At 67.0% G+C, this 57,671-nt stretch carries 48 protein-coding genes and 6 pseudogenes (1 of these 54 cut by a window edge); 29 read left to right on the forward strand and 25 right to left on the reverse strand.

What is annotated here, in order from left to right:
- Positions 1-41 precede the first annotated feature (41 nt).
- The gene (locus BJY14_RS38685; RefSeq protein ID WP_179848130.1) at positions 42-395 is read right to left on the reverse strand and encodes a hypothetical protein; all 354 of its coding nucleotides are present in this window, start codon (positions 393-395) and stop codon (positions 42-44) included.
- Between the two features lie 41 nt (positions 396-436).
- On the opposite strand from BJY14_RS38685, the gene BJY14_RS38690 reads away from it, so the two are divergent.
- The 4 genes from BJY14_RS38690 to BJY14_RS38705 all read left to right on the forward strand — a co-directional run bounded on the left by BJY14_RS38690 (position 437) and on the right by BJY14_RS38705 (position 8,067).
- Positions 437-1,000: a hypothetical protein gene (locus tag BJY14_RS38690; RefSeq protein WP_179848131.1), complete on the forward strand. Its 564-nt coding sequence runs from the start codon at positions 437-439 to the stop codon at positions 998-1,000.
- A 1,406-nt stretch (positions 1,001-2,406) separates the two neighbouring features.
- A complete protein-coding gene (locus BJY14_RS38695) occupies positions 2,407-4,815 on the forward strand; it encodes an ATP-binding protein (protein WP_179848132.1) in 2,409 nt (802 codons plus the stop codon).
- A complete protein-coding gene (locus BJY14_RS38700) occupies positions 4,812-7,235 on the forward strand; it encodes a WD40 repeat domain-containing protein (protein WP_179848133.1) in 2,424 nt (807 codons plus the stop codon). Before BJY14_RS38695 ends, BJY14_RS38700 begins: the two co-directional genes overlap by 4 nt.
- Positions 7,225-8,067: a serine peptidase gene (locus BJY14_RS38705; RefSeq protein WP_179848134.1), complete on the forward strand. Its 843-nt coding sequence runs from the start codon at positions 7,225-7,227 to the stop codon at positions 8,065-8,067. Before BJY14_RS38700 ends, BJY14_RS38705 begins: the two co-directional genes overlap by 11 nt.
- Here the strand turns inward: BJY14_RS38705 and BJY14_RS47880 are convergent.
- Positions 8,064-8,363: a WD40 repeat domain-containing protein gene (locus BJY14_RS47880; protein WP_376770028.1), complete on the reverse strand. Its 300-nt coding sequence runs from the start codon at positions 8,361-8,363 to the stop codon at positions 8,064-8,066. The two genes, BJY14_RS38705 and BJY14_RS47880, sit on opposite strands and share 4 nt — an antisense overlap.
- Positions 8,364-8,366: 3 nt before the next feature.
- Positions 8,367-8,858, reverse strand: a complete 492-nt coding sequence (locus tag BJY14_RS38710) for a WD40 repeat domain-containing protein (protein WP_179848135.1) — start codon at positions 8,856-8,858, stop codon at positions 8,367-8,369.
- A 1,365-nt stretch (positions 8,859-10,223) separates the two neighbouring features.
- Between BJY14_RS38710 and BJY14_RS46945 the strand changes: the two genes are divergently transcribed.
- Positions 10,224-11,447, forward strand: coding sequence for a CHAP domain-containing protein (locus BJY14_RS46945; RefSeq protein ID WP_179848136.1), 1,224 nt, complete (start codon positions 10,224-10,226; stop codon positions 11,445-11,447).
- 82 nt (positions 11,448-11,529) lie between these two features.
- Here BJY14_RS46945 and BJY14_RS38720 read toward each other — a convergent pair whose 3' ends face one another.
- The 4 genes and pseudogenes from BJY14_RS38720 to BJY14_RS38730 all read right to left on the reverse strand — a co-directional run bounded on the left by BJY14_RS38720 (position 11,530) and on the right by BJY14_RS38730 (position 14,840).
- A complete protein-coding gene (locus BJY14_RS38720; RefSeq protein WP_179848137.1) occupies positions 11,530-11,700 on the reverse strand; it encodes a hypothetical protein in 171 nt (56 codons plus the stop codon).
- A gap of 70 nt (positions 11,701-11,770) precedes the next feature.
- A pseudogene (locus BJY14_RS47885) lies at positions 11,771-11,935 on the reverse strand (DUF6283 family protein); the annotation flags it as partial.
- A gap of 20 nt (positions 11,936-11,955) precedes the next feature.
- Positions 11,956-12,249 carry a hypothetical protein gene (locus BJY14_RS38725; RefSeq protein ID WP_179848138.1) on the reverse strand — a complete coding sequence of 98 codons (294 nt, stop codon included), beginning with the start codon at positions 12,247-12,249 and terminating at the stop codon, positions 11,956-11,958.
- A 413-nt stretch (positions 12,250-12,662) separates the two neighbouring features.
- The gene (locus BJY14_RS38730; protein WP_179848139.1) at positions 12,663-14,840 is read right to left on the reverse strand and encodes a WD40 repeat domain-containing protein; all 2,178 of its coding nucleotides are present in this window, start codon (positions 14,838-14,840) and stop codon (positions 12,663-12,665) included.
- A 6-nt stretch (positions 14,841-14,846) separates the two neighbouring features.
- Between BJY14_RS38730 and BJY14_RS46950 the strand changes: the two genes are divergently transcribed.
- The 6 genes from BJY14_RS46950 (at position 14,847) to BJY14_RS46050 (ending at position 17,728) form a co-directional block, all read left to right on the forward strand.
- Positions 14,847-14,972 carry a hypothetical protein gene (locus tag BJY14_RS46950; protein WP_281382170.1) on the forward strand — a complete coding sequence of 42 codons (126 nt, stop codon included), beginning with the start codon at positions 14,847-14,849 and terminating at the stop codon, positions 14,970-14,972.
- Between the two features lie 326 nt (positions 14,973-15,298).
- Entirely contained in the window at positions 15,299-15,451 is a 153-nt protein-coding gene (locus BJY14_RS38735; protein ID WP_179848140.1) for a hypothetical protein, read from the forward strand.
- Positions 15,452-15,614: 163 nt separating this feature from the next.
- Complete coding sequence (locus tag BJY14_RS38740) at positions 15,615-16,211, forward strand: hypothetical protein (protein ID WP_179848141.1); 597 nt, start codon at positions 15,615-15,617, stop codon at positions 16,209-16,211.
- A gap of 411 nt (positions 16,212-16,622) precedes the next feature.
- Positions 16,623-16,820: a hypothetical protein gene (locus BJY14_RS46040; protein ID WP_179848142.1), complete on the forward strand. Its 198-nt coding sequence runs from the start codon at positions 16,623-16,625 to the stop codon at positions 16,818-16,820.
- A gap of 165 nt (positions 16,821-16,985) precedes the next feature.
- A complete protein-coding gene (locus BJY14_RS46045) occupies positions 16,986-17,243 on the forward strand; it encodes a hypothetical protein (RefSeq protein ID WP_179848143.1) in 258 nt (85 codons plus the stop codon).
- Positions 17,213-17,728, forward strand: coding sequence for an HAD domain-containing protein (locus BJY14_RS46050; RefSeq protein ID WP_179848144.1), 516 nt, complete (start codon positions 17,213-17,215; stop codon positions 17,726-17,728). Before BJY14_RS46045 ends, BJY14_RS46050 begins: the two co-directional genes overlap by 31 nt.
- Before the next feature lie 712 nt (positions 17,729-18,440).
- Here the strand turns inward: BJY14_RS46050 and BJY14_RS38760 are convergent.
- Entirely contained in the window at positions 18,441-18,584 is a 144-nt protein-coding gene (locus BJY14_RS38760; protein ID WP_179848145.1) for a hypothetical protein, read from the reverse strand.
- Between the two features lie 322 nt (positions 18,585-18,906).
- Entirely contained in the window at positions 18,907-21,981 is a 3,075-nt protein-coding gene (locus tag BJY14_RS38765; RefSeq protein WP_179848146.1) for a hypothetical protein, read from the reverse strand.
- A gap of 229 nt (positions 21,982-22,210) precedes the next feature.
- On the opposite strand from BJY14_RS38765, the gene BJY14_RS46955 reads away from it, so the two are divergent.
- Complete coding sequence (locus BJY14_RS46955) at positions 22,211-22,342, forward strand: hypothetical protein (protein WP_281382171.1); 132 nt, start codon at positions 22,211-22,213, stop codon at positions 22,340-22,342.
- Between the two features lie 746 nt (positions 22,343-23,088).
- Here the strand turns inward: BJY14_RS46955 and BJY14_RS38770 are convergent.
- On the reverse strand, positions 23,089-23,235 hold the full coding sequence (locus BJY14_RS38770; RefSeq protein WP_179848147.1) for a hypothetical protein: 147 nt from the start codon (positions 23,233-23,235) through the stop codon (positions 23,089-23,091).
- 206 nt (positions 23,236-23,441) lie between these two features.
- Here BJY14_RS38770 and BJY14_RS38775 point away from each other — a divergent pair, with 206 nt between their 5' ends.
- Positions 23,442-25,973: a tetratricopeptide repeat protein gene (locus tag BJY14_RS38775; RefSeq protein ID WP_179848148.1), complete on the forward strand. Its 2,532-nt coding sequence runs from the start codon at positions 23,442-23,444 to the stop codon at positions 25,971-25,973.
- Positions 25,974-26,040: 67 nt separating this feature from the next.
- Here BJY14_RS38775 and BJY14_RS38780 read toward each other — a convergent pair.
- Positions 26,041-26,910: pseudogene (locus tag BJY14_RS38780) on the reverse strand (IS5 family transposase).
- A gap of 437 nt (positions 26,911-27,347) precedes the next feature.
- Positions 27,348-27,740, reverse strand: coding sequence for a 6-pyruvoyl trahydropterin synthase family protein (locus tag BJY14_RS44665; protein WP_312879641.1), 393 nt, complete (start codon positions 27,738-27,740; stop codon positions 27,348-27,350).
- A 132-nt stretch (positions 27,741-27,872) separates the two neighbouring features.
- Between BJY14_RS44665 and BJY14_RS38790 the strand changes: the two genes are divergently transcribed.
- The 7 genes and pseudogenes from BJY14_RS38790 to BJY14_RS38815 all read left to right on the forward strand — a co-directional run bounded on the left by BJY14_RS38790 (position 27,873) and on the right by BJY14_RS38815 (position 35,199).
- Complete coding sequence (locus BJY14_RS38790; RefSeq protein WP_179848149.1) at positions 27,873-28,166, forward strand: NsdA family TPR-like regulatory protein; 294 nt, start codon at positions 27,873-27,875, stop codon at positions 28,164-28,166.
- Positions 28,163-29,251 (forward strand): NsdA family TPR-like regulatory protein, encoded by a 1,089-nt coding sequence (locus BJY14_RS38795; RefSeq protein ID WP_218905778.1) that lies wholly within the window; start codon positions 28,163-28,165, stop codon positions 29,249-29,251. The genes BJY14_RS38790 and BJY14_RS38795 overlap by 4 nt, the downstream gene beginning before the upstream one ends.
- 309 nt (positions 29,252-29,560) lie before the next feature.
- Positions 29,561-29,752 (forward strand): annotated as a pseudogene (locus BJY14_RS47890) (anthranilate phosphoribosyltransferase); the annotation flags it as partial.
- A gap of 94 nt (positions 29,753-29,846) precedes the next feature.
- Complete coding sequence (trpD, locus tag BJY14_RS44675) at positions 29,847-30,440, forward strand: anthranilate phosphoribosyltransferase (protein WP_218905779.1); 594 nt, start codon at positions 29,847-29,849, stop codon at positions 30,438-30,440.
- Positions 30,441-31,133: 693 nt separating this feature from the next.
- Positions 31,134-31,655, forward strand: coding sequence for an AMP-binding protein (locus BJY14_RS46960; protein ID WP_179848150.1), 522 nt, complete (start codon positions 31,134-31,136; stop codon positions 31,653-31,655).
- 40 nt (positions 31,656-31,695) lie between these two features.
- Positions 31,696-34,143 (forward strand): citrate/2-methylcitrate synthase, encoded by a 2,448-nt coding sequence (locus tag BJY14_RS47530; RefSeq protein WP_376770030.1) that lies wholly within the window; start codon positions 31,696-31,698, stop codon positions 34,141-34,143.
- A gap of 213 nt (positions 34,144-34,356) precedes the next feature.
- A complete protein-coding gene (locus BJY14_RS38815; RefSeq protein WP_218905780.1) occupies positions 34,357-35,199 on the forward strand; it encodes a hypothetical protein in 843 nt (280 codons plus the stop codon).
- 125 nt (positions 35,200-35,324) lie between these two features.
- On the opposite strand, the pseudogene BJY14_RS38820 reads toward BJY14_RS38815, so the two are convergent.
- Positions 35,325-35,512 (reverse strand): annotated as a pseudogene (locus BJY14_RS38820) (IS5/IS1182 family transposase); the annotation flags it as partial.
- A gap of 54 nt (positions 35,513-35,566) precedes the next feature.
- Here BJY14_RS38820 and BJY14_RS38825 point away from each other — a divergent pair.
- Both BJY14_RS38825 and BJY14_RS38830 read left to right on the forward strand, forming a co-directional pair.
- On the forward strand, positions 35,567-35,899 hold the full coding sequence (locus tag BJY14_RS38825) for a hypothetical protein (protein WP_179848153.1): 333 nt from the start codon (positions 35,567-35,569) through the stop codon (positions 35,897-35,899).
- Positions 35,900-36,174: 275 nt separating this feature from the next.
- The gene (locus BJY14_RS38830) at positions 36,175-37,344 is read left to right on the forward strand and encodes an IS110 family RNA-guided transposase (protein ID WP_179845203.1); all 1,170 of its coding nucleotides are present in this window, start codon (positions 36,175-36,177) and stop codon (positions 37,342-37,344) included.
- A gap of 5 nt (positions 37,345-37,349) precedes the next feature.
- Here BJY14_RS38830 and BJY14_RS38835 read toward each other — a convergent pair whose 3' ends face one another.
- The 5 genes and pseudogenes from BJY14_RS38835 to BJY14_RS38855 all read right to left on the reverse strand — a co-directional run bounded on the left by BJY14_RS38835 (position 37,350) and on the right by BJY14_RS38855 (position 43,262).
- Positions 37,350-38,249, reverse strand: a complete 900-nt coding sequence (locus BJY14_RS38835) for a hypothetical protein (RefSeq protein ID WP_179848154.1) — start codon at positions 38,247-38,249, stop codon at positions 37,350-37,352.
- A 220-nt stretch (positions 38,250-38,469) separates the two neighbouring features.
- A complete protein-coding gene (locus BJY14_RS38840) occupies positions 38,470-39,546 on the reverse strand; it encodes an IS110 family RNA-guided transposase (RefSeq protein ID WP_179849899.1) in 1,077 nt (358 codons plus the stop codon).
- Between the two features lie 253 nt (positions 39,547-39,799).
- A complete protein-coding gene (locus tag BJY14_RS38845; RefSeq protein ID WP_179849910.1) occupies positions 39,800-40,630 on the reverse strand; it encodes a DDE-type integrase/transposase/recombinase in 831 nt (276 codons plus the stop codon).
- 1,018 nt (positions 40,631-41,648) lie between these two features.
- Entirely contained in the window at positions 41,649-42,050 is a 402-nt protein-coding gene (locus BJY14_RS38850) for an integrase core domain-containing protein (protein ID WP_179848155.1), read from the reverse strand.
- A gap of 49 nt (positions 42,051-42,099) precedes the next feature.
- Positions 42,100-43,262: pseudogene (locus tag BJY14_RS38855) on the reverse strand (IS3 family transposase).
- A gap of 985 nt (positions 43,263-44,247) precedes the next feature.
- On the opposite strand from BJY14_RS38855, the gene BJY14_RS38860 reads away from it, so the two are divergent.
- From BJY14_RS38860 to BJY14_RS38885, 6 genes and pseudogenes are all read left to right on the forward strand, one after another.
- On the forward strand, positions 44,248-44,901 hold the full coding sequence (locus BJY14_RS38860; RefSeq protein ID WP_179848156.1) for a hypothetical protein: 654 nt from the start codon (positions 44,248-44,250) through the stop codon (positions 44,899-44,901).
- 193 nt (positions 44,902-45,094) lie between these two features.
- Positions 45,095-46,093, forward strand: coding sequence for a CBASS oligonucleotide cyclase (locus tag BJY14_RS38865; RefSeq protein ID WP_179848157.1), 999 nt, complete (start codon positions 45,095-45,097; stop codon positions 46,091-46,093).
- 2 nt (positions 46,094-46,095) lie between these two features.
- A complete protein-coding gene (locus BJY14_RS38870; protein ID WP_179848158.1) occupies positions 46,096-46,611 on the forward strand; it encodes an HORMA-1 domain-containing protein in 516 nt (171 codons plus the stop codon).
- A 30-nt stretch (positions 46,612-46,641) separates the two neighbouring features.
- Positions 46,642-47,562 (forward strand): AAA family ATPase, encoded by a 921-nt coding sequence (locus BJY14_RS38875; RefSeq protein WP_179848159.1) that lies wholly within the window; start codon positions 46,642-46,644, stop codon positions 47,560-47,562.
- On the forward strand, positions 47,562-49,046 hold the full coding sequence (locus BJY14_RS38880) for an SAVED domain-containing protein (RefSeq protein ID WP_179848160.1): 1,485 nt from the start codon (positions 47,562-47,564) through the stop codon (positions 49,044-49,046). The genes BJY14_RS38875 and BJY14_RS38880 overlap by 1 nt, the downstream gene beginning before the upstream one ends.
- Positions 49,047-49,268: 222 nt before the next feature.
- Positions 49,269-49,430 (forward strand): annotated as a pseudogene (locus tag BJY14_RS38885) (helix-turn-helix domain-containing protein); the annotation flags it as partial.
- Between the two features lie 953 nt (positions 49,431-50,383).
- On the opposite strand, the gene BJY14_RS38890 reads toward BJY14_RS38885, so the two are convergent.
- The 7 genes from BJY14_RS38890 to BJY14_RS38915 all read right to left on the reverse strand — a co-directional run bounded on the left by BJY14_RS38890 (position 50,384) and on the right by BJY14_RS38915 (position 56,784).
- Positions 50,384-51,073: a DUF4352 domain-containing protein gene (locus BJY14_RS38890; RefSeq protein ID WP_179848161.1), complete on the reverse strand. Its 690-nt coding sequence runs from the start codon at positions 51,071-51,073 to the stop codon at positions 50,384-50,386.
- 107 nt (positions 51,074-51,180) lie between these two features.
- Complete coding sequence (locus BJY14_RS38895; RefSeq protein ID WP_179848162.1) at positions 51,181-54,024, reverse strand: GmrSD restriction endonuclease domain-containing protein; 2,844 nt, start codon at positions 54,022-54,024, stop codon at positions 51,181-51,183.
- 595 nt (positions 54,025-54,619) lie between these two features.
- Positions 54,620-54,778 carry a hypothetical protein gene (locus tag BJY14_RS38900; protein ID WP_179848163.1) on the reverse strand — a complete coding sequence of 53 codons (159 nt, stop codon included), beginning with the start codon at positions 54,776-54,778 and terminating at the stop codon, positions 54,620-54,622.
- 634 nt (positions 54,779-55,412) lie between these two features.
- On the reverse strand, positions 55,413-55,658 hold the full coding sequence (locus BJY14_RS38905; protein ID WP_179848164.1) for a hypothetical protein: 246 nt from the start codon (positions 55,656-55,658) through the stop codon (positions 55,413-55,415).
- Between the two features lie 105 nt (positions 55,659-55,763).
- Positions 55,764-55,889 (reverse strand): hypothetical protein, encoded by a 126-nt coding sequence (locus BJY14_RS46970; protein ID WP_281382172.1) that lies wholly within the window; start codon positions 55,887-55,889, stop codon positions 55,764-55,766.
- Positions 55,874-56,320 (reverse strand): hypothetical protein, encoded by a 447-nt coding sequence (locus tag BJY14_RS38910; RefSeq protein ID WP_179848165.1) that lies wholly within the window; start codon positions 56,318-56,320, stop codon positions 55,874-55,876. Before BJY14_RS38910 ends, BJY14_RS46970 begins: the two co-directional genes overlap by 16 nt.
- Entirely contained in the window at positions 56,308-56,784 is a 477-nt protein-coding gene (locus tag BJY14_RS38915; RefSeq protein WP_179848166.1) for a protein kinase family protein, read from the reverse strand. The genes BJY14_RS38910 and BJY14_RS38915 overlap by 13 nt, the downstream gene beginning before the upstream one ends.
- A gap of 242 nt (positions 56,785-57,026) precedes the next feature.
- On the opposite strand from BJY14_RS38915, the gene BJY14_RS38920 reads away from it, so the two are divergent.
- Positions 57,027-57,671 carry the 5' portion of an IS1380 family transposase gene (locus BJY14_RS38920; protein ID WP_179848167.1) on the forward strand. Its footprint extends 735 nt past the window's final position, so 645 of the gene's 1,380 nt are visible here — the first part of the coding sequence; it begins with the start codon at positions 57,027-57,029; the stop codon falls past the right edge of the window.

Here is a 57,671-nt window from a genome sequence, read left to right on the forward strand (position 1 = left end):
CACGGCTTCGACTGGAACGGCTACGTATGTACTCTGGAGCCTCAGAGAGCCCAGGACCGCCGCAACCTGAGCCGACGTCGTTGAGGACGCAACAGCCACTGTGCTTGGCCCGTCTTCAGTTCTTCGCGGATCTGCTCAACGAGATCTTCGTCGGCCTTCCAGAGAGTCTCCAGCAGTTCCTGGTACTCCGGGGTTTGCTGAATCGACACTCCTTGCCCAGCGTGCTGGACGTTCCAGCTCGTGACCCTTATGGCGGCATTCATCCTCCGCGAAAGCAGGTCACGTATTGGCTGGGAGCCAAGGGCCGAGATCCGAGCTTGCCTGCGGCGGCCCTCAGCGACATCTTCTTGCGTGGTCCGCGCGGGCGGGTTGTTGGGATCCTCGATGTACATCATCGATCTAGGCGGAGGTACGTGTGGGTGCTGCAGGAAGCTGGTTGAGTGGTCTGATGGCGTTGATAGGAGTAGGCCTCGGCAGCCTGCTGTCGTCTCGGGCGCAGGCCAGAGCGTGGGAGCGCGATGAGATGCGGCGCTGGCGAGACGTGCGACGCACTGCCTACGGGGACTTCCTCGCGGCAGTCCGGCAGTATCGGTCCTACGTGACCGGACCAGGCTCCCGGGTGAACGTGTCGCTTCACCCCGACGGCAGGCGCCTGGTGCCGGGTATCGGCCAAGAAGACAGCGAGTATCAGGAGAAGATGGAAGCGGCGTTCGCCGCAGTCCAGATGGTGGCTCAAGATCAGGACCCGGTGGACGCTGCGCATCTTCTGACCCGCATGGCGCGGCGCACTGCGGTCGCCAGCGCAATTCCCGGCGCTGAAGCCGTGCGAGAGGACATCGAGCAGCGTTTCTTCAGCGCTGAACACGACTTTCTGATCGCTGCTCGCCGAAGTCTGGATCTTCGTCCCACGAGCATCGCCTTCACCCGAGATGGCCTGGGCCGGGTCGATTCCAGGCTCGTGGAGATCTACCAAGGCCAGCTTGGATCAGGCGATACCTGATCCAAACTTTGGAGCGGCCACTGAACTGTTTATTTGTGTCTTGCCTGGTCAGTGGCGGCTGTCAGTTCCCGATGCGCTATGCCCGTACTGTGTAATTGCAGGTGATGCACTATGGTCTCCGGTCACCGGCGACGCACGCAAACGCGTCTGCAACCTGCGTGCCGACGGCCTCAACTGCCGCGGGACCGCGAACGCGATCGGCCGTCTCGACGGTCGCCCGCGACCGCGTCCGCGAACACGATAATCCGCGCACCGACGTCCAAGACATCCACCCGCTCAGACGGGGTCTTCCTCTTATGGCGACGCCGCAGACCCTCGGCGCGCGTGTGGGCTTGGGCGAGGTCGGCCCGACCTCGGGGAGCCCGGTCACGGGTACGGGCGGGCAGCCAGGCCCAGCCGTCGGTGGTCTCGGGGCGGCTGGTGGTCACTGCGGCGAGGGGGTCGGTGCCGTCGGCGGTGGCCTGGCAGGCTGCGACTGCGGCCATCACGTAGTGGGTGCATGCCGTCCGATAGGCCTCCTCCAGTTTGGTGACGTAGGCGGCGAGCGCCGCGGAGTAGACGCCGGTGGCCTTTCACAATGCGGCGGTAGCGGTCGGCGGCCCGGTCGGCCGGCGCGGGCGGCGGCGGTCCGGCACGTCGCGGCGGCGCGGTTGCGTCGCCGGACGGCGGCCCGCAGTGCCACCGGGAGGGTGTCTCCGTCGACGTCTTCCACAGCGGGCACGGCCGGGGGCGGGCAGTGTACCGAGCGCGCGGCGCGCCGCCCGAGTCGTGGTGATCTCCCGGTGGAGCGGTCCGCGTGCCTCCGCAGCGGCGCCAGGTGTTCGTCGACCTGGTCCGGCCGCCGGGCGGAGTGGTTGCCGGGGGCGGGCGCGTTCACGGCCGGGTAGGCGTGGGCGTAGGACTCCCACATTTGCTCGTAGTGAGCGCGGCCGGCGTCGGTGAGGTGCGCCCGGTCCGGTCCGGTGAACGCAGCGGTCATCTCCACCAGCGATTCGGGCTTGCGATCGGTCAGGTGCTCCCAGGCTCTGCTGTAGCCCCAAACTTTCTTGCCGTCCGTTCCAGCCCGGTAGACCTCACCGCCGCCGCTGATGGGACACCCCGTACCGACCACCTGACCTGCCCGCCTGCGGACCACGGCATCGCGAGCAGACCGCGGCCACGATCGTGATGCAGGAGGGCAAGGCCACCCGGCGGGACACGGGTCCGGGGCGTCAGGGCGCTTCGCTCCTGGGCTCGACCACCGGCGCCTCCTGTGTCGAAGCTCGAGCTCGCCCGGATGCCAGGCCGGTACTGGACGGGATTGACTCATTCGCGCGACCGCTGGGGAAGTGGTCGTTACTCTCCGGTTCCAGGCCCTCCCTCTCGGTGGGTCTGTGAGGCGCCGACGGGTGGGAAGGGGGCTGAGGGTGGACGGTCGGGTGCGGCGGGCGTTGTGCGCGGTGATCGGGTCGTTCTCCACCGGCGAGCAGGAACCCGCGCCGGGCACCCTGGCCGACATTCCCGGCGCTGGCCCGCTGCGCGGCGAGATGGTGGCGGCGTTGCGGCGTCTGGGCTACGACTGCACCGTGTTGGAGGGTGACCCGCCCGCCGCCGAGCTCGGCGCCGCGGTGCGGGGGTTCTTGGCCGAGCCGATGGCGGCCGACGGGCTGCGGATCGTGCATGTGCTCAGCCACGGCGCCAAACCGGTGAACATTGAGGGGCTGGAGGTGTGCGGCGGGGACGGTGCGCACGGCGCCGCCACCGATGTCGAGGACTGGCTGAAGCAGATCGACCGTGACCCCGAAGCGCCGGCGACGCTGGTGCTGCTGGATGTGTGCCGGGCCGGGACCGCGACCCGGCTGCCACACCAGCTGACGATCGGGCGGCGCCGCAGCGTGGTGCTGGCCGCCTCGGCCGCCGCCGACCCCGCCTTCGACGCCGACTTCACCCGCGCTGTCATCACGGCGTTGACCAAGGTCGCCGACGGCCGCTACGACGTCGCCCGCGGGTTCGGCTTCGTGAGTCCCGACCAGGTTGCCCGGGATATCGAGGCGATGGTCGCCGCCCCCGGGTACGGGCAGCAAGTGACCTGCAGCCTGCACTCCTTGCTGGACGATGTGCCCCGGTTCCGATTCTTCCCCAACCTGACCCCGCATGACGCCGACCAGCTCCCCGAGGGCATCGACCCGGGCATTGGTGATCTGGCGGTGGGCCTGGACCCCGCGCACTTCATCGACCGCGCCTACGCCTCCGGTCTGTTCCCGCGCATGGCCACCGGCCTGTTCCAGGGCCGCGACCGGCTACTGCAGCAGCTGTCGGCGTGGCTTGACGGGACAACGGCCAGCGCACCGCCCGGACCATTAGATGGCACGGGGGTTGAGGGGGCCGTGGTCGAGGGGGCCGCGGGCGGGAGGTTGCGGGTGGTGACCGGAAGCCCCGGCTCGGGCAAGTCGGCGCTGCTGGGGGTGCTGGTGTGCGCTGCGCATCCGCAGCTGCGCGCCGCGACCGACCCGGCCTGGAACCGGCTTGCGCACGTACCCTCGCGCAACCAGGAGCTGGTCGCCGTGCACGCCCGGCAGCTGACCACTCAGCAGGTCATCGACTCCCTGGCCCGCCAGCTGCGGCTACCACCCCCCAATGGCACGAGCCCCGACCCCGCGGACACCGCCGGCGCGGGCGCTGAACCGCGCGGCGATGCCGCTGACGCGGCGGCGCGCGCGGCAGGCTCACCGGCGCAGGCAGCACGGTGGGAGGGGCGTCAGGCGACGTTGCGGGAGGGGTGGAACATGCAGGACCTGCTCGAAGGGATCGCGGCAGCGCCTACACCCCCGGTCATTGTGATCGACGCCCTAGACGAGGCCGCGCAACCCGCTGAGCTGCGGCAACTGCTGCTCCAGCTGGCCGACCGCACCGGCGGCCAGGAAAGCCACGACGAGCGCGAAGGCGGTGCGCACGATCGCAGTGGGCGGAACGGCGATCCGAGGGACGGCGGTGGTTGTCGGCTGCTGGTGGGCACCCGCCGCTGGCGGCAGTTCACCCCGATGCTGGAACGAGCCCGCGCCCACGGCGGGCTGATCGACCTTGACGAGGAACCCGCCGGCGAGGTCCGCCAGGCCATCACCGGCTACGTCACCGCACTGCTGGCCCGCCAAGCCCCCTACGACACCGCCGCCTACGCCAACGCCCGCACCGCCTTCGCCGTCGGCCTGGCCACCGCCCTCACCACCGCCCCCTCACCGGAGTCCAGCCCTCAGCGTGCCGGGAGGCTGGACAGCGGGCCGACCCGCTCACCGTCCCACGCGGCCCCGGGTCCGGTCGGGAGCGCTCTGAACGGCGGCGTCTCTGGCAGCGTCTATGGCGACGTCAGAGGCGGGCTGCCCGGTGTGGCCGACGCCGGTGATCCCGGGTGGGGTCCGTTCCTGGTCGCCGCGCTGTACACCCACCATGAGGTCACCGACCGGGCGCTGCCCGCCGACCCGGCGGCGGCGCGGGCCCGCGGCGCGCGCGTCCCCCTCAGCCTGCCGGAGGTGATGGAGATGGACCTGCAGGCCCGCCGCGACGACGAGTGGGCGCGGCCGCTGCTGGCCGCCTGCGCCTTCGCCCGCGGTGACGGCATGCCGTTGGACACTCTCATGCACGTTGCTCCGGTCTTCCACCCCGACACCCAGCCCACCGGCCTCACCGTGGCGGACCCGACCTTCGCGCAGGCCCAGGCCAGCCTGGCCAACGTCCGCTTCTACCTGCGGCTGACCCCCGACCACCGCGGCGTCATCCACTACCGGCTGTTCCACCAGGGCCTCACCGACTACCTACGCCACCACCCCACCGGCCCATGACCACGCCCCCCACCAGCCCCCGCCACTGGGAAGCCCGCATCCTGGAGCAGCTCCTGCCTGCTCGCGCCGCCGAAGGCCCCACACCGCCCCAATCACTCTCCACAACGCCCCGTGCCACGACCGACCCGGCGAGTTCTCGCACGAGTCCGACACCGGAGGCGCGGCCACGCGCGTGGGCGACCGCCAGCCACTACGCCCTGACCCACGCCGCCGACCACGCTGCCACCGCCGGCCAGTTCGACGACCTGCTCACCGACCCCGAATTCATCGTCCACGCCAACCCCACCGCACTGATCCCTCTGCTGAACCGCGCGCACGGCGAGCAGGCCCGCCGCTACGCCGCGGTGTACCGCACCTCCGCCCACCGACACCGGACCATGACGCCGCAAGGCCGCCGGACACTGCTGGGCATCGACGCCGCCCGCCATCAAATCCCTGGCCTACTCACCGAAATCGACGCCAGAACCGAAGGATCATGGCGACCGTACTGGGCTACCGGCGGACAACTCGGCAGCGGCAGCCTCAGTATCCTCCCTGACCCCACGGGCCCGGTGTGGGCGGTGGGGTGCACGGTGCTGGACGGTCGGCCCGTGGCCGTCACCGGCGGCCGTGATGGGACGGTACGGGTGTGGGATCTGGTCTCCGGCACCCCGCGCGGCGAGCCCCTCACCGGCGACACGGGCCCGGTGTATGCGGTGGCGTGCACGGTGCTGGACGGCCGGCCCGTGGCCGTCACCGGCGGCCGTGATGGGACGGTGCGGGTGTGGGATCTGGTCTCCGGCACCCCGCACAGTGACCCCCTCACCGGGCACAGCGGCCCGGTGCACGCGGTGGCGTGCACGGTGCTGGACGGCCGGCCCGTGGCCGTCACCGGCGGTGACGATGGGACGGTGCGGGTGTGGGACCTGGCCACCGGAACCCCGCACGGCGAGCCGCTAACCGGCTACGCCGGCCAGGTGTTGGCGGCGGTGTGCACGGTGCTGGACGGTCGGCCCGTGGCCGTCACCGGCGGCGCCGACGCAACGGTGCGGGTATGGGATCTGGTCTCCGGCACTCAGCACGGCGAGCCGCTCACCGGCCATGACGGCTGGGTGTGGGCGGTGGCGTGCACGGTGCTGGACGGTCGGCCCGTCGCCGTCACCGGCGGCCTCGATAGGACGGTGCGGGTGTGGGATCTGGCTGCTTGCGCCCCGGTCGGGGAACCACTCACCGGTCACATCGACGCAGTGAACGCGGTGGCATGCACGGCACTGGACGGACGACCTGTCGCCATTTCTGGAAGCGCCGATCGCACGGTGAGGGTGTGGGACCTCACCACCCGAAGCCTGCACAGCGAACCCGCCACCGGCCACACCGACGGGGTGGTGGCGGTGGCGTGCACGGCGCTGAACGACCGACCTGTCGCCATTTCTGGAAGCGCCGATCGCACGGTGAGGGTGTGGGACCTCACCACCCGAAGCCTGCACAGCGAACCCGCCACCGGCCACACCAGCGGGGTGGTGGCGGTGGCGTGCACGGTGCTGGACGGGCAGCCCGTCGGCGTCACCGGCGACCTCGACGGGACGGTGTGGACGTGGGGCCTAACCACCTCCACTCCCGATGGTGAGCCCCTCACCGGCGACACGGGCCCGGTGTATGCGGTGGCGTGCACGGTGCTGGACGGCCGGCCCGTCGCTGTCGCCGCCATGGGCGGCAGCGAGGGGACGCTGCGGGTGCGGGACCTCGTCACCGGAGCCCCGCGCGGTGGAGCTCTCACCCGCTACAACGGCTCGGTGTATGCGGTGGCGTGCACGGTGCTGGACGGTCGGCCCGTGGCCGTCACCGGCGGCCGTGATGGGACGGTGCGGGTGTGGGGCCTGGCCACCGGAGCCCCGCACGGCGAGCCCCTCACCGGCCACGACGGCCCGGTGCACGCGGTGGCGTGCACGGTGCTGGACGGTCGGCCCGTGGCCGTCACCGGCGGCCGTGATGGGACGGTGCGGGTGTGGGGCCTGGTCTCCGGCACTCAGCACGGCGAGCCGCTCACCGGCCATGACGGCTGGGTTTGGGCGGTGGCGTGCACGGTGCTGGACGGTCGGCCCGTGGCCGTCACCGGCGGCCGTGATGGGACGGTGCGGGTGTGGGGCCTGGCCACCGGAGCCCCGCACGGCGAGCCCCTCACCGGCCACGACGGCCCGGTGCACGCGGTGGCGTGCACGGTGCTGGACGGTCGGCCCGTGGCCGTCACCGGCGGCCGTGATGGGACGGTGCGGGTGTGGGATTTGCCGACTGCGCAGCAGTTGGCGGTGTTGCCCATGCCCGCCGAAGTGGGGTGCGTTGCCGCGGCCCCCGACGGTGGGCTGGTGGTGGGTTTCGGCTGGGAGGTTGTCAGCTTGCAGCGGGTCACAGGCGGCAGTGCGGGAGGCGGCAATGACCGATAGCGACACGGTGCCGGTGCTGGGTGTGCACGGCGTGTGGAACCGCCAAGGCGGACTGGAGCCGCAGGCGGCGGCCGAGCGGATCGCCGGCTGGTGGCGTGACGCGATCGCGGCCGGGCTCGGCCGCCCGGCCGAAGAAACGCCGTTCCAGGTGATGATGGCCTACTACGCCCACCATCTGCGGACACGCACCGCCCAGGGACCCGACGACCTGGACGACCTGGACACTGCGACGCAGGCTGACATCGTGGAATGGGCACGGCTGCTGGGCGCCGAAGAACCGGTCGTGCAGGGGTGGCTGACCGCGCCGGCGCGCGCCGCGGTCAGCTGGGTCGCCACCCGTTTCGGCCTGGACCACGTCTTGGCTCGCGGCCTGGCCGCGGCGTTCTTCGGCGAGCTCGGCGCCTACTTCACCGACCCCGACCGTCGCGCCGCAGCCCGCACCCAGGTCACCGAGGCCCTCCACCACACCCGCCCGCGGGTACTGATCGCGCATTCGCTGGGCAGCGCGGTCGCCTACGAAGCGCTGTGGGCCGCGCCGCACCCCCCGATCGAGCTGCTGATCACCCTCGGATCGCCGCTGGCGATGCCGCACCTGGTGTTCGACCGGCTCGCCCCCCACCCCGGGCCCCGCCGTAAACCCCCCGGTGTCAACCAGTGGATCAACATCACTGATCCCGGCGACATCATCGCCATCCCGGCGGGCGGCGTACGCACCCGCTTCGCCGAGGTGACCAGCGACCTGTCCAACGCCATCGGTGCTTTCGACTTTCACCGCTCCACTGCCTACCTCAAAAACGCCGTCACCGCCGCCACCCTGACCGCCTACCTCTAATCCCCGGCTCCGCCCCACGCCGAGTCACCGGAACCGGTCTCCGCGACCAGACAGCCGACCTCCCAGTCAAACCCAACTACCAGCCCACCGTCGGGGGGCGCGGCCACGCACGCCACATCGGCAGGCATGGCGAAGGCCGCCAACTGCTGCGCGTTCGTCAGATCCCACACCCGCACCGTCCCATCGTCGCCGCCGGCAACGGCCACGGGGCGGCCGTCCAGCACCGTGCACGCCACCGCAGCAACCCAGCCGGTGTGGCCAGTGCGGGACTCGCTGTGCCGAGTGCCGGAGTCCAAGTCTCACACCCGCACCGTTTCGTCGTCGCTGGCGGTGACGGCGACAGGCCGGCCCTCCAGTCTTGTGCACGCCACCCCACACACCCAGGCGGTGTGGCCGGTGAGCGGTTCGCAGAGCGGGGTGCCGGTGGCCAGGTCCCACACCCGCACCGTCTCATCGTCGCCGCCCGTGACGGCGACAGGACGGCCCTCAAGCACCGTGCGGGTCGCTCCATCCACTGGCCCAATGTGGCCGGTGAGCGTGGAGTGGTGGGCAGCCGCAGCTCGGCCTCGGCCGCCGCGCGGCCGCCGCGTTCGACCTCCAGCTCGGTGACGGCGGCGTAGGCGCGCGGCCGCGGCGTCGGCGGCCGCGGTCTCGCGGGCCTGCTCGGCGGCCGTCAACCGGCGGCGGATGTCGTCCAGGTCCCGGGCAGTGGTGTCGGTGGTCGCGGCGTGCGCGTCGCGTTCGACGGCTAGCTCGGCGCGCGCGGTGTCGCGGTCGTGTTCGGCGGTCAACTGCGCATCGAGCCGGACCGCGCTCTGCTGCTCGGTGGTGGCCAGCTGCGCGGCGACGTCCTCGTAGGCGGCCTTTGGCGTCCGCGTACGCCTTCCGGGCGTGCTGCTCGCGGCGCTCGGCGGCCGCGGCGTTGTTCTCGGCGGTCTGGCGGGCCTGCTGCGCCCGGCCGGTCTCCTTGCGCGCCTCGTCGGCGTCGGCGCGCGCCTCGGTGGCCGTGCCGGTCGCCAACAGCACGCCCGCGTGCGTGCGCGCATCGCCACCGACGTGGCCGTGCGGAATCTACGGCGCGGCGCAACCGCTCAGCCGTCAGACCGCCGTCGACCGACCTCGCCTGGGCGAGTCCAGAGAGCAAGCTCGTCTACGTGCACGTCGGGCCCTGTGTCAGCCCCTTCCACGGGTACCAGACAACAGTGGAAGATGATCTTGCTTAGCGTGGAATCCGGTGGAGCGGGCCCTTGCGTTGCCGCTGATCAAAGAGTTTTGTCAGTACCCCTGACCGGGTCAGCCACAGCACCGGCGGGCTCACTGTCCGCACTGCCGCGGGCGCGGCGGTGGGCGACGCCGGGGTGGCTGGCGTCGCGGACCTGGGCCCAGCCGGCCGGGCACCGGTCAACGCAGCCGGCGGCGACCACAGCGTCCAGTCCCGGGCGGCGAGTCGGTGCGCGGGAGATGAATGAGAAGCCGGGGGAGAGACGGTCCTCGAATGCTGCTTTTCCAGGGGAGCGGGTAGCGGGGGAGACAGCCGTCATCGGTTCAGCGTCGGACGCGACAGATCCACGGCGGCACGGTAGAACAGAACGCAGAAGCTCCTGGTGAGACGGTGTGGTTGCGGTGATCAACCTCGTCTACCAGGGGCTTCTCTGCGTCCGGGGGGACTCCATCGACTCGCGACCATGTTGTGATCAACCGACCCGCCGAGGATGAAAAGGGTCACTCTTGGACGGCGAGAATGCGGTCATGCCTGGACCGGCACCTGTAGATCAGTAAACATGCCACCACCGGCCAGCGACACCTCTGGACTTTTCGAGTCTTTCGCTTTCAAATAAGCCTTCGAGTATTGAATCTTATGAACATCATTTTCGCTTACCTCACTCGTGAGATCGGACATGGAAGGTGAACGAATGCAGCGATCAGAAATGAGCCGGACGTCGATCTCTACTCGCGGCAACTCACGGATCCGCGTCGTTGGAGCAGGCGGCCTTTTCAGAGCCCGTGGTGCATCGCGGGCCGTTGCCCTAATCATATCCATCGCTCTTGCGATTGCTTTCCTCCCTGGGCGCGCGCTGGCCGGTAGTGGTGAGACGGTGTTGTGCCAGTCAGGAAACTACAGTTGCCTGGCGGCCACCGGTTACGCTGGACAGAGCGTGTGGGGCTCCTGGGGGCCCGGCCACAACTGCGTCAGCTACGCCGCGTACCGGCTGTCCGCGAACGGCGCGTCCAAGCCGTGGCCGGGCGCGATCGGCAACGCATTCGAGTGGGACGAGAAGGCTCGTGCCGCCGGCGTCGTCGTTGACACGACCCCGGTAATCGGTTCCATTGCGCAATGGGACGGCGCTTTTGGCCATGTGGCTTACGTCGAGGTGGTGACCTCGACGTACATCGAGATCAGCGAAGACTCCTACATCACCGACACCTACGGGTACTCCTCGCGGCGCCGTCTCGAACGATCCGGCACGACGTTCGCGTCGGCAGAGTTCATCCATCTGAAGGACCTACCGCCAGTGGAGGAACATCCCCTCCCCGGCCCGGCCGGTACGATTTCGGCGCTGCCCCACAGCTCGCGGGTGAGTCTTCGCTGGAACGCCGGGACGAACGCGACCAACTACCAGGTGACCCGCAACGGAGCGCTGCTGGCCACGGTCAGCGGAACGACCTACTTGGATTCCCAGGTCTCGCCCAACCAGGCATACACCTATGCCGTCATCGCACGAAATTCGAACGGTGCCGCGCCTCCAACGAGCTTGTACGTGCAGACGACCACCGAGTCCGGGGACCGGGCCTATCTGCGCACGAGTAACGGCCCGGCCATGTGCGCCCGCACCGGCATCGAGTCCTGCCAGACCCTGGTCTGCCACGTCCTCACCGGCACAGGCTGGACCACCACGAACGCACCCGCCGGTGACTGGGGATACGCCTCCGACCGCTCATGGATAGCCAACACCAACGGCACAGTCTCCTACTGCCGACGTGTGGGAACCCCCGGAGACCAACTGCGCTGCGACACCCTCAACGGCACCAACTGGACCTCCCAAACATCCCCACACCTGGACGTCGGCTACTCCGACAACCGGACCTACCTACCCACCAGCAACGGCCCGGCCATGTGCGCCCGCACCGGCATCGAGTCCTGCCAGACCCTGGTCTGCCACGTCCTCACCGGCACAGGCTGGACCACCACGAACGCACCCGCCGGCGACTGGGGATACGCCTCCGACCGGGGCTGGCTGACCAACACCGACGGAACGGTTTCGTTCTGCCGACAAACCGGCGCATCCGGGGACCAACTCCGCTGTGACGCATCCATCGGCACAACGTGGATCTCGCAGACTTCGCCCCACCTCGACGTCGGATATCCCGACGCCTATTGATAAGCACAGGCCCCGACCACACGCGGTCCCGGTCGGCCGTACGACCGGACTCCGACAAGGTCATCGTCGTGGACGGCATGGTCTACCAGCTGCAACTCATGCCGCCCACCTGATCGGCTAGACCTTGGCTCCAGTTCTGGGCGAGGTCACGCAGGCCGTGGACGGCGGCCTCGGCGCCGGAAGTGAACAGCGGTATCGGCGAGTGATAATCGCGGACCGCTGCGGCTGTCTGCGGCGTCATCGCCGCCAGCATCACCGCGATCCCCAGCGCGAGCAGTTCGTTCCCGCCATGGCATCCTGCCCGCCCGCCCGCCCGCACACGCCAGCGCCGGCCGTGTGTGGCAGCGCCACAGACGGTGATCCATCGTGGGCTGGTCGGGGCGGAGCAGACTGCCGTACTCGGCGGCGCCCCAGATCCCGGACGGGACGTCCCGGCGATACGGCCACGTTGCGCAGGGGGATGACGCCGGACTCTCGAAGCTCTGCACGCGGTAGCACGTTTCTTCCGTCAGTCCGCTAGGCCGGTCACACCCGCCGCTGCCGCCTTCACCGCACGGACCTGAGCGGCGACCAGGTGATGCTGCACACCCGAGAAGATCTCGTGTGCCTCGGTCAGCGCCAGCCCCGCGGGGGCCATGACCAAGCCCTCCCGGGCGATCGCGGTGACCTGCTGCACGGTCGGCCCCGCAAGATGACCGACGGCCAGGTCCGCCGAGCAGCCGCCCTGGATGCTGGTGAATCCCTCTCCCAGATAACCGCAGACTACGGTGTCGACCGCACCACCCTGCACCAGCCCGTCCAAGCCCAGCGCGCCCCTGAGAATCAGCCGTACTGCCTCGGCTGCCGTACTCCGATCACCGCCCCCGAGGCGCCCTGCCCCAACCGTGGCACCGACGACCCCGAACCCGTCGCGCGAGCTGTCTACGAGCAAGCCTGCACCGAACCGCTCCCCGGTTCCTGCGACCACGGCGCAAACGGGCCGACCGGTCGGCCCGGCCAGCCACCACCGCCCCGGGCTCCCTCGCAGACAGCAACACGGACCGGTGCTGATCCCCCCGCGGTCTTCTCGGCACGCCGAGCAGAACCAGGCTTTCGGCCAACCCTCAGGTGCGACGAGGGATCACCATCTACCCCGCCCGCCGCCGGGTTCCAACCTGGTAGTGACCAGCGGCCCGCCCCCTGTCTGGTCGACACCCCCACGGTCGAGCGGCAAGATCACTGCCACCCCACGCCGCCATGTGCGTCCGTAAGCTCCAGATAGACGATCTCCCGGTTGAACGCCGCGATCAGCCCTCCGCCGGGGGTGATCGCCAGAGCGTTCACGCCCCCGGGCAGGGCGAATCGTGCGGCCTCCCGCCGCCCGGCCAGGTCCCACATCCGCACTGTCTTGTCGTCGCCGCCGGTGACGGCGACCGAACGGCCGTCCACCGTGGTGCACGCCACCGCCTGCACCTTGTGGGTGTGGCCTCTCATCGGGTCCCCAGTTGGGGCACGGTCAGCCAGGTCCCACACCCGCACTGTCTTGTCGTCGCCGCCGGTGACGGCGACCGAACGGCCGTCCACCGTGGTGCACGCCACCGCCTGCACCCCGCCGGTGTGACCGGTCATCGGCTCCCCGACCGGGGCGCCGGTGGCAAGGTCCCACACCCGCACCGTCTTGTCGTGGAAGCCACCGGTGGTGACAGCGACTGGACGGCCGTCCACCGTGGTGCACGCCACCGCCACCACCCCCAACTGGTGGCCGGTCAGCAGGTTCCCGACCGGGGTGCCGGTGGCAAGGTCCCACACCCGCACCTTGCGGTCATAACCGGCGCTGATGGCCACCGCCCGGCCGTTCAGGGTGGTGCACGCCACCGCCACCACCCTGCCGGTGTGGCCGAGGAGGATCCGGTTCCCAACCGGGGTGCGGGTAGTCAGATCCCACACCTTCAGCTCGTTGCTGCCAGTGACGGCGAGGGCGATCGGGCGGCCGTCCACCGTGGTGCACGCCACCGCCACCACCCCCAACTGGTGGCCGGTCAGCAGGTTCCCGACCGGGGTGCCGGTGGCAAGGTCCCACATCCGCATCGTCTCGTCGTCGCCGCCGGTGGTGACGGCGACGGGGTGACCGTCCACCGGGGTGCACGCCACCGCCAGCACCCCCTCCGTGTGGCCGGTCGGGGCACTGACTGTAGTGCGGGTTTCCAGGTCCCACACCCGCATCGTCTTGTCGCCGCCACCGGTGGTGACGGCGACGGGGTGGCCGCCCACGGTGGAGCATGTGACCGCCTCCATCCCGTCGATGTGGCCGGTGATGGGGTTGTCGATCAGTGTTCCGGTTGTCAGATCCCACACCCGCACTGTCCTAATTGCCGGTGAAGAGCCCAGGGTTCTGGACGCGCGTCGGCGGGCGGCCGCTGGCGGCACAAACTTCTTGAGATCGCCGGTAACGGCGATCGGCCGGTTGTTCAGGGTGGTGCACGAGACCGTCAACACTCTGCCGATGGGCTCTCTGAGCGGGTTGCCGATCAGGGTGCGGGTTGTCAGGTCCCACACCCGCACCGACCCGCTAAAACGCGTCGTCCCGCTGCCGGTGACGGCGACGGGGCGGTCGCCCACGGTGGTACACGCCACCGCCGAGACCGCGCCGGTGCGGCCGGTGTGGTCGATGATCGGGTCTCCGACCGGGGCACAACCGGTCAGGTCCCACATCCGCACCGTCCCGTCGATGCTGCCGGTGACGGCGACCTGCCTCCCATCCACCGTGGTACATGCCACCGCCTGCACCCCGCCGGTGTGGCCGGTCATCGGGTCTCCGACCGGGGCACAACCGGTCAGGTCCCACATCCGCACCGTCCCGTCGATGCTGCCGGTGACGGCGACCTGCCTCCCATCCACCGTGGTACATGCCACCGCCTGCACCCCGCCGGTGTGGCCGGTCATCGGGTCTCCGACCGGGGCACAACCGGTCAGGTCCCACATCCGCACCGTCCCGTCGATGCTGCCGGTGACGGCGACCTGCCTCCCATCCACCGTGGTACATGCCACCGCCTGCACCCCGCCGGTGTCGCCGGTCATCGGCTGTCCGACCGGGGTGCCGGCGGCGAGATCCCACACCCTCACTGCCCCGTCGTCCCCGCAGGTGACGGCGACCGGGCAGCCCTCCACAACGGTGCACGCCACCGCCCGCACGCAGCTGGTGGTGGGGATGGTGGTGCGCAGGCCGGTGGTGATCTGGGACCCGGTCGCCCACACCGGCCACCACGGCGGTCCACTGCCGGGTGGGGGGCGCAGTGCTAGGACAAGGTCGGGGGTGCCGTGCCGGGCGGCGTCGACCGCCAGTGCCTGCCGGCGCAGCTGCGGGGTGGCGGTGCGGTGAAGGTGGGCGCTGGTGCGGTACACCGCAGCCGCCAACCGCCCATGATCGGTGACCGCGTGGTCCAGTACCGGTTCCAGGGAGGCCGGGTCCCCATACACCAGGAACTGCGGATCGGTCAGCAGCTCATCGAGCCGGCCAGCCGCAGCCGCGTGCTCAGCAGCGTGTGACCGTCCGTAGGACCCCGCGGCCGCCCATTGGCGTGCGGTATGGCGTGCGCGGGGTTGCTGCTGGTGCTGCGGGTCGGGAGGCGGGATGAGCCGGTCGAGGATCTGCGCTTCCCATCGGGCGGTGTCGATGACTCGCGTTCCTTTCGCTCTAGCCCCGAACGCACCGGCCGCCGGCTGGGTGGTGGGCGTGGGACCCTGTGTCGAGCGTAGGCAGGGATGGCCCGGTTCGGGGGACAGCGGCGCATGTGGTGGCTAACCCGCCGAGGGGTCGGCGATGCGGGGAGGCGCGCTTTGAGTGAACCGACGCCCGGGCTGCGCTGTGTGCGGTGATCGGTTCGTTTTCCGACGGCCAGCAGGAGCCGGAGGTGACCACCCCGAAAGACATCCCCGATGCGTCACGGCTGCGTGCGGAGATGGTGTTGGCGCTTCAGCGGCTGCGCTACCAGTGCACGGTGCTGGAGGGTGGGGTGACCGCATAGCAACTGGGCAAGGCGGTGGAGGAGTTCTTGGATGCTCCGATGCCCGCGGACGGGGTGCGTGCCGTGCACGTGCTCAGCCACGGTGTGCGGCCGATCAACTTCGATGGTCTGCGGGTGCTGGGGGAACGGCGGCCAGCACAGGTCCGCCGATGTGGAGCATGGGGTGAAGGTCGCCGATGAGGATCAAGGCGCTCCAGTGACGTTGTTCCTGCTGGATGAGGGCCCTTCCCCCCGAAGTGTGGACACCCTGCGCCCTGGATCCTGGGTTCCAGGGGAAGGATGTGTCCTCGGTGGCGCTGAAGCAATTATCCGGAGGAGCGGCTGGCTGACCGCACCCCTACGGGCCGCGATCAGCTGGATCGCCAACCGGTTCGGCCTCGACCACGCCGCCACCCGCCTCCTGGCAAGGGCCCTGTTCACCGAAGTCGACACTTACTTCACCGACCCCGCCCGCCGCCGGCAAGCCCGAGACGCCGTCACCGACACCCTCACCCGTGCCCGACCGCGCGTGGTCATCGCCCACTCACTCGGCAGCGTCGTCACCTACGAGGCGCTCTGGGCCGCCCCCACCAGCCCATTGACCTGCTCATCACCCTGGGGTCACCGCTGGCGATGCCGCACATCGTCTACGGCCGGCTCGCACCCCACGACGGCGCACCAGCCAAACCCCCCAGGCGTTGGCCAATGGATCAACATCACCGACCCCGGCGACATCATCGCCATCCCCCCGGCGGCATCGCCGGAAAGTTCACCGACCTGACCAGTGCCATCGGCGCCTTCGACTTCCACCGCTCCACCGGCTACTTGAAAACCCCGTCACCGCCGTCGCCGTCACCAGCCACCTCCTGGCCACATGAACGAGCAGAGGGATCCCTAGCCCCTGGAACCACAGCCCGGCGCACCCAGGCAGGCCACGCGCACGCCGCAGCGGGCCGACTGGCAAACCCTCCTTGCAGGCCAGACACCCCGCGACCACGTCCAGCAGCCGCGGCTCACCACAGTCGGGGGCACCGAAGATCCGGGCAGGGCACTTCGACTACTGCGGCCGTCCCGATCAGCGGACCGGGGGAAGGCAAGGACGGTCGAGGGGCGGGGGAGAGGGTTCATCGACTCTCCGCTTCTCCACCAGGCGGGTGGGGGGAGGCGGCCATCATCGGTCGTCGGGCGCCGCGTGCGCGGCCTGTTCGGCAGCGTACTCGGCGGCGGCTTCGGCGGTCTGGGCGCGCTGCTCGGCGACAGCCGCCCGTTCGCGCTGCTGGTGGGCCTCGGCGCGCGCATGCTCCAGCTGGCGCCGCACCTCGCTCATCGCCGCCTCGGCGGCCGCGCGGACGGCCTGCACCTCGGCGCGTGCCTGCGCGGCGTCCTGTAGCGCGGCGTCGGCCGCGGCGACGGCGTCCGCGGCCGCGCGGCCGCGCTGCGCGGCGAGCTCCTGCGCGTCCCGTTCCCGCTGCTGGGCGTCGGCGAGCTGGTCGCAAGTCTCGGCGAGGGTCGCCTCAGCTTGCTCGGCGCGGCTGGTGGCCGCGGTATGCCGCGCGTGCTCCTCAGCAAGCTGAGCGCGTGCGATCTGCAGCTCCTCCAGCAGTCGCGCGGTCTCTTGGTGCGCCGCCTCCAGCTGCGCGGCGGCATCGGGGCGTTCCCGCTCGGCGTCGGCCGCCTGCCGCTGCGCGACCTCGCGCAGATGCCGTTCCGCGGCGGCCTCCTCCTCGGCGGCCTGCTGGGCGCGCTACTCCACGGCCATGCAGCCGGCAGACAACCCGGCCTTTGCTGTACCTGGACATCGACGGGGTCCTGAACCCGATCTCGCCTGATCCGGGCCAGTTCACCCAGCACACGATCGACGCGTTCACCGTCGGCATCTCGTCTGAGCATGGCGTTTGGCTGAAGGAATTGGCCGAGTGCTATGAGCTGGTGTGGGCCACCACCTGGGAGCACCACGCCAACGAGCATGTGGGACCTCTGCTTGGACTTTCAGAGCAGCCCGTCGTTGAGTTCTCCACCTATCGCCCTCAACCGGGCGACCCTCGCTTCCGGATCATCCAACTCCTCGAGATGTTCAAGTGGGCGCCCATCCTCCGCCACGCCGACGGGCGCCCGTTCGCCTGGATCGAAGACGTCATCCCGATGCGTATCAAGCGCCAAGCGCTGCCCTACCGAGGAATCAAGCTCATCCACGTCAACCCTTACGATGGCGTCAGGCGACACCACGTCGACAAGCTTCTCGCCTGGTCCCAACGCCGCCGCCAGTCCGGATCTGTCGACTTGCCTCATGATCAGTGAGCCGGGGACAGAAGCGTGAGTGCGGCGGAGCCGGCTGCGCGGCGCACGATTCGCGGTGGCAGGGCAGGCAGGCTGGATGGGTTCGAGCTGGCCTATGTGGATGCGGCGGGAGATGAGCGCGGCGACCGCTGGCCGAGGCCGTAACGGTTTGGTTGGAGAACGGAAGGCCGGTGCGCCGGTTCCCGTCCTATCGCGGCCAGCGAAACTATCCGGGTCTGTACTACGCGGCCATGCTGGATGCCCACGTGGAGACGAGTCGTGGCTGGAGAGCGATGAGGCGATGGTGCTGGACCACGACCCAGACGTCGTCAGTTTCGCCGCCCAACCGTTCTGGGGAGAGCCTCTCGCGGGGCATTCCCTGGGGCAGGGAGCCCCTACCACCGGAGGCGTGTGGCGCTCCTACGCCGGGCGGGGCTACGTCCTCCCCGGCCGGGAACCGTGGTTCACGGCGCGTTCCCTGCGTCAGGGAGGCTCACGGGAGTGGCGGTTTGTCGAAGGTCGCCATCACTGCCCAGTAGTTGTCGGTCTCGGTCCCCTTCTTCGCGCTCGTCTTCTTCTTGGTCGCCGGCGAGGTGGCCTCGATGCCTCCGGGGGGGCGCGGCGGGCGTCCCGGAGGGGAGCTCGATGGGCGCCGTCGTCATCGCGGAGGACAGGAAGTCACGCTCGATCGTCACGCGCTCCAGCCCCTCGGTCAGGCGGGCAACGGTCGCGGTCAGCTGGGAGATGGTCTGCTCTCCGCGCTCGTGCCGCGGCCCTCGATGGCCTCGATGAACTCGACGCGGAACTGGGTGTTGAACTTCACCATCTCCGCGCTGCTCCCCTCGCGGCGGGCGGCTCGCCGGTGCCAGCCGAACATCCAGGGTGGGTAGGCGTCTCGCTCGAGGAGGGGTTCTACTGCTTTGCGCAGGGAGCGGTGCACGACACGGTCGGCGGCGGTGGGGACGGTGATCCGGTAGTCCTTGCCCCCAGCCGTGGAACTCGGCGATGCGTGTGGGGGAGGCTGACAAGATCCGTCGGTCAGGCGGGCCGAGAGCGCGACTGGACGGTCCGACTGCCGGCTCGCCAAGTTCCTCTCCGGGCGGCGCCTGAACGGCGGGGTGTAGTCCGGGGGAGTCTGGGGTCGGCGTGTGGCGCATGCACCGGGCTTAACGACGGCGTTGCCGCGCGAACGAAACTTGCTACTGCAGGTCCTCCCACGACCAATGCGCGGCGGCGCTCCCATCGCGGCCACGCCCGTACCGGAACCGCTCCGCTCGGTCGCCGACCTCGGCGAACTGGGCGAACATTCCGGCAGCGGGCAATCGTTCGGCCAGCGCGGCGGCCTGCGTGGCTGCGCCTGCCTCGTGCAGAGCGGGCAGAAGCGCCGCGACTTCGTGGGGGCGATGGAGAGCGAGCTCCGCGGTGGCTCGCTTGGCCAGTGCCGCGACCTGTCCGTCCCTACGCGCCTCGCGCAACTCGCCCAGCACGGCTGCCACGCCGCGAGGGTCGTCGACTGTGAGGTGCGCGGCGGCTCGCTTGGCCAGTGCCGCGACCTGCCCGTCCGCACCCGCCTCCCGCAACTCGCCCAGCAAGGCCGCCACACCGAACGCGTTGTCAAGAGCGACGTGCACGCCGGGGTCGCGGGCCAGCAACACGACAACCTGGTTCCTCGCTCCCCCCTTTCGCAGCACCTCAAGTAGGGCCGCTACGCCGCTCGGGTCGTTGAGGGCGACATGTGCGGCAGCTCCTTCGACCAGCGCCGCGACCTGCTCGTCCGCCCCCGCGCTTTGCAGCACATCCAGCCCGGCCACGACACTGCTCGGGTCGTCGAGGGCGACGTGCGCGGCGGCTCGTTCGACCAGCGCCGCGACCTGCTCGTCGGCGCCCACCTCCCGCAACCTGCCCACCAGGGCCATCACGCCGCTCGGGTCGTCGAGGGCGACGCGCGCGGCGGCTCGCTTGGCCAGCGCCGCGATCTGGTCTGCCGCCGCCACCGGCCGCAGCGCCTCCAGCAGGTCCGCCACGCCGTAGGCGTCGTCGAGGGCGACCTGGGTGGCGATTCGTTCGACCAGCGCCGCGACCTGCACGTTTGCACCCTCGTTCCACAGCACCGTGACCATGTCCGCCACCCTTCGCGGGTAGTTGAGAGGGGGGTGCGCAACGACTCGCTCGGCCAACGCCGCAGCCAGGTCTGGCGTTTCCACCCGGAGTTCGTGCAGTAGGACCCCTAAATAGAGCGGGCTGGCGAGGACCAAGGGCGAAGCGGCTGTTCGTTCGACCAGCGCCGAGGCCGGGCCTGAGGCCCCCACTTCGCGCAACATGTGCACAAGGGTCACGACTCCATATTCGTTGTCCAGGGCGACGTGGGCAGCAGGATCTCGAGCCAGCAACACGGCTATGTCCTCCTCAGCCCCCACCTCCTTTAGCACCTCCAGTACGGTCACCACAGCGCTCGGGTCGTCAAGAGCGAGCCGCGTGGCGGTTCGCTTGGCCAGCGCCGCGACCTGCCCGTCCGCACCCGCCTCCCGCAACTCGCCCAGCAAGGCCGCCACACCGAACGCGTTGTCAAGAGCGACGTGCACGGCGGGATCGCGGGCCAGCAACTCGGCCGCTTGCGTCTTCGCTCCCACGGTCCGAAGGGCGTAGAGCAAGTTCCCCAGGTCGCGCGAGTTGTCGAGGGCGGCGTGCGCGGCGGTGTAGTGAGCGGGGCGGGGGTCGGTCGGGTGCAGTCGGTGCAAGCGGGTGACCAGGTTCGCAGCGGCGGCTGGGTGCCCGTGTTTGGTGGCGTTCTTCCACAGTTGAGCGGCATGCCGATACAGGCCGCGGTTCCATGCCGCTGCACCCAGACGGTGAAGGTCGGTCGGGTGGGTGTGGACGGCCGCGGCGGTCCAGAAGCTGTGCGGGGGGATCTGGTCGGCGCGATCGGTTCGGGCGCGCTGGTCGAGAAAATCGGCCATCCTGTAGCCGGTGGTGGCGCCCATGGTCATGCCGTCGCCTACGGGCGTAAGGGCTGCGGCAGCGCCCGCCAGTGGCTGAGTGGCGTAGTCCAAGGCCGCTTCGAACCAGTTCGCCGGCGCCTGCGCCTGTTGGGCCGGAGTGCAGTAGCCGGGGGCCGCGGCGCGCATGAACTCCACCGCTAGGGGAGAGTGGACACCGAGCCGCGCGGCATCAGCGGCAACGGCCAGGATCGCGCGGGCGTAGGGGGTGCCGTTCCGCCACCGGTCCAGCAGTTGGGGGGCGGCCGCGATGATCTGGGTCAGTCCGGGATCACAGGAGCGAAGGGCCGCCTGGAGCCAGGGGTCGCCGGTTCCACCGTGTGCGGTGTCGGCCAGGTGCCGGGCACGGTCGGTCTCGGCCGGGCTGCACCGCTCGGCCAGGTGGATGCGGTGGGCGAGCTTGAGCAGCTGCCGCTCTACCTGGTACCGGTCACTCTGGCCAGCGCTGGCAGTGCCGCTGACAGCGTCAGCGGGATCGGTGCGGTGCAGAGCCGGGCCGGGCGCGGCCAGGAAGGTGTCGTGGTAGGCGGGCCATATGGTCGCCACGATGACCGCCCCGGCCTGGATGAGGCGGCTGGCGTTGGCGGCCGTGAGCCCGTCGGCGCCGTTCAGGTAGCTCTGCAGTTCGTCTAGCCAGATCACGAGCCTGCCGGGCGGCCGGTCGGCCAGCTCGGTCAGCTGTGCAGCATCGCGGGGATGCAGCAGCCACCAGTCCGGCAGCACCTGCTGGACGGCGGTCAGCAGGCAGCGGGTCTTCCCGGCGCACGACCCTCCGACCAGTACGACCATCCCGCCGCGGCCGGCTGCGACGCGCAGCCAGGGCCGCAGCCCCGTGCCGGGCTGCTCGTCGATGTCGCGCGGGACGTAGGTGGGCAGGGTGTCGGGGTGGGCGCCGGGCACCTCGATCGGCACGTGCACCCCCAGGGAACGCCAGCCGGCGCCGCGGACACGAACCGCCCCGGGCACCGGTGCCGTCGCGGTGCGGGTGCGTTCCCAGGCCGCCAGCCACCGTTCATGCTGATCGCGCGGGACCCCGCACACCGCCAGGAACGTTTCCAGGGTCTGACGCTCGCAGCGGCCCTTTAGGAGTAGGTCGCTGAGCGTGCTGCTCGGCAACCGGGCCGTGCCGCTTCCGCCTGCCAGCGCACGGGCCGCCTTGCCCAGGTCGGCGTACGTGCGGCGACCGCGCAGCGTGTTCAGCGCCCCTGCCAGTTCGGTCGAGCTCTGGACCCGCGCCGGGTTCGCGCTCGCCGTGTCCTTGGCATCCGTGCTCGCCACAGTGCCTCCTGCTCGGTCACGACTCCGGAGATTCCCTCCGGACTCCGCCGGAGGTTCGGCCTGGTCCGGCGCTGCCGGGCTCCAGCCTGCCCGCCCGGCGCGGGTTTGACTGGTGTTCCTCCGGATCGCTCCGAGTCTGCGGCCGGATCCGGCCGCCATCGGCAGGCTCGATCCGTCGAACGCGGGCCCGGCCGGCCGCCCGCTCCCACCCACACTCTCGGGAGCACCAATGCGCAACCGTCTGCACCCCTACCGCACCACCCTCGCCCGGTACGCCCGCCAGGTCGTGCCCGCCGTCGTCAGCGGCGCCACCGCCGGCATCACCGGCTGGCTACTCACCTTCCTGGTCCACCACCTGTAAGCGACCACCGAGGCCCGGACGCCGGTACGTCCAACCGGGCGCCCAGCACCAGACGCGTGGCGTCCGCGGCGGTTTGTGTCGGGGCGCCACCACGCCCTGTTTCAACGCGACCAGGCCTCCGCAGTGCGCCCAGCGCACCGAAGCGCAGGCACTGCAACGCGAGCAGGACACCGCCCGGGCCACGCAGGCCGAACAGCGCGAACGCGCCGTCCGGGTCGAACAGGCCTTTCCGGTGGTCGAAGGCCCATGCCGGCGGCCTCAGGGATCCGCTGGGGCGCGCCGCGAAATCGTCACCTGATGCGCGAGCCCTTCACGGCGACTGGGCGTTCCTACGGCTCGGGGCGATGGCCGATGTACCCGCGCTAGCGGCGATCCGCGCGAAGCTGGAGGTCCGCCGGTGTTGGTTAGGCTGCCCCCGACCTTGCCGCCGAATGAACCGCGACCTCGTCGAACCCGACACCGGAAGACCGGTCATAGAGCACGAGGCATCCGGAGGTGCACCGTCAAGGCTGGGTGGGACCGGCGCGGCCGCGCGGTCCTCCGCACCATCGCCGTATGGAAAGGAGGAGGACGGCCAGTCTCGTTGAACGGGCGAGCTTACCCCTTTCGGAAAGCGCGGGAGGCGGTTGCAGCGACGCGTTGTCGGTGTCGGTGTCGCAGTCGTGTGCGCGGATGGTCGAAGTCCTCTGCACGCCTCGATTGTTGTGAGGCGTGCAGAGGACTTCGGGGTGTTGCGGGGGGCGGGGCTACTTGTGGGTGATCCACCAGATGGCCAGCTGGATCGGCGCGGCGCCGGCGGCGGTTGCGGCGCCGCGGAAGGCGGCCTGAGTGGCCTTGCGGGCGAGCCGGTGCAGGCGGTCGGGGTTTAGGCGGTCGCTGTTGCGGCGCGGCATGGCGTGGACCTTTCGGCGGCGGCCTGGCGTGGTGTGCCGGTGGCCTGGTGCCGTCGACCTGAATTGCCCGGGGATTTTCCCCGGATCTGACCGCGTTCGGGTGGTGGGGCGGGGCAGGCTGGTGGCCTGGGAGATAACGGACGGGTTGGGTTTCCCGGACGGTTTACGGTCCGGATCGGTCCGGATCCAGGTGAAGGGGTCAGTGGATGGGTGAACCGCTGGATTCGACCGAGGTATGGGCGGCCGCGGTACGGGCGTTGTGGGAGGCGGCGGGCAAGCCGACGGGTGCGGCGATAGAGCGGCAGGCCGCCGCGCAGAAGCCGCCGTTGAAGGTGACGTCGCAGCGGTGGAGCGACTGGCGGAAGGGCACGAACGTCCCCGCCGACCAGGCGATCGCGGACTGGCTGGTCACTTTCCTGCGCAGCAGGGCCCGGCAGCGGACACCGGCGTTCGTGCCGCCCGCTGATCCCTGGTGGCAGCAGGTGTGGAAGCAGGCGCGCAAGGAGCGGCAGGGCCGGGGCGGCCGTCCACCTGGCCGGCATCGTTCTGCTGTGCCGGTGGTGTGGGAGCAGGTCCGGGTGGGGGTGGTGCCCCGGGCGGCGGACTGTTTCCAGGACCGGGCCGTGGCGGGCCGGGTGGAGCGGGCGGCTGAGCAGGACGGCACGGTGGTGCTCACCCAGCAGGACGGCCGGGGGTCGACGCAGGTGCTGGCGGGGATGGGCGGGGTCGGCAAGACCCAGTTGGCGGCCGCTTATGCGCGGCATGCCTGGCAGCAGGGGGTGGGGGTGCTGGTGTGGGCGGACGCCGCCACGCGCGACGGGGTGGTCTCCGCCTACGCCGACACCGCGGTCCGGCTCGGTCTGCAACTGGCCGACCGACAGGATCCGGACCGGTCGGCGCGCGAGTTCTTGGTCTGGGCGGAGACGACGACCCAGTGCTGGTGGCTAGTGGTGCTCGATGATGTCCGCAGTCTCGGCGAGCTAAGGGGGCTGTGGCCGCCGGCGGCCGCGTCGGCGGCTGCCGGGCGGGTGGTGGTCACTACCCGGCTCCGCGATGTGTTTGAGGGAACCGACAGCCGCATCGTCACCGTCGATACCTTCACCGCCCAGGAGGCCCGCGGCTATCTGCGGGCCAAACTCGGTTCCCGCGCCGCCGATGCCGGGCAGGTTAGGGCGCTAGCCAAAGATTTGGGCTACCTGCCCTTGGCGTTGGCGCAGGCCGCGGCCTACATCCTGGGCGCCGACATCACCATCGCCGCCTACCGGGAACGGCTCGCGACCCGTCTGCTCCGCCAGGCCATGCCCTCGGGCGACGCGCTACCCAAGGACCATGAACACATCGTCACGGCCACCTGGGAGCTGTCCATCGACCAGGCCGACCGTGCTGAACCGCTCGGCCTGGCCCGGCCGGTACTGCAAATGGCCAGCGTGCTCGATCCGGCGGGCATCCCCCAAGCGGCCCTGTCCAGCCCGCCAGCGCTGGATTACCTGACCGGCTACCGGCCCGACGCACCGGCTCACACCGCACACCAGGACTCCCAAGTGAGCGGTGAGATGGTGGATGAGGCGCTTCGGCTGCTGCACCGGCACAGCCTCATCGACCACGACCGCACCGCTACCCACCGCGAGATCCGTGTCCATCACCTTGTTCAACGCGCCACCCGCGAGAATCTTAGAAGTGGCACACGAAACGGCTCAGCTCGGTTCACCCAACTCGCACACGCCGCCGCCAACGCCGTGGCGGCGATCTGGCCGAAGATCGAACGTGACCACCTCGGCCAGATCCTGCGCGCCAATACCACCACCCTGCAGGATGCCGTCAGCATCGGCTGCCTCATATCCCCTGCTACCGGTGCACACAGCGTGCTATTCCAAGCTGCGACCAGTCTCGGTGAGACGGGGCAGGTCGAAGCCGCAGTCACCGCCTACGCCAGCCTCGTCGTTGCTGCCCAGGATCATCTGAACACAGACCACCCCGACATCTTGAAAGCTCGCCACGGTCTGGCTCGATGGCAAGGCGAAATGGGGGACTCCGCTAGGGCAGTCGCCGCCTTCGAAGAGGTACTGGACGACCAAACCCGGATACTCGGCTCCCACCACCTCCAAACCTTGACCACACTCCACAGCTTGGCCTACTGGCAAGGCAAAACAGGAAATGTTACCGGTGCGGTCGAAGCCTTCCAGGAAGTTTGGGAGAAGCGAAAAAGAGTATTGGGCCCCCATCATGTCGGCACCCTTGAGGCTCGACACAATCTGGCTTACTGGAAAGGCGAGGCAGGTGACATAATCGGTGCGATCGCCATGCACGAAGAAGTGCTGGAGGATCGAAGTCGAATACTGGGCCCTGAGCATCTCCAGACACTGTCTACGCGTCACAATCTGGCCCTGTGGCGTGGAGTGTCGGATGCGCATTACGTCGTTTCAGCCCTTCGGGAGATGCTGGTCGACTTTCGCCGAGTTTTGGGACCCGAGCACCCATTCACCCTGATCGCTCGGGGAAACCTGGCGCAGTATCTAGGGGAGGCTGGGAACGCGGATGCCGCAGCCGTCGCCTTTCGAAAATTGGTAGCCGACCGGACGCGGGTACTGGGGCCTGATCATCCCCAAACCCAGGCCGCCCACCAACAAATGGTCCATTGGCAAGAAGTTCAAAGGGCCGCCACTTCAAACAGAGACATAGCGGACCGTTCGAACCACCAGGAAGGATGGTTCGGAGGGGGAGGGGCTGGGTCTGGCTAGTCAAGTCGTTCGCCGACGACCAGCTCTGCGCACGCCGCCCTACCTGTCCTAGGCCGTGTCCGGTGGATCATGTGTTGATCCAGAGTAGGGCTGTGACCAGGATGATTGCGGCCCGGTAGTTGCGGGCGAGTTTGTCGAACCGGGTGGCGATGCCGCGCCATTGCTTGAGGCGGCCGATGCAGCGTTCGACCACGTTGCGGCGCCGGTAGAGGGCCGGGTCGAACCTTGGCGGCCGCCCGCCTCGTGAGCCGCGGCGTACGCGCCCGGCCCTGCTGGTCGACGCGTTCGGGGATGGTGGCGGCGATGCCCCGCTTGCGCAGGGTCCGGCGGATCGCCGCCGAGCTGTAGGCCTTGTCGGCGATCGCCCGGTCCGGTCGGCACCGCGGCCGCCCCCGCCCCGGTCGCGGCACCCGAATCCCGGCGAGGACGTCGGGGAAGGCGGTGCAGTCGTTGACGTTGCCGGCGGTGACCACGATCGACAGCGGCATTCCGCGCCCGTCCACGGCCAGGTGGACCTTGGTGGTCAGCCCGCCCCGTGATCGCCCGAGCGCCTGACTGCTCCCCGATGCCGGGTTCGTCCCACCCGGTTCCCTTTTTTGCGGGCACCGGCGGCGTGCTGATGGGCGCGCACGATGGTGGAGTCGAAGCTGACGGTCCAGTCGATCCGCCCGACCGAGTCGTCGTGGACCTGCACGTGGGTGAGGATGCGGTCGAAGGTGCCGTCGGCGGCCCACCGCCGGTACCGCTCATAAACGGTCTTCCACTTGCCGTACCGGTCAGGCAGGTCCCGCCACGGGGCACCGGTGGCCAGCTTCCACAAGATCCCGTTCAGCACCGTTCGGTGATCGGCCCACCGGCCACCCCGGGCGGGCTGCGCGGGCAAAAGCGGCTTGATCCGCCGCCACGCCGCATCGGTCAACTCATGCCGTCGCACCATGACACAGCATCAACCCACCCCCAAAGATCGACCTCAGCCAAACACCAAGATCCACCGGACACGCCCTAGCCGGTTCGGACACTACGGCCGCACCCCGAAACCCGTCACCCCGCGCGGACGCGCTGGACATCTTTTGCGCCGTAACTGGCATCGAAACCTGCCCTACCCGCGAGTGCAGAGACGCGGGCCCATAATCCAAATGTCGTCGGCCACGGTCTCATTGCGATGCCGATCGACGGCGCCTACCACACCTCCAAGTTGGCTCTTGAGGGGCCGAACGAGGCTCTGGCCCACGAAATAGACGGCTTTGGCAGCAAGGGCCACAATCGAGCCCGGTGGATTCGCCCCCCCAGTCCGGCGAGAACCATGGCCCCTCAACAACGGCCACATAACCGAGGCAAACCCGCCTATGGCACTCCCCGCCGCCGTCCAGGTTCTTAAGGCGTTGACTCCGACGACCCGCCCATGCGGGTGCTGTCCGGCAAGGCTTCTACTTGATGACGCAACAGGCCTACGCCGAGCGGCTCACCTGCCGGAACAACGTCTTGGAGTTCTTGCCGTGAGGTAATGGCCCTCGGCGCACAGAAAGACGCATCCGGCCGGACCGAGCGCAATGTAGCGGGTAGCGCAGAACGACGGCTTCGCCCACGACGGCTGGGAAGGCTATCCCCTGCCGGTGTCAAGATGACCTCGACCTCGTAGCTGTGCCCGTGCTGGCGGGAGCACTTGTGCTCAGGCGGCAGGCCCGGCAGCTGGTGACCTGCCTCGAAGTCGAACCTCTTGCCGATGGTGAAGGCACCAGTCGGCAACGAAACAGTACTGAAATCCACGCTGGTCCCCTCGGAAGGAAACCGGTAACAGGGCGGCTCTGGCTCCTCCAGTCAAAGGGCTCACGCACCGGCCGCCCAGGGGACAGACTGAGCCAAAGGTTGAAACCGGTGAAAGCCACAGGAGAGGACTCCATGGCGGGCACGAAACGGCCTCCCAACCGCGCCCTTGCAGCACTCCAGGACGAAGCGGGTTGGAGCAACGCCCAATTCGCCGCCGCGGTGAACCGGCTTGGCCCCGAGGCGAGCATGCGGCTCAACAATGACAAGAGCGCGGTGGCGCACTGGCTCACCGGCACCCTCCCCATCCCGCGTGCGCGCCCGCTGATCTGCGAGGCCCTGGCCCGTCGCCTCAGACGCCCCATCACAACCAGCGCCGCAGGATTCGGGCCTACCCCCGAGACCGAGATGATGGTTGCGACAGCGTGACCAAACTGGTCGGCTTAGGGAGCGCGGACATGGACCCGACAAGGAGGGCTGCGCTCGGGGCGATCGGGCTCTACTCGGCGGCGCTGGCCATCCCCCGCTGGCCCGATGTCACCGACCGCTTCCACCGCCTGAAGACCAACCCGCACGTGCGCATCGGCGCCGGCGACGTACAAGCCGTACGATCGATGACCGACCACCTCTCCGCCCTGGATGACCAGTTCGGCGGAGCTGCGATCAGGCCCCTGGCCGCCGCCTTCCTGGTCAACACCATCGCCCCCTACCTGCATGCCGACGCCACCGCTACAATCCGGGCCCAGATGCTGTCGGCGGCCAGCGACCATTGCTACCTGACCGGATACATGGCGATGGACGAGCGCGCCGACGGCCTCGCCCAGCGCTACTACCTGCTGGCTCTCGAACTCGCCGGCCACGCTGGCGATCACCTGACCTACTGCACCACACTCCGCGGAATGAGCGTCCAAGCCGTCGACCTCAGGCACACTGCCGACGCACTACGATTCGCCGAAGCCGCCTCCGCCGCCTCGCCCAACGCAGGCCCACGCATGCTCGCCTTCCTTGCCGGCCAACACGCGCACGCCGCTGCCCAAGCCGGCGACCGCACCACGGCCCTCACACAACTGAAGACCGCCGAGAAAGCGATGGACCGAGCAGAATCCAGATCCAAGGCGCTCGGCTCCTACGACCCCTCCTCGCTGCACTACCACATCGCCCAGGTCCGCTATGAGCTCGGCGATCTAAGCCAGGCCATCACCGAACTCGACAAGGCCCCGCAGGCTCCGCCCCGACATCTACCGCCGGACCCGCGTACGACACCTGGGCACCCTTGCCGAACGGAGACTGGAGATCGGCCACCTGGAAGAGGCCTGCCAGGGCTGGCACAAGATGCTCGACGACTACCTTCTCGTCCAATCCGGCCGATGCGACGACAGACTCCGCACCATGCTCAGTTCCATCCGTCCCTACAGCCACAACACCCACGCCCGAGACCTCTACGAACGCGCCCAATCCATAGCCAAACAGCGACATCGTCAAATGCGGCCTCGAACAACCTGACTGCCACGTGATCCCCCACGGCTTAGACCTGCGAGGGAAGTGGCTGAGGCGATCCGATCCCGTTGGATCATGTGCTGGCGAATCCCGCGATTTGTTATTTCTGCACGGACGAGTGGATTCGTCCCTTCCGGTTGTCGAAGGACGGATCCACTACTTCGGTGAACGGCGGCGTGATAGCCATCACCGATGGTGGGCAGCCTGCGCCAGGATGGCCCAATACGCTGGGAGGGCGTGCCCGGCCGAGCGGGCACCGGATCACACGCGGTCAGCCGCACGTCCCAACCCGCTGACGCCGGACCGACGAACCAGCGGAGACTTCTATGAGCGCACCCACCTGGCAACTGCTGAACCGGCTTGTGGCGGGGGAGGACCTGACGGCCGCCGACACCGCGTGGGCGATGTGTCAGGTCATGGACGACGATGTCGATCCCGCCGTTCTCGCCGGGTTCCTGGTGGCGCTGCGCGCCAAGGGCGAGACCGCGCAGGAGATGACCGGCATGATCGAAGCCGTCTTGTCCGCCGCGGCCCCGCTGCCGCTCAGCAGCGACGCCGTCGACGTGGTCGGCACCGGCGGCGACGGGGGCCCACACCGTCAACATCTCCACCATGGCCGCGATCGTGGTGGCCGCCGCCGGAATCCCAGTCGTCAAGCACGGAGGCCGGTCGAGCTCATCCGCCTGCGGCTCGGCGGACGTACTGGAAGCGCTCGGCGTCTCTCTCGCGCTGTCACCCGCGGCGGCGGCGCGCTGCCTGACCGAGGCCAACATCTGCTACCTGTTCGCACCCAATGTCCACTCCGGGCTGCGGCACGCCCGTCCCGTCCGCCGCGCCCTGAGCGTCCCCACCGTCATCAACTACATCGCGCCGCTGGTCAACCCGGCCCGGCCCCGGGCCGCCTGCGTCGGATGCTCCAATGCCTATGTCGCGCCCGTGCTCGCCCAGGTGCTCGCCGACCGCGGCTGCTCGGCGCTCGTGGTGCGCGGCCACGACGGTCTCGACGAGATCTCCACCGCCGCACCGACCCACGTGTGGGTCGTGACCGGCAACACCGTCACGCCCACCACCATCGACGCGGCCGAATTCGGCCTTCCCCGGTCCGCTCCGGGGGACCTGCGGAGCGGTGACGCCCCCCCCACAACGCCGCCGTCGCACGCCGGATCGTCGAAGGCGACACCGGGCCGGTCAGGGACGCCATACTGATCAACGCGGCCGCCGCGATCGCCACCTACTACGGGCTGGACGGCGATGTGCACGCCTGCATGGCCGCCAGCCTTAGGGAGGACAAATAGGGCCAAGAGCCCTGCGCTACAGCACCGTCAAGGTTGGCAAGAACAGTAAATTCATGCCCGCTCGCCCCGAGCAGCAGGCGTTCGAGTTCCCTGCGGTGGCCTCTGTGCTTTACTACGCCGGCCCCAGGCCCTGTTCCAACTTGAACAACGCTGGTGGCGAAGCCGCGCCGTTCAACTGCCGTGGGTGATCAGCCCGGTCACTGATTTGCTGCTGGGTCAGATGATGACGACCATGGCGCGGCCAGCGCCGGCCGACGAGAGCACCGCAGTGACGGTATTGCCAGTCTTTGCAGGGCAGGGACCACTCCACCTCAGGCAACTGCCCGCCAGACGAAGTGCTTCCTGTCCGGATCTGGACAGACCACAGCGTTCGAGATAGATCATTCGATTTCAGGGTAGTAGCCATATTAACACTGATGTGCAGGGACTACGAGCAACGAGAGGCCCCTCATTAAGGGCGCCCAGACGACCCACATAAAGAGGTCTACGCGCACAAACTTGGCCACGCATGTATCGGCTTCAAAGGGAACTTATTTTGATACAAGAAGCCCACGCCCTACTGCAAACCAGTATTCATATAAAACCATTTGAAAGTAGTGAATAGATGGACAACAAATCCTTCAACCGAGATGCAATAAACTACGATATGACCGGTTCGGTGTCGGGTTTCTTGAAGAGCGCAAGTGCACGTAGCGACCAAGCAGCCCTGATTCACGATGGTCAGACATGGTCGTATGCAGAAGTATTAGAAGAGGCACGTCGATGGGCCTCTCGCCTGCGCGAATGTCTGCCATCACAGCCGGTACAAAGAATGGGAATCTTTGTACACACCGGTACGGCTGAACATGTGGGAAAGATAGCAGCTTTGCTGGCGGGTATCACATTCGTACCATTGAATCCGAAGTTCCCCGCTCAGCGTATAGCGGAAATAATAGAGCAAGCCGGCATCTCAATTATCATCGTTGACGGCCAAGCTGCCAAGAAGCTCGGTGAGATCATTGACCGTCTGAGAGTCAAACCCACGGTGATTCTTCCAATGGGAGGGGACAGGGCCGCTTCGCGGGAGGATCAGAGCCCCCATTGTCGACGAAGTCGACCTCGCGAAAGCGCCTCCGCTTCCATTTGAGGAAATCGCGCTACCGAAAGCTAGTGACATTGCCTACATCATGTTCACATCTGGTAGTAGCGGGCGACCTAAAGGCGTTCCGATATCTCATCGTAACTTGATGGCATACATACATTCTGCTGGGCAGCGATACGATTTCGCACACACGGATGTATTTGCACTCACCTTTGACTCCACTTTCGATCTATCGATATTCGGACCCTTTATGGCGTGGGAAAGCGGCGCCTCTGCAATCACGATGCGACCCCAAGACGTTTCCAACCCTGTTCATTTTATAAACGAAAACGAGGTGAGCGTCTGGCTCTCCGTTCCCTCCGTTGCCAAGGCTCTAATAAATGCCGCAGCTTTGCGCCCGTGGAGCCTGCCGAGTCTGCGGTATAGCCTGTTTTGTGGTGAGGCACTTCCTCAATACTGCGCGTCCGCCTGGCAGCAGGCTGCGCACAACTCAACCGTAATAAATATGTACGGCCCCACTGAGGCAACGATTTCAGTATCCGATTATGTTTGGAACCAAGAAACTTCACCTGAGCAATGCGTGAACGACCTAGTTCCAATCGGCCACATTTACACGGGTCATCATGTGATTATTGTTGACGAAGCGAATCAAGATGTTCCAATAGGGGACAGGGGAGAATTGTGCATTGCAGGACCTCAGATTTTTTCCGGCTATCTCGATAGCGACCAGAACAATCAACGCTTTTTGCATCGTTCCGAGGGCGGCCAGCTTAGGAAGTACTACAAGACTGGTGATATCTGTGAGATTCTAAGCGACGGATCGATAGTATACGTCGCTCGTACCGACCACCAGGTAAAGCTCAGTGGCTACCGTATTGAGCTGGGCGACACGGAAGCCACATTGAGAAAGCTCGGCGCGACTGACGCGGTCGCCGTTCCCTGGCCGCCAAACGAGCCAAAATTCCTAGTTGCTGCAACGATCGGCTTTTCTAAAGATATCGAGGCCGTAAAGCAAGTATTGCCCGACTACATGATACCTCAGAAAATTGTAGATCTCGACGCAATGCCTCTGAATGCAAACGGCAAGATCGATCGCAAGGGTGTAGCGGAGCTCCTGGTGGAAGCTCTCCGGCCGGCCGAGGTCGCTACATCGAAACTCTCCCTGGAAGACGTAAAGTTACTTGTGGCGCAAGCCCTGGGGGAGGATCCGAGCAATATATCCGATGATTCGCATTTACACGAGCCAGGCAGTTGGGATTCTCTGGGTCATATCAGCGTCGTGGCGGCCTTAGAAACTCGGCTGGGGGTCCGAATCGACGCCGTACACGACCACGAGTTGCGCTCTATCCAAGGCATCTTCGCTTTCGCGCACGGGCGTACGGAATCGCGACAGGTGAATCGAAGCCTTCGGGGATTGCTTGTTACGGAGACTTCCATCGCGAATAGCGACGTAGGCAACGGCTCTCTCTCCTATTGTGGATACGACCTAACCGATCTGCTTGCGAGCAACTCGACCTTTGAACACGTGTCGTATCTTCTTCTGAATCACGAACTGCCGGATAACGCCCAAGCGCTTGCCTTTCAGCAACAGTTGGCGCAGCGAAGGACAATCTCACTAGCGGCTATGGAGACTCTTCGTATCTGTGCGCGCGTTGGCACGCATCCCCTGCCTGCTCTCGTAACCGCGATATCGGTCCTGAATGCCGAGATCTCTGTAGTTCGAAATGGCCTTTCCGTCCAGTCTTTGACGGAAGTCGGCGAAGCCGGCATGGATCTCATCGCTCAGCTTCCTACGTTGCTCAGTGCCTATCACATGCTTCGGCTGAGGAGAGAGCCCATACCGCCTAGACTGGAGCTTCCGCACGTAGCGAACATGTTGCACATGTTCGGTCTTCCTGTTAGCGAGCGAAATATCGACGTCATAACTAAGGACTTCATTATTCACGCAGATAATGGAACCACGGCGTCAACCTATGCGTGCTTAGTGGCAAACAGTGCTCACACCACCGTTCATGCAGCTGTTGCTGCAGCAGCTGGTGTGTTCTCGGGTGCACGTCATGGGTATGCCTCGGAAACGGCCTATGCCCAGCTGGCGACTTTGGAGGGGCCGGACGCCGTCAGGGCGTACGTCGAGCACCGCCTGGATGACGGTGAATTGGTCGACGGTATCGGGCACGCTATCTACGGAAGGGCGGGCGACCCGCGTCTGGCGCCGTATCGACAGGTCGCAACGCAGGTTGCACTAGAAGAGGACAACGTGGGTGGGCTAGAAAAGGCCAATGCGATGTACGATACTGCCTCCTCAAGGCGGGATGGCGCCCAACCAAACTACGATCTCTTTGGTGGACTTCTTTATGAATCACTTGGATTGTCGCTCGACCTATCCGCACCACTGCATATTTGCTACCGAGTAGTCGGATGGATCGCACATATTCTTGAGGAGCGAGCGACCGGGCAGCCACTTGTGCGCCCCGATGCACGGTACGTCGGGCATGCATCCCGACCCGTTATCCCGCCTTCCGGTTTGACATAGATAAGGAAGCTAGCCCGCATGAATAACTCTCTAGTGTCTGTCCACGATGAATGGAGCCCTCTTGAAGAGGTGATCGTTGGCACTGCCTTGGGAGCCAGGGTTCCTAGTTCCGATAGGGGTCAACACACGATCCGATGCCCGGACCTCTCAGCAATTCCCGAGGGCCCCTTCGACCCTCGATGCATAGCAGAGGCTGAGGAGGACATCGCTGGATTGATCGCCTTGCTGGAGGCGCAAGGCATCAAAGTTCGTCAGCCTGTTGTGCTGGATCATTCGCGAGAATACTCGACTCCGGATTGGAAGTCCGATGGGATGCACGCGTTTTGCCCACGGGATGTATTATTGGCTGTCGGAAGAACAATTATCGAAACGCCGATGTCACTTCGCTCTAGGCAGTATGAGTCGCTCGCCTATCGGCCGATACTTCGGGAGTACATGGACAGTGGCGCTCGATGGATTTCTGCACCTAGACCGGAGTTGAAGGAATCCGGATATAACAGGCGTGACCGGTCACTACTCGCTGTTCTCGAAGAGGAACCGGTGTTCGATGCCGCCAATTGTCTACGCATCGGAAGTGACATCCTCTTCCTTGTGTCTGATTCAGGAAATCTGAGCGGAGCTAAATGGCTTCAGACCACCCTCGGAGAGAGGTATCGCATTCATCCATGCGAGAATATTTATAAATCAACGCATATTGATACAACAATTATGGCACTCCGGCCGGGCCTCTTGCTTGCAAATCCTGCACGTGTCAGCGAAAAGACAATTCCAGACGTGCTGAGTAAATGGGATGTGATCCTGGCGCCAGAGCCGGTAGATACCGGGTTCTTAGGGTATCCCTTCAGTTCTCCTTGGATCAGCATGAACGTTTTAAGCATTTCTCCAGATTTGGTGATAGTCGAACAATCGCAGACCGAACTCATTCACATACTGGAGAAGAGAGGGATTACTTGCGCTCCTCTTCCCTGGCGTCAGGGAAGATCGCTTGGAGGCGGTTTTCACTGCGCGACGCTGGATGTGCGGCGAACAGGTAACTTGGAAAGTTACAGGTTATGATGGCTTGCCATCGGCCCACTACATCGAAGCTTACAACCAACGCTGCCGTTCCTTCACTTAAACAAGATCGCCGACGATATCTTTGAATGCTCCGAGGGTGACCAATGGCGATCACGGAGCCTTTTTTATCCTCGGGTGAGCTCGTAGTTCTGTAGGACGGCAATGGCCTTGACCAGGTGGCTGGCCTTATGGGGCTGCAGCGGAGCTTGCGGAGGATTCGCCATGATCTGAGCTGCGCGTTTGCGCGTTTGCCGGGGCCGCGGTGCTTGGCGTGCGCCCGGTGGGCCTGCTTCTGCGAATCCGGCTTGTTCTTGAGGGTCCGCTGTCACCCAACCCCTCTGACGCCCGCTGGACTCCGCCTCGGACCGTGATGCTGCTCAGCCCGGCCGACGCCCCGCTGCCCCTCACCGGCGTCGATAACCTCACCCGCCGGGTCCGTGCCGCCGGGCATCTGACCGAGCGGCAGGCCCGCCGCGCACTGTGGTTCCTGCAGGGCGAGCAGATCCCGCAACGGCAGCCTGACGGCGCCGTGGCGCTGCGGCCGGTCGTGCACTACCTCAGCTTCGCCCTCCAACCCGCCCCCGCCGACGAGCACGCCGACGTCGGCAAGGATCCGGTCGACGACGCGGACCTGCCTCCGCAAGCGCCCCGCCGCGATCACCGCATGACGACCGCACTAGAACGGCGCCTAGATCGTTGATGGGAAGTATCGGTGTTGGTCAGTGGTCCCTACCGTTGACGTATCCAGCCCGTCGTAGGGTGCGGATGCCCCGGCAGGGGCGGGTGTGGCTTTCAGTGGTCTGCCGTTCATGTGTGGCTTCCTATGACTTGCCGCCCGCTCCTGCGTGACGGACTCGGCCTCTGATTGAGAGTTGCGAGCGCATCGCTGTGTAGGGACCTGACGGCGAGGTCGTCTGCGGGCTGGACCGAGAAACCCTCAGGTGGGAGGCATGGTTGGAACGCGCGTGGGCCGGGATGGACATCGGCCGCCAGTATCACCACGTCGCCGTGGTCGACACCGAGGGCGAGCGGTTGCTGTCGCGGCGGGTGGCCAACGACGAGACGGCGTTGCTGGAGGTAATCGGCCAGGTCATGGATGTGGCCGGGCAGGTGACCTGGGCGATCGACCTGAACAGCAGCGAGTCGGCGCTCCTGTTGACCTTGCTGCTCGATCACGACCAGAGGGTCGTCTACGTGCCCGGGATGACCGTCAACCGGGCCGCCGAGGGCTACAAGGGTGCGGGCAAGACCGACGCCAAGGACGCTCTGATCATCGCCGATCAGGCCCGGATGCGCCGCGACCTGACCATCCTGGACGGCGATGACGAGCTGATCGTCGAGTTGCGGCTGCTGGTCGCCCGCCGCCGCGACCTGGCCGCCGACCGCACTCGCGCGGTCAACCGGCTGCACGACCAGCTGCTGGCCATCTGCCCCGCGCTGGAACGGGCCCTGGAGCTGACCAACCAGGGGCCGCTGGTGCTGCTGACCGGCTTCCAAACCCCGGCCGCGCTGCGCGAGATCGGCATCGACGGCCTGACCGACTGGCTGCGGGCCCGCAAGGTCCGCAGCGCCGCCGCGCTGGCGGCCAAGGCCGCCGCCGCGGCTGCCACCCAGCACACCACATTGCCCGGCGAGCAGATGGCCGCCCGCCTGGTGGCGCAACTCGCCGAGGGGGTGATCACCCTCAACGAGCAGCTCAAGGACCTCGACCAGCTCATTGAGGACCGGTTTCGCCGCCATCCGTCTGCCGAGGTGATCATCAGCATGCCCGGCATCGGAGTCCTGCTGGGCGCCGAGTTCCTCGCCGCCACCGGCGGCGACATGGACCGGTTCGCCTCGGCCGACCAGCTGGCCAGCTTCGCCGGCGTCACCCCAGTACCCCGCGACTCCGGCCGCGTCCACGGGAACCTGCACCGGCCCCAGCGCTACAACCGCGCGCTGCAACGCGTCTTCTACACCTCTGCTCTGATCAGCATCCAGTCCTGCCCCGACTCCAGGCGCTTCTACGACCGCAAACGCACCGAGGGTAAACGTCACACTCAAGCCGTGCTCGCACTGGCCCGACGACGCGTCAACGTGCTGTGGGCCCTGCTGCGCGACGGACGCGTCTACCAACTCACGCCTCCCTTGCCCGCTGCGGCTTGACAACGTCATTGAGAGTCGTAGGCGATCAGTGAGCGTTTGACGGGTGCGCCGGTGAGCCAGTTGTGCCAGATGGTGGCGTTGAGGGCGCAGATGCGCTGGCAGACGCGTGTCCAGAGTCCTTCGGTGGTGCGGGCGGCGTGGCGTTCCAGCCCGAGTTGGTTCTTCAGTGTCCAGATGACCGCCTCGATGCGCTGGCGCAGCCAGCCGGGGAACACCGCCACCGGCGGATCGGGTTCGTCGGCGCGCCGGGGCCGGATCAGCACATGGCCCAGATCAGCGGCGGCCTTTTCCACTCCGGCTCCGGCGAACCCCTTGTCACACACGATCGGGCACGGCCCCGGGGCGGGCGGCTGGACGTGCAGCAGGTGGATCGCCTGCAGCCGTTCGTCCAGTTCCTTGGGGTGGGCCAGGCTGAAGGAGCACACCGCGCCCTCGGCGGTGGTGATCAGCATCAGTTTGGCGTCCCAGTAGAAGGCGTGGTGGGACTTGTCCATGCCGTAGCCGGCGATCTCGCCCAGGCCCGAGCGGTGCACGGTGGTGCGTGAGGCGCCGCAGCGCACCGGGGTGCCTTCCATCAGCCGCACCCGCTCCTGCCAGGAGGGCGTCTGACGGACCAGCCACGCCGCCGCGGCCAGCAGCAGCGGGGCGGCACCGCGCAGATGCCGGTTGTATTCGGACTGGCAGGGAAGACGCGGGAACAGGTGCCCGATCCGGGCCGGGGCCAGGCGCAGCCACCGGTGCTCGGCATCGCACCCCAGCAGAACCTGCGCGACGGCCACGCAGACCAGCTCGGCATCGCTCAGCAGCCGGGCACGGCCCCGCCGCCGCACTCGCCGCGAAGGCAGGACGTGATCGTCCAGATGAACATAGAGTGCCGTCAGAAGGGCGTCCAAGTCAGTCTTCACACACCGACCATGGGCGCCCTTCGCCGTGCCCGCACCCAGCTCAACGATTTCCCATCAACGATCTAGACGGCGCGCCTGTCGGCGGCCCGCTGCGAGCCCCCGCAACTCCTGCCCGCCGCCCTCGAACATATCGACCACCTAGTTGTCCTGTCTCGTGAGGTTGGGGACGCGGCTGGCGGGTGATTGTCCTGCCAGTGCGGTGTGTCCGCGGTGGACTCTCCTATGTTCCGTCAAGTAGGAGTGCCGTGGTGGCGGTCGCGTTGAGGTGTCGGTAGATCTGTCTGGCGAGGTAGCGCTTTAGGCAGCGTCGAATCTCTTTTCTGGTGCGTCCTTCAGCGCGGCGGCGCTCGACGTACTCGCGGGTGGCGGGGTCGTGGATCATGCGGGTGATGGTCGCCATGTGCAGGGCGCGGTTCAGGCGTCTGTCGCCGCCCCTGTTGAGTCGGTGGCGGACCGTGTTTCCCGATGACGCGGGAATCGGGTTCACCCCCGCCAGGCAGGCGAAGGCGGCCTCTGAGCGCACCCTGCCGTGGTGTGACCAGGTGGTTAGGCAGACTGCTGCGGTGACCGGCCCGATCCCGATCTTGTCCAGCAGCCCAGCCGCAGGCGTGGAGCGAACCAGGACCTCCATCGTTTTCTGGTTGGCGGCCAACTCTTCGTTGAGGGTGACGATCCGCTTGGCCAGACGCTCCGCCTCAGCACGGGCGGTCGCGGCGGCCAGCGGCTCGTCGCGGGCGCGCCAGCGGGAGATGTCGATGATCTGCTGGTTGCTCAGCGGGTGGCGAGCGTCGACCCCGAGGTCGACGGCCCGCACGAGCGCGATCAGCGCGTTGACGGCAGCTGTGCGTTCTGTGGTCATGTGGTCTCTGGCGGCCAGCAGGACCCGCAGTGCGGCGCGTTCACCGTCGCCATGGCGCGGGTGCCGCAGTTGGTCTTCCTCCAGGGGCAAGGTGGCCTCGGCGATCCTGCGGGCGTCCAGCGGGTCGGACTTGCCGACCCCACGGTGAGCGCGAGCGTTCATCCGCGGCGCCTCGAGGACCTGGTAGCCGGCCTCGGCCACGGCATGGGCGAACCGGGCGCCGTAAGTGGCGGCGCACTCGATCACCCACAGGGCGGCAAGGTCGCCGCCAGTCCGGCGGGCAGCCCAGGCGATCGCGCGGGTCATGCCCGCCTTGGTCGTGGGGAACTCGGCCGAATCGATCTGCTGCCCGGTAGCGGCCAGGATGGCCAGAGCATGGTTGCGGGCGTGGGTGTCCACCCCGATGACGAACGGATGGTTGTGCGCGGCGATAGTCACGGCGGTCGGAAGCCCTTCCTGTTCCAGGAACACGGTCCGGCCGCTTGCGACCGGCGCCGGCCTGGGGGAAGTCACTTCGGGGCAGCACTGTGACGGGCCACGACCTGACGGTCGGGCAATCTCCTGATCAGGACACCGAGGTGGGCCAGGTGGCGCCGGCCGCTCCGTCCCAAGGACGGACAAGTCCACCGAAATGCACCCTGGTGGGGCCAGTGATGGTATGAGTCACGACTTAAGCCGGAGCAACCGACGCCTACTCTGACCGGCCAGTCCCAGACCAGCCACCTAAAGACTCACAGTGATTGTAGAGGTGCAGCCAGGGGGTGAGTGCGGCGCGTCGTTCGGTTTCGCTGGTGTAGGGGCGGGCGTAGGCCCATTCGTCCAGGAGGGTGCGGTGGTAGCGCTCGACTTTGCCGTTGGTCTGGGGTCGGTAGGGGCGGGTGCGCTTGTGTGCGATGCCGTCGGCGGCGAGTTGGTCGCGCCAGGGGTGTGAGCGGTAGCAGGCGCCGTTGTCGGTCAGGACCCGGCGGACGGTGATCCCGGCGTCGGTGAAGAATCGGTGTGCGCGCTGCCAGAACGCGGTGGCGGTTTCCTTGCGCTCGTCGGGCAGGATTTCGGTGTAGGCCAGGCGGGAGTGGTCGTCGATGGCGGTGTGCAGGTAGCCGTGGCCGAGCCGGGGTTTGCCGCCCGTGCGGCGGGTGCCGGTGTCGGTGCGCTGGCTGTTGCGGGTGCCGATGGCGCGGCCGTGCGCGCGGTGGCCGCCGCCGTCGGGGATGTTGCCGAGCTTTTTGATGTCGATGTGGATGGCGATGCGGGCCGGTCCCAGCCGGGCGGTGAAGCGGAGGTTGACGATCCGCCGCTCGATCCGCTTGGACATGCGGGCCGGGCTGTGGTGCGGGCGGCTGGAGCGGTCGGCCATCCCCGCCGCCCCTGACTGCCGGTAGCGCTCAGCCCAGCGTTTGGCGGTGGTGTGGGAGACCTGGAACCGCTCGGCCGCTCGCCGCAGCGGCCAGCCCTGGTCCACGACACAGCGGGCCAGCTCCAACCGCCCGGCCGGCGCAAGTTTGGCGTTAGCGTGGACCACGAGGACCTCCAGGACGAGATGTGCATGTTGTGGTGACACACACCTCGCCAGGAGGTCCTCGTCTATTTCAAGCTCATCGAGCCGTGTCGCCGTCACCAACGTCCATGGTCACTACAGCTAGTGGTCGGGGTCGAAGCCGCAGCGGCGGTGCCCGTTAGCCGGTCATGCTCTACGTGTACGTGCCTGGGTCCAAGGGCCAGCCCTGCGTCGTCCGAAGGCTCACGTCCCCGCCACCGCCGGCCCCCGCCACGTCAGAGGATGAGTCCGCATGATGGCCACGACCACGACGCTGCCGTGAAAGGAGCTACGACGCCGAGATATAGCGTTGGCGCACTGCGGCCGGTGGGCCGGGCATTGCGCGTGTCTGTGTGGTCATCACCCTGTCGCTGGCGGGGCCAACTCGGACGCGTCAGGGAGTGACATGCCCATAGGCAAGACCGGGTCGGCTTCTCAAAGAGTCCGGCAGGCCCGGCACCTCCGGCTACCGTGGGTTAGTGCGGTCGGGGGTGGCGGGATGTTAATTGTGGGAGATCGCAACGTCCTTGATCTTCCCTGAAGTGCGCTGTGATGGAGCGAAGGATGCTGTCTGACCTGCGGATTTGCCGAGAGACGGCTTCCCTTGGGCTTGATTCACACCGAAGAGGTCACTGGGTCGAACCCAGTATCGCCCACCCCAAGTTTCCGCAGGTCAGAGCGTCGTCAACGGCTCGATCTCGTGTGTTCCAATGAGCTGCTTCGTAGTCTCGGGAGCCAGTTTCGGGAGCCACCGTACGCTTCGCAGATTCCCGAAGCGCTCATCCAGACGGTCGATCACCGTGACCGGGTCGTCCGAGGTCGGTCGAGAGGCTGGCAGCGTGCGGGCTGGGGAGGCCAACGCTTGCGCTTGACCCTGGGGGAGTCATGTGCCTACGCGTGCCTGAAAACTGTGAGCGGTACCGGTCGGCCATCCACGATGATGAACCTCGTGTCCTTGGCCCAGACTCTGCTGCGCTGAAGCGCCGTGTTTTCGGTAGAGGCTTTAGGTTGTGGCTGTGACCGGCAGTTCTGTGTGGTTCTGGCGGTAGTAGCGGGCCTCGTATTCGTCGGGTGGTACGTGGCCGATCTCACCGTGGAGTCGGGTGGTGTTGTACCAGTCCACGTACTCGGCGGTGGCCAGCTCGACGCCGGTCAGGTTCTTCCACGGCCCACGCGGTTTGAACAGCTCGGTCTTGTACAAGCCGATCGCCGACTCCATCAAGGCGTTGTCGAGCGCGTCGCCGACCGTGCCGATGGAGGCGTCAATCCCAGCGTCGACCAGGTGCGTGGTGAACCGGAAAGAGGTGTACTGCGACCCCGCGGCCCTGTGGTGCACCAGGCCGAGCCCGGCAGGGCGTCCGGCCCGGTCGCGCCGCCACAGCGCCATGTCCAGTGCATCCAGCACCAGGCGGGTTTGATGTACCCCGTGTTGAGTGGAGTCGCGTTGCTGGACTTCATACCGGTTGGCGGGTCGGACAGAGCATCTCGTACTCGATGGGGGTGCGCATCCCCAGGGCGCTGTGGCGTCGTTGCCGGTTGTGGAAGATCTCGAGGTAGTCGAAGATCGCGTTGGCGAGTTCGATGCGGGTCTTCCAGCGCTGCCGGTTGAGGAGTTCGACCTGCATGCGGCCCCAGAAGGACTCGATGACGGCGTTGTCGAAGCAGTCGCCGATCGATCCCATCGAGGGAACCGGGCCGGACTCTTGGGCGCGGCGGGTGAACACCCAGGAGGTGAATTGCACCCCGTGATCGGAGTGGATCAGCCCACCCGGCTGCGGGGCGCGGTTCTGGATGGCCATGCCGAGCGCGTTGGTGACCAGCGTGGATGTCTGGGTGGAGTCGATGGACCAGCCGACCACGCGGCGGGAGTAGACGTCCAGGACGACGCAGCAGTACACCTTGCCCTCACGGGTGGGGTGCTCGGTGATGTCGGTGACCCACAGCTTGTTGGGGACATCCCAGTGGAAGTCCCGATCGACCAGATCGGCCGCGGTCGGGACCTGCGGGACCGGACGGCGTCGCCGGCTGCCGGGCAGGCCGCGGATGCCCTCGCGCTGCATCAGCATCTTTATGGTGCCGTGCCATACGACCAGGCCGCTGCCCAAGGTGAGCTCGGCATGGATACGACGTGCGCCGTAGGTGCCACGAGAGGCGGCGTGGATCTGCCGGATCCGCTCGGTCAGCCATGCGTGCCGCAGCGATCGCGGCGAGGGCGACCGGCTTCGCCAGGCGAAGTAGCCCGACTCTGACACCTCCAGCACCCGGCAGGCGACCTGGACCGGCAGACCTTCGCTCGCCAGCACCGCGATCGCTTCGAACCGCCTTTTGGGGGCACCACCTCTCGCACCACCTCTCGCACCAGCTCGATCGCCCGCTTGGTGACCGACAGCTCGGTCTCCAGCTCCCGGATCCGCTTACGGGCGGCCAGCAGTTCGGCCTGCTCAGTCGTCGTGACCCCGGGCAGCTGACCCTTGTCGATCAGATCCTGCTTGCGCCAGGTGTAGATGGTCTGATCGCTGATCCCTAGATCACGGCCGACCTCCCGGACCGGACGTCCGGCCTCGACCAGATCCAACACCTTGCGACGGAACTCCGGCGGGTAGCCCTTGCGTGGCACGCCGACCTCTTCTCGTGGGTCAATGGCACGAAAGCCAACCAAAGTGACTCCACGGAGGGCGGGGTACATCACCTCTACCGAACCCGGGGCGCTTCACGAGGTTAATAGCGGTGGTTCTTGCCGAGCCCTGGGAGTCCGCCGGACATTGTGCGAGGCCCACCGTGGGACCAGTCCGGGATCCGCTCCCCGATCGGTTCTGATCGCCATCCCACAGGCTTGCTAGCTGAGGGCTTTGGCTTGGTTAAAACGTCCAGCGCTTCCACGAAACTGTCCCGGCCTGTGATCCGGCAAGCGACCTCGCGCACGGCGGCATCGAGCTTTCGTATGACGGCTAGCTCGGACGGGTACGGGACAACGTTGGCGCCTCTGGTGTACGCGACCGTGCCGGGCCTCTCGGCGTGCTTGCGGGCCCCGATAACGGGCCCCTTCACGACGCCCTTGCGGTTACGGTAGGCGATGAAGGGTAGTCGGGGCCAAGCGCGGTGGTACCGCTTTTCGGGCAGGTACGGCGGGTCGGCACTGTTGAGGGCAGTGTGTGCCCGTTCGTAGGGCGCGACACCTGTGATCTGCTCGACTGCCGTGCAGGTCACGAGGGCGAGATGTGCTATCGCGTCGCGCTCTCGATTCAGAGGCACTTGGACGCAGACCCAACCTGGTGTGTCCGTGAACCGCACCTGACCCCACTGGTGTTCTGCCTTGATCCACACAGCGATCTTTGGCCATGCTGCCGTCATTACTCCAGAATGAAGCCAGGATCTGGTTGAAGGCGATAGATAGGTTGAGCTGGACCAGATTCGGCCAGACTGGCCGAGTTGGGCTGGCACGGCAACGGCGAGGGCGGCACGCTCGCCTGCCGGGTCGACCGGCCCCACACCAACCTGCCTCCCGAGTCGTGCAGGGGACTACCCGGTCGTATACGACAGCGACGAGCTGTCCGACCATCGGCCCGTCTGGGGAGCGTTCACCTTCGGGCGGTGGCGCGCTGGTGGCGGAGTGCGGGCCCTTCCTGGCCTTCGCGCAACTGTACGCACGCGACGTCCCTGACCTGGCACCGCCACCGCACGCCGATCTGCTGCAGGTGCTGTGGTGTCCGTGGGACCACGACGACCTGTCGTGCCCGGCGGTGATCCTGCGGTGGCGGCGGGCGGACGAGGTCACCGTCGCGCTCGATCCGCAGCCCGAACCGGAACTGATGGAGTACGGCGCCTACCTGCCCGACCCATGCGTCCTGTATCCGGAGCAGATCGTCGAGTATCAGTACGCCGACTTTCTGCCCGCCGACCTGCACCGCAGGCTGAGAGAGTGGAGCCAGGAGACCGGCCACAGCTACCAGGACCTGTCGATCGCCTCCGGGATGAAGGTCGGCGGTTGGTCCTCCTGGCACCTCACCGATCCCTACCCCATGATCTGTGAGTGCGGCGCCGACCTTGAACTACTGCTGTGCATCGACGGTTCCGAATGGGATGGCAACCGCACCTGGCAACCGGTCGAGGACATCGAGATCAAATCGGCCGAGCAGTTCCACCGCCATCCCCCTCTCAACAGCCCGACCAACATCACGATCGGCCGCGGCTACGGCCTGTGGATCTTCACCTGCCCCGTTTCCCACGACCACCCGCACCAGATGAGCATGCAATGAACGCGCCGCCTCGGCCGTGCTGATCGCGGCAGACCGAGGGCTTCCCCCGAACGGCCGGAACGACGCTGCGCCTAGTCGACTGGCGGCGGGCGGGCAGGCTGGGGTAGCGCTCAGAAGTTGGACCGGGTTGTCAGTGGCGGGTGGTACGTCTGTTGCTCTGTCGATCAGCTTCTCGGGGGAAGGACGGGCAGGTATGGCGGGAGAGCGCTACGTTGACCACGAGGTCCTCAAAGCTTTCGCGCAGCGCAAGGTGAACGTGCCGAAGGAGGAGGCAAAGGAGCGCCGCCGTCAGGTGAACTACCTGCGGGAGCGGCTGGAGGACTACATCGCGGGCCACCCGGACTTTGACCTGGTGAAGCTCCGCGCGTCCGGCAGCACAGCCAAGCACACGGCGATCCGGCGCAGGAGTGGCACGGGGTCGGACGCGGACGTTGCCGCCTACCTGCGGACAACGGATACCGGCATCGAGGTCTCGACGATGCTGAGCTGGCTGCGAGACCGCTGCATCGAGGTCTATGGGGCCACGAAGGAGGCGGACGACTTCAAGCCGTCGGACCACGCCGTTGGGATCACCATGCGCGGCAGTGGTTTGAAGATCGACGTCGTGCCAGTGCTGCACACCGGCGAGCCGGATGACAGGGGCTACCTGGTCACCTCCGACGGCATCAAGGTGCTCACCTCGGTCACGCTGCACCTCCAATTCATCCAGACGCGCAAGGACAAGGCCGGCGGCGGTTACCGGGAGGTTATCCGGCTGCTGAAGGCGTGGATCCGCGAGAGTAAGGAGGCCGACCCGGAGCTGCGTTGCAAGTCGTTCCTGCTCGAACTCCTGGTGGCCCACCTCTGGGACGTCGGCTGGAACGGCAAGCCGCTCCAAGTCGACGACTACCCGGCAGCGATCGAGCAGGTTCTCTCCTACATCGTCCGCACCGGCCTGAGGACGCCGATCATCTTCACCGACTACTACAAGGCCGAGGCGGTGAACGCGACGGCGCACCCGATCCAGGTCTGGGACCCGGTCAACCCGGAGAACAACATCACGTGCGGCTACATCGAGCAGGACCGGCAGCGGCTGGTGAACCACGCCAAGACCGCCCTCGAGACAATCTCGATGGCCGCCTACGCGGCCACCAAGAGTGAGGCGCTCGAGGCTTGGCGCGAGCTGTTCGGCCCTACCTTCCCGGGAGAGTGATCATGACCGGCTCGTACACGAGATCCGCCTCCGCTTCGTTCACGATCACCGACGCCCGGTATGTCGGAGGCAGAGTCGGCGCCGATCTGCGTCTCCTACACAACCTCTACGGCAAACCCGGCCTCGACAACATCGAGAACTACGCTGAGGAGGTTGCGGTCCTCCTGGACCGCGGATTCCTCGACACCGTCGACTACGGCTTCCGCGACACAGCGACCAACGCTTGGAAGCTCCGCCTGCGATACAAGGCCACGGTCGGCGGCCAGCTCACGGACTCACGGCCAGGCAGTTTTCCGGACCCGGTCGACCTCACCGGCTACGGCTTCCACAGTCACCTGACCTACAACTCTGCCTTCTGGCTCCTGACCAGCAGCGACCAGGCCGGGGTTAAGCAGAGCCTCCCGATCTCCCGGACGACCAGTACCGCCCCGAGTGCTCTCACGGGTACCACCACTACAGGGCACGGCTACGCCCGCAACGGCGCTGGCGTGTCCCGCGACGTCTATGTCGCCTACTAGTCCAGCGTCATCGGCAGGAAGAACTACGACGTGACCAGCCAAGACGACCTGTTCCACCCCGTCATCGAACTGCCCGAGCCCACACGCCGCGCGCGCTACGACCGCCTGGTCGGCCTCGATGACACAAAACTCCGCCTGCGCAAAGAAGCCGCGCTCCTCGCGGACCCCCACCGGCTCCAGGCTTGGGCCGCCGCATATCACGGTGGCGATGTCGCTGCTCTCACCCTCTTCGCGGACCGGGCGCCGTTGTTCATCTTCGGCGGTGACGTCGGCTCCGGTAAATCGGCCCTGGCCGAGTCCTTCGGCTGCGACCTCGCCGACTTTCTCGAACTGCCCGTATACCTGTACAGGCTCAAGCTCGCCACTCGTGGCAGCGGCCTGGTAGGTGAGATGACCTCACTCATCGGCGACGCCTTCACCCACATGCACATGATGGGCAAGCGCGTCTCGGACCCTCGCGGTGTGCGCGCCGTGCAAATCCTCGTCGTCGACGAGGCCGATGCCCTGGTGCAGTCCCGCGAGGCCCAGCAGATGCACCACGAGGACCGCGCCGGCGTTGACGCGTTCCTGGCTGGCATCGACGGCCTTGCCGGTGCCCGACTTCCGGTCGTTGTGGTGCTGTGCACCAACCGGCTCGTCGCCCTCGACCCCGCCATCATGCGGCGCGCAGCGGCCACCTTCACCTTCAGTCGCCCCAACGATGAGCAACGTTACGAGGTCCTCAGCCAGGCACTCGACGGGCTCGGCATCCGGCCGGAAACCGTCCGCAAGGTCGTGGAACTCACCGGCCCCAACGGCGACCAGCCCGGCTACACGTTCTCCGACCTGACCCAGCGCCTGGTCCCGGCCGCCGTCTTCCGCGCTTTCCCCGACCGGCCGGTCACCGATGAAGACCTCCTCGCCCTCGCCGAGGAACTGGAGCCGACCCCTGTCTTCACCGAGAGACGCTGATGACCCATCTGCCCGCGGCTGGCCCTACCAGCGTTCGCACCACCGGCGACTACTACCAGTGGCTCGTCGCATGGGAGGCCTGCCTGAGCCTCCTTCGGGAGACCGCCGCCCGCTCGCACAACCCCGTCCGCGCAGTCGGTGTCGAACTCGAGGGCGTGGGCAACCTCGACGACGTTGTCCTGCTGCGTGACGCACCTCCAAACACCTACAAGCAGGTCAAGTACGCGGTTGACAGTGCTACACCGGTCAACGAGGACTATCTGACCAAGCCCAGCGTCAACGGTGGTCCGTCGATCCTCACGAAGATCGCCAGGACTTGGAAGATGCTGACGGCGGACAGCGGCAGCGCCGACCTGCGCCTGGTCACCAACCGGGCGGCCGACCCCGAGGACGTCCTAATGGCGGGCCGCGACGCCCGCACCGGCCTCCTTATACCCAAGGCGGCCATGGGCGGGGCCAGGTCCAATCGAGGCAAGGCCCGCGCCCGGTGGGCACAGGAAGCAGGGCTGACCGAGGCCGAGCTCATAGATCTCCTGTCCGTGCTGCGATTTGACCTGCCTCTGGACATGGTCTGGTATCAGGAAAACCTTCGACTCCTAATGGCCGTTACCGGGCTTCGCCACGACCAGCGGGCGCTTGAGGAGGGAGCTACCTGGGTCGCCAAAGTGGTTCGCGAAGGTCGACGTGAATTCACGTTGACAATGGTTGAGGCGGCAGTCGCCAAGTTGGACCTGAAGGCTGGCCCCGCCCGGGCCGTACTGTCAATCGCCACTCTCAAGCCGGACCCGCTGGCTTCGGACGCTGACCATGCCATCGACTGGGTCGACCGCTTCGAGGGTGACTCCGACTATGCCAAACGTCGTCCCTTGCCGCCGAACACTTGGGCGCAGCTACAAGCAGACATTGAGGCCGCGCCGGGAGCCCTGCCCGCCGGGACTACCGCCGTCTCCGTTACGGGCAGTATCCGTCTCGCGCCGGCCTTCCTAGTCGGCACCACATTCCGCATGGTCACCGGTGCCGACCTCGCGGTGGTCCAGCGCGGAAGGACCGGTAGCCAACTCTGGTCCACCTCCGACCCATTCGACACTGCCTTGACCCCGGGAGTCTGGGAGTACGAGATCGGCCAAGGCGACGAGGTCGCCATCGCCATCGCCGTTGCGGCAGACCCCACTGAGGACGTCCTGGAATACCTGCGTGAGCAGAATGTCCCCGTCAGCAAGCTCATCGTCCTCACCCCGTCGAGCGGCACAGCGAACGACGGCTCCGTCCCCGACAGCACCGCTGCAAATGCCCTGGCCGTTGGCATCCGCGACCACCTCCGCCGTTCCACCCGGCGGGTTCGGCGAATGCACCTTTTCCTCGCCTGCCCCATGGGACTTGCTGTTCTGCTGGGCAACCGCTGGAACCGGCTATGTCGAACCGTCGTGTATGAGGACATCAAATTTGAGAGCGGGTATGAATCGGCATTCACTGTGGACGCATAAGAAACCCGAGTTGAAGAGCCCGCAGCCTACTCGGTAGTCTTCAGTGACCCTTTTTTATCCGTCTGAGCGGACGCCGATCACAGCGTGATCGCGATGGGGACGTTCGGCGGGTGACGTGAAGAAACCCCTGGTAGACGGGTTGATCACCACAACCACCGTGTCTGAACCAGGGGCTCTGCATGCTGTTCTAGCGCGCTGCCGTCGATTTGTCGCGTCCAACGCGTCCGGCGGCACCGCAAGGCGATCGGATCGGCCTGGCGGCTGCTCAACCCCGGGTAGCAGGCCCTGATGGTGCTGGTTCACCTGCGCAAGGGCGAGACGTTCGCCGAGCTCGGAGCCGGGGCCGAGGTGTCGACGAGCACGGCCTGGCGGTATGTCCAGGAGCACTGGCGTAGCTATACAGAAGTCACTGTGTTCGGGCTCGCAGGTTTGGCCCTGGTCCAGTAGGGCCACGGCATCCATCTCGCGCGAGGCTGGGAACCGTGACGTCATCACCTGTGACTCAAGCCACGGGATGGTCCAGATCTGGCGTGGCCGCCACGGTGAACAGACCTTTCCTACGTTGCAGGGTTATGTCGGCCCCCAGCCTGGGTCACGCCAGAGATGTGAGATGCGTAGCGATCGGGCGGAGCGCGACCCGTGACGTGATCGTTTCGGTAAATTGGGAAGGAACCGTACGGCTTTGGAATGCAGGTACGGAGCAGCCAGTTGGAGCACCTCTAATCGTTCATCGAGGCGGGATCGGGTCGGTGGCAATCGGCTGTATCGGCAGGCGCGGCATTTTTTTTCCCGACTCTCGTGACGACACGGTACGAATTTGGGCCGCTATTACGGCATCCTCGATCGGCGGCCCCTTTGCTGGCCACCATGGCTGGATGCATGCGGTAGCGATGGGACGTGCGAGCGATCGTGACCTCATCGTCTTGGTTCGCAGGACACCGGGCTGATCACGTACGAGCACTGATTGCATCCGGAACTGGCTTGAGGTATTTGGGGGCGGGACGATAATGATCGAAACATCACGCCCTTAAGAACGCCAGGAGAGCCCGGGGTGTTGGTGCCGATCACGAAGCTCGGTGCTCGGTGTCACCATACTCAAATTCGGTACCAACCCAGCCCCGGAGGCGTGCGCGAGTTGGTCCCGGTTCGCCGAGGAGGCGGGTTGACTTCGGGATGGTCTCCGACTACCTCGCGGTCACGCCTGATGTATCCGGCGCCATACTTGATCCTTTCGCCGTCCTGGGACGGTTGGCGGGGACGACCGAACGTATCGGATTGGAACGACGGTCACCGTTCTGCTGTACCGGCATTCGTCCCAGGCGGCGCGATAGGGCGGGTCAACTCAACTTGACGAGGTAGCCGGGCTCGATACCGTCGATGGTTTCGATCGCGGTGCCTGAGGTCACCCATAGAGTCGACGGTGTGCTGCCAGCGGGAATTTGGAAGACGCCAGGCGCCGGGCCTTTACTTCCCGGGTTGAGCCCGAACGAAGGCCCGGTGCGTCCCTTGCTCGCCAAGTATTGTCCATAGTCACCGGCGTGGTTGGCGTCGTCCTGTGACTGGGTATACCTGGTAGCGCCGACGTTGAGGCTGACCGTGTCCGTGGTGTCCCAGATGATCTCGCGGTTCCCTATGTTGACGGTGTCCAGGACGACAACGCAGTACTGCTTGCCGCTCTCGGGTTTCGGTGTCGGCGTTGAGGTGCCGATGGAACTTGCGGCATACGCGAGAACCGACTTGTCCAGAGGTTTGCCGCAGGTAACGCTTGTGACGGTGATTTGGAGCTTTGTCGGCTCGGGGGTGTCGGTGTAGGTGGTCGTGAGGGTGAACGGTTGGCCTTTGCGAGGTGTGCCGAGGACCTTGGCGCCGGGCGGTGCGCCAGGGGTGGTGGTGTTCGTCCTGGACGTGCTGGGGGAGGTGTCGCTCGGTGCGGGTGATGTTTCGTTGGGTTCGCTACCGCATGCTGTCAGAGCACTCATACCCAGGGCGATGGCGGCCAGGCCTTTGCACGCGCTTACATCCGGCATCCTGAGAGGAAAATCCATATCAATCGACGCCTTCGATTTCCGTGCTGGTCAGGTAGAGAAAGTGGTGCGGCCTCTGGCGTGGGCGGTTGGCGGGGTGGGTGGCGTGGTCACGGGCGGTATCCGAACTGCGTGAGCCAGTCGCGGGCTGTCTGGAGCTCTGCTTCGGTGAAGAGCGAAGCGAATTTCGGATCCAAGACGTGGGCTTCCACGGTGAGGTCCAGGCGTTGGCGTTCGTATAGGGCGGCGAAGCCCTCGGAGATGCGGGGGTTGGCGAGCAGGCGTTTGGCGGTCGCCAGGCCGCCGTAGTCGGTGAGCATCCGCAGGAACTGGTTGGCGTTGTACCCGGCCTCGGTCTTGGCCCTGGTGTAGACGCTGCGCATGGTTGTTTCGAACTCGGCTATCAGCGTGTTGTCGGGCGTCGCGAGTGGCGTTGCGGAGGCCGTCGTTTCCGGCAGGGGCTTGAGGCGGTCGATGAACCAGTTCATGGCTTCGAGCAGGTGATCGGTGCCTCCGTCGGCGAGCAGGGCCAGAGGGTAGTTCGGGCTGGCCAATGCATCGGTGGCCGGCAGGTGCAGCCCTTGGATCCGCGCGATGCGGTCACGCAGCTCAGTGCGGAGTTCGAGGGCGTCGAAGGGGGGCCGGGTGCTGAGTTGCCTGAAGGCCATTTCGATGACGCCGGTCTGGGGGTAGATCAGCAGTGGCCAGATCCAGCCCTTGCCGCTGCCTGGCAGGGGGATCTGCAGGCGGCAACTGACTTCGGTAGAGGAGCCGTAGTGCAGGCTTCCCCCGCGTGCCTGCCAGTGGTCGAGGATCTTGTCGACCAGCGCGGTGAGTTCGAGGCCCTGCTCGGCCAGTTGGGAGCGGAATCGGTGTGCGGCCGGGCGTTCCTCGTCGGCGATGTCCAGCCCGATGGACGCGGCCAGTGCGGCGGGGCCGAGCCGCCGTGTGGGGTCCGCGACACCTGTGTCGCTGAACGGGACGCCTTCTACGGCGAGCAGGTCGCGTGGATCTGCGGGGGCGTCGTCGCGTGATCGTGATGAGGGTGAGGGGGTTCCTTCGGAGGTGAGGACCCGGTGGGCGTTCTCCAGGCCCGGGCGGCTGCCTAGATAGCCGCCGATCCGGGACGCCGGGACGCCGATGACTGTGGCCAGGTCGCTGAAGGTGGTCCACGAGCCGGTGGGGATTTCGGCTAGCAGGCGGCGTAGTAGCACCCAACTGCGGCGCTCGTCTTCCAGATCGGCGCCACCTGGCAGCGGCGGTGGCCACAGCCTGATCGCGCGGTCTGTTAGAGCCATCCCGCGGGCCCGGATCTCGGCCTTGCCCCATCGGGGTGCGTCGGCGATCTCACGATTCATCCGCAGCGCGCTGTCGTCCAGGATCTGCTGCTTGCGTTCGAAGGGATGGTTGGACAGTGCGGGGTTGTGGGCGGTGAGGGTGAGGTTGCCCAGGGTGTGCAGCAGTGCGGAGTGCAGTTCCTTCGGGTCGTTCTCGTCGGTAATCTCCTCGGCCAGCAGCGCCAGCCATTCGGGGGTGGCCGTCTGCGGCATTACGTGCTCGATGGTCAGGTCGGCTGCCGCAAAGTCCACCGGCTCCCGGGCCTGGTAGCTCTGCTCAAGCCGTTTGAGGACGAAGCGCCGCTGATTGGCTCGGCCCTGCCAGTAGAAGGGCGCGTCCAGGATCGCCTGGCGAAGCTGCTCGTCTGATGGCCAGTTGCGGCGTGGCCCCGACAGGTACCGGCGAACCGCCTCATCCAGAGGCCGGTCGGTCTCCAACTCCCGCGGCGCGCTATTGAGGATACGGTTGAGGTTGCTGGTGGTGATGTGGCAGATCATCCGGCGCACCAGAAAGCTCTCGACGTAGCCCAACGCCCGGCTGACCTGGTCGGTAGTCGCAGCACCGCGGTCGAGTAGGTCGAGCATGTGCAGGGCTAGGGGGTAGCTGATCTGGCCGCCCCATTCCTGAAGGCGCTCCAGTACCGCCCGCAGAACCGGATCCTGCTCGCGGGTGGGCTCGACGATGCGCATGAGTAGCGAACCTCGGCGCCGCAATTCCGCGATCTCGGCCTCCAGCGCCTGCTCTCCGCCGCTACGCACGACCTCGTCGAGACGACGCTGCTGCGCCCGGTAGACCTCGCTCTGCTTGACGCGGTCATCGCCCCGGATCACCAGGTCCAGCCAGGCCAGCAGCTCGAGGTTGGCCGCGCCCAGTTCGGTCTGCATTGGCAGCCAGATCTTGGTGTAGACGCGTTCGCCGCCGCCGGGCAGGAGCATGAAGACGTAGTTGCGCAATAGGTCGGTCTGCCCGAGCCGCACACCGGTGTTGTTGAGAGACTCGAAGATCCGATAGACGTTGTCGCCGGCCTCGGCGGTGATCTCGACAACGGACAGCCCTGCCCGCAGCACCACTTCGAGCCGCTTTAGCGTCTCCACGTCACCGTCCGGAGCGCAGGCGATCAAGGCGTCCCGGAAGAAGCGGTACGCCGCCCCGATGCCGTCATTTCCCCCGGCGGTGGGGTCGGAATCGACGCACGCGATGAACGCTGCACGATCCGCCTGGGTGGGCAGCAACCGGTAGAAGTCCAACTCTTCGCGGTACTCGTTGACCAGGTACTGCTTGTGGATGCGCTCACCATCGCGCGGGCTCAAGTTGCGGAACCGGTCCCGCAGTGCGCAGCAGGCAAGCATCAGCGTGGTCAGCCGCTGCTGCCCGTCTACCACCAGCCAGCGCTGGGTATCGCCGGCAGACATCAGTCCCGGCGCCAGCACCACCGACCCGATGAAGTGCGGCGTGCGTCGATCCCCGTCGCCCAGTGTTTCGGCCTGCTCCAGGATGTCATCCCACAATTGCGTCCACTCGGGCTTCCGCCAACTGTAGGTCCGCTGGTAGAGCGGCACCTGAAACTGCTTGTCGCCCTCGATGAGTTTGAAGTAGGCAATCTCGTGGGCCCGCATCGCGAGCCACCTCCAGTCACGGGGCAACGTGCCCCGCGGTCGAGAGTGTGAACTTATCGAATACGGTCGACCTCATCTGCGTAACCACATGATTACACTGACATAGTGAGCATGCAAACGGGCTGTTCACGGCCGCGAAATTCGCGATGATGGCATGCTGAGGTGCCCCACAGAGTCGACGGCGTTGCACCGCCAAAAATCCGTCCGTGCAGGTGAGACTCATAGAGTCTGACAGGCTCTGGTGCGCGCGTCGATCGCCTGCGGGACAGGGCCGCGCCCGGCAGCGCGGCCGCAGAGCCAGCGAGGGGGTCGCCGCAGCATGATGAGTGGCTGTGCTCTCGCGACTGGCCTGTTTGACCATGGCGAACTGAACCCCTCGGGTTCGGCGAAGTTCTTCAGGCGGAGCGATCACGGCTGTGATCGCCGAGGGGCTGCGAACGGTGGTTGGAGAAGATGGCGTAGTCGGCGGGTGGGGGCCAGCAGCGATCACTTGGGTCGCGTGCGGCCTATACGTGACCGGTGTGCCGGGATGCGAGGAGGCCTTGACGAGATTCCAGGGCGGCTGACCACACGGCCACCTCACGGCCCTCGACCGTCACACACCAAGGTCTTCGGGAGCCCTTTGCGACCACTCGTTATCGGCCAGCAGGCCCGGCAGGTCCTCGACGATCACGTCGAGGCCCTCACCTCGGAAGCGGAAGAGTCTCCAGCATCGGCTCTGGAGGCCGGTTCGCCGGGCCTCGTCCAGGCGCATGGACTTGGACCTGCTCAGGTACGGGCGCCCTCCCGCCGCGTGCGGCCAGCGCGGTCGGCATCACCTCATCGATTGGATAGGCGTCCTCACGGAGGTGGGACGCCTACTTGCGCAGCGCGTCCGGAGACCGCGCAATCAGCGCATGCGGTCGCCCCGCAGTTGCGCTTCCGTTCGCGGGGCCTTCGCGGATGCGATGGCCTGATAGTCGGAGCACTTCCGGTGGAGAAACACAGCTGTCCGAGCGCCACCGGCCTACGGTGGCGTAGTCGTCCGCACCTGTGTGCGGGCCGGACTCCACCAGGAGCACTATCGCCACAGCAGACGCTATCGCCTCAATACCGACGCCATTCGGCATATCGCCTAACCGGCGCGGCTCGGCAGGCTGAGTCCCGTGACGTGATCTCGCCGCGTCCTCACCACGACCGCTGAGCTGCGTGATCGCGCCGACCGACCGGGTGATGAAGTGGGAACCTCGCTCAGTCTGCGACGCCTCCCAGGGAAATGACATGAAACCCCGGAATGATCAAGGTGGCACAGGGCGCGGATTCAGAAGAACACGCAGCTCACGGAGTCGACCTGTGACAGCTGGACATGGACTCTGCTGCTCGGCAGGAGCGTCAGCTTGATGAACCGGTCAGAATGCCGGATCGGCTTCCCGTCCCGGAGCGAGGGTGAGGCCGGTCCGGTCGGGTGTGGGGACGTAGCGGATGTCGTTGGGGCCGTTGAAGACTGTGCGGGGTAGTGGTACGGCGGTGTCGCTGAGGGTCTCGACGATCGTCAGCCAGGTGTCGGCCCCGGCCGGCGCGAGGTGCTCGATCTGCTTCATCCCGGCCAGCCAGGCGGGGACATCGTCGCCGTAATCGGCGTGGTGGTCGTCCATCCACCGCTTGAACCAGGCGACAGCGTGGCCTTGGTGGTGAAGCCAGGCGACGGCGCTGATGTAGGGGTGGTCGCCGCCGGCGAGCTTGCCGTCGCGGCCGAGGATCTACTGCCACTGGGTGATCTCGCCGGTCTCGGGGTCGAGGAGACCGCGCATTTCCGGGTTGCCGTACATGGCGCCGACCAGGGAGACGTCGTCGGAGGGTACGGGGCAGTTCATCGGGTTGGCCATGACAACGACCAGGGGGTGCCGAGATGCTGGGCGGCCTTCAGTTGCGGCGCGGCCTGCTTGATCTGGGAGCGCAGCGGTTTGAGGGCTTCTCTCATGCTGCGTGACCTGGGGCCTGCCCACCCGTTGCCGTCGGCCGAGCGGTGGAACTCCTCGGGGGCGAACAGGCCCGGGGTGTTGAACGACTTCACCTCGCACACGATCTGGATACCGTCGGCGGCGACGAGCCGATCGGGGTTCTTGATTTTGCTGTTGAGGCCGACGTCAGGTTCGACCTGCCAGGTGTAGCCGAGCTCGGTGAGGTAGGTGTCGAACCACGCTTCGGCGCCCGCGCTCATGTCGTTCTTCGCCATGAGCGGGATCATGCCCGGCGGTCCGTTGCGGGGAAAATAGCCGCGCGGCCCTGGGATCGATTTGTCGGTCAGCTCGGCCAAGACCGCGGCCATCGCGCCGTAACTGTCCCGGACACCGTCGGTGTTGCCCAGGCGATGGCGTTCGAGGCGGATGGCGCCCAGGTGCCGTGCTTCGTAGATGTTGCGCCGCAGGGCAGAGTGAGGCGTGCCCAGAAGGCGGTCCGCTCGTCCTGCTTGGCCACCGCCATCCGGATGGTCCGGTCCGCAGCCGAGTCGCCCCACAGCGACCTGTCGAAGTCGAGCACCCCACTGATGACGGGTGCCGGGGCGGACGGCGAAAGGAGACAATTCACGGTCCAGAGGTCGCCGCTGAGGAGACGTAGTTCGGTGATCTCGTCGAAGACGGCCCGGTTCGCGGCGACCACCTCGGCGACCTTGCGGACGTCCGCGGAGTCCAGGTCGAGCTGGTCGAGGTCGGCCGCGATGTCGGTGAACGGTCCGGCGAGCGCTTCGCTATCAAGGCCCCTCCAGAGCTCTCCAAACACCGACAACTCCACGGAGCCTAATGAAGGACCGTCAATCGCCTGATCTCCCCGATGCGGATCAGCCAACGATCACGGGGGTCATCGACTTCGCTCGTTCGAGCTGGGGCGCAGGTCCAGCTAACCTCGGGCTTTCGCCGGGCGGCGGGTCGAAAGTGACCATTTAGACAAGAAAAGTGCCTCCGAGCTGGGAGGATAGGGCTTGTCGAGAGTCCTGTCCGCACCAGTCCGAAAGCACTTTTCGCGTGAAGACTACAGGTCGCCATGCCAAGCTCGCGGTGTCTTCGGACGGCGCGGGAATCGTCGGTCAGGCCGGCGGGGTGCTGCTGACCCAGACGCTCCGGGTCACCGGGCTCGACCAGGCACTTTCCGCCGGGTTGGAGCGGTGGCGCAAGCCGCGGGCGACCCACGATCCAGGCAAGGTCGTCGCGGACCTGGCGGTGATGCTGGCGCTGGGCGGGGACTGCCTGTCCGATATCGCGGTCCTGCGGGCCGAGCCGGAGCTGTTCGGGCCGGTGCCGTCCGATCCGACGGTGTCGCGGCTGGTCACCAGCCTGGCCCAGGCCTGCCCGCAGGCGTTGCGGGCGATTCGCAAGGCCCGCTCGTCGGCCCGCGCCCGGGCCAGGGAACTGGCCGGCGAGCACGCCCCCGGAACGGGCGGGGGCCTGATCCCGGTGGATCTGGACGCCACGATCGTGCTCGCGCACTCCGACAAGCATGACGCGGCTCCGACGTGGAAGCGCACCTTCGGGTTCCATTCGATGACCGCGTTCATCGACCACGGTGCGGGCGGGACCGGTGAGGCCGCCGCGCTGGTGCTGCGGCCGGGCAACGCCGGGTCCAACACCGCCGCCGACCACATCACCGCAGGCCGCCTGGCCCTCAACCAG

Source organism: Actinomadura luteofluorescens (assembly GCF_013409365.1).
In the GTDB taxonomy this organism is placed as follows: Bacteria; Actinomycetota; Actinomycetes; order Streptosporangiales; family Streptosporangiaceae; genus Spirillospora; species Spirillospora luteofluorescens.

Excerpts from the sequence above, each read along its gene's own strand:
- BJY14_RS38890 (WP_179848161.1), bottom strand. The coding sequence starts at position 51,073 with ATGCCGGATGTAAGCGCGTGCAAAGGCCTGGCCGCCATCGCCCTGGGT.
- BJY14_RS46970 (WP_281382172.1), bottom strand. The coding sequence starts at position 55,889 with ATGGCCAACCCGATGAACTGCCCCGTACCCTCCGACGACGTCTCCCTG.
- BJY14_RS38880 (WP_179848160.1), top strand. The coding sequence starts at position 47,562 with ATGACCCATCTGCCCGCGGCTGGCCCTACCAGCGTTCGCACCACCGGC.
- BJY14_RS38685 (WP_179848130.1), bottom strand. The coding sequence starts at position 395 with ATGATGTACATCGAGGATCCCAACAACCCGCCCGCGCGGACCACGCAA.
- BJY14_RS46955 (WP_281382171.1), top strand. The coding sequence starts at position 22,211 with ATGCGCAACCGTCTGCACCCCTACCGCACCACCCTCGCCCGGTACGCC.
- BJY14_RS38865 (WP_179848157.1), top strand. The coding sequence starts at position 45,095 with ATGGCGGGAGAGCGCTACGTTGACCACGAGGTCCTCAAAGCTTTCGCG.
- BJY14_RS38870 (WP_179848158.1), top strand. The coding sequence starts at position 46,096 with ATGACCGGCTCGTACACGAGATCCGCCTCCGCTTCGTTCACGATCACC.
- BJY14_RS38775 (WP_179848148.1), top strand. The coding sequence starts at position 23,442 with ATGGGTGAACCGCTGGATTCGACCGAGGTATGGGCGGCCGCGGTACGG.
- BJY14_RS38760 (WP_179848145.1), bottom strand. The coding sequence starts at position 18,584 with ATGTTCGGCTGGCACCGGCGAGCCGCCCGCCGCGAGGGGAGCAGCGCG.
- BJY14_RS38700 (WP_179848133.1), top strand. The coding sequence starts at position 4,812 with ATGACCACGCCCCCCACCAGCCCCCGCCACTGGGAAGCCCGCATCCTG.
- BJY14_RS38790 (WP_179848149.1), top strand. The coding sequence starts at position 27,873 with ATGGCGGGCACGAAACGGCCTCCCAACCGCGCCCTTGCAGCACTCCAG.
- BJY14_RS38905 (WP_179848164.1), bottom strand. The coding sequence starts at position 55,658 with ATGGACGACCACCACGCCGATTACGGCGACGATGTCCCCGCCTGGCTG.
- trpD (WP_218905779.1), top strand. The coding sequence starts at position 29,847 with ATGGCCGCGATCGTGGTGGCCGCCGCCGGAATCCCAGTCGTCAAGCAC.
- BJY14_RS38900 (WP_179848163.1), bottom strand. The coding sequence starts at position 54,778 with ATGCGCCTGGACGAGGCCCGGCGAACCGGCCTCCAGAGCCGATGCTGG.
- BJY14_RS38720 (WP_179848137.1), bottom strand. The coding sequence starts at position 11,700 with ATGCTGGCGGCGATGACGCCGCAGACAGCCGCAGCGGTCCGCGATTAT.
- BJY14_RS38895 (WP_179848162.1), bottom strand. The coding sequence starts at position 54,024 with ATGCGGGCCCACGAGATTGCCTACTTCAAACTCATCGAGGGCGACAAG.
- BJY14_RS46960 (WP_179848150.1), top strand. The coding sequence starts at position 31,134 with ATGGACAACAAATCCTTCAACCGAGATGCAATAAACTACGATATGACC.
- BJY14_RS46950 (WP_281382170.1), top strand. The coding sequence starts at position 14,847 with ATGATCGGTGACCGCGTGGTCCAGTACCGGTTCCAGGGAGGCCGGGTC.
- BJY14_RS47530 (WP_376770030.1), top strand. The coding sequence starts at position 31,696 with ATGTTCACATCTGGTAGTAGCGGGCGACCTAAAGGCGTTCCGATATCT.
- BJY14_RS38830 (WP_179845203.1), top strand. The coding sequence starts at position 36,175 with ATGGACATCGGCCGCCAGTATCACCACGTCGCCGTGGTCGACACCGAG.
- BJY14_RS38705 (WP_179848134.1), top strand. The coding sequence starts at position 7,225 with ATGACCGATAGCGACACGGTGCCGGTGCTGGGTGTGCACGGCGTGTGG.
- BJY14_RS38770 (WP_179848147.1), bottom strand. The coding sequence starts at position 23,235 with ATGCCGCGCCGCAACAGCGACCGCCTAAACCCCGACCGCCTGCACCGG.